Consider the following 54,316-nt stretch of genomic DNA (forward strand, 5'->3'; position numbering starts at 1 on the left):
GATCATCGTGGCGTTCATGCAAAATATGCTCGTCTGGCCCTAATTTGATGGGGAAAGGCCGGGTAAAAAATAGCGATAAAAAATGAAAAAATCTAAAAAATTATGTCAACGATATCCATACAGGTAATTAAACCCACGATATATTACACACTAATGTGCAAATAAGTGAAAGTTAGTTATTTATACTTTTAGCTTTTAATCTATACAACATTGTATTTTCATCGTATTAGAATACAAATGTCCCATTTGTATTTTCAATGTTCCAGTGGAAATGATGGGGTGGGCCTGTCCCTGCATACGTTATTTCCACCGGAAATCATGGCCTCACGTCGAGGCTATTTTGTTTAAAACAGTTTATTTTTCCAAATGGGCTGGTATTTAGGGCAAAATCAACGTTTATATGTTAATATAAACCATTAAATCCAAAAATAGCTTCTATTAAATCCCCGCTCCATTGGAAATGATGGGGTTCTCGCTACCACAACTATTAATATACATCGTAACTATCATTTCATTTGGAAACGCTCGGTTTGGGAGGACATACATGCTAATCGATAAGACGGTTTCACCGCCGTCTCCACAATCACAGCAACCTACGATGGACAATAACAGGGGCCTTTTTGATGATCTTGTCAAGGAGAACCCCGAGGAGAGCTCGATCGACAGGCTCTTCGAGAACCTTCTGAGCATGAAGCCCATTTTTTCCAACAGGGAAGTGCTCCGGCCGTCATATACCCCCGACTATCTCCCCCACCGTTTAGACCAGATCAACGCGGTGGCCGAGATATTAGTGGCCGCCCTCCGCGGCGAGTCGCCCTCGAACATCCTCATCTACGGCAAGACGGGCACCGGGAAGACCGCCACGCTGGAGAGCGTGAGCAAGAAGCTCATGGACCTGTCCGACAAGATGCACATCGAGTGCAAGGTACTTTTCATTAACTGCGAGCGCATCGACACCCAGTACAGGATCCTTGCGCACCTCGCCCGGCACTACAACCGGGACGTGCCCATCACCGGATGGCCCACGGACCAGGTGTTCAACGAGTTCCGGGAGGCGCTGGACAAGAAGGAGCAGATCGCCATCATCATCCTGGACGAGATCGATAACCTGGTGAAGAAGAGCGGCGACGACATTTTGTACAACCTGTCGAGGATCAACGCCGACCTTAAAAAGGCGAAGGTCAGCATCATCGGGATATCCAACGACCTCACGTTCACCGACTATTTAGACCCCAGGGTTAAGTCCTCGCTGGGCGAGGAAGAGATCATATTCCCGCCATACAACGCCGACCAGCTGCGAGACATTTTGGAGCAGCGGAGCAAGATGGCCTTCAAGGATAACACCCTGGAGCCGGCGGTGATCCCGCTGTGCGCGGCGTTCGCGGCCCAGGAGCACGGCGACGCCCGGAAGGCGCTGGACCTGCTCCGAGTTTCTGCCGAGCTGGCGGAGAGGCAGAGGGACACGGTGGTCAGGGAGGAGCACGTCAGGAAGGCCAGGGAGAAGATCGAGATCGACCGTATAACGGAGGTGGTCCGCACGCTCCCGACCCAGAGCAAGCTGGTGCTCTTCAGCATCGTGCAGCTCGACTCCACGGGCTCCCACGAGCTGAACACGGGCGACGTGTATAACGTTTACAGGCGTTTGTGCCGGATGATCGACATGGACGTGCTGACCCAGCGCAGGGTGACCGACCTTATCTCGGAGCTGGACATGCTGGGCATCATCAACGCCATCGTGGTGAGCAAGGGCCGCTACGGCCGCACCAAGGAGATCGCGCTGAGCGTGCCCGCCGAGAGCACGCGTAAAGTCCTTCTCGACGACTATCGCCTGAGGACGCTTAAGGACGCCCGCCCCCATTTCGAAACCCAGCAGCGATTTAACGAGAGCCAGCCCGGATAAAATAAGAGCCCTGCCCCTGGCAGGGCGCATGCCATCTACTTTTTCTCTTCCGCTTCCTTACCCTCTTCTATCAATTCCTTAACGCGCTGGCCGCCCTTCTTCCCGCCGATCTCGCCCCCTTTGTGGCCTATCTCCTGGTAGAACTCCTTCCCGTGGGTCCTCGCGGTCGCCTCCCCGCCTTTGTGGCCGCCAACTTCCCCGCCTTTGTGGCCTATCTCCTGGTAGAACTCCTTCCCGTGAGTTTCAGACGTCTTCTCCCCGCCCTTGTGGCCGATCTCCTGGTAGAACTCCTTGCCGTGGGTCTTCGCGGTCTTCTCCCCGCCCTTACGGCCCGCCTCCTCGACGGTCATATCGCCTTTCTCCTCTTTTTCCGCCATGTCATCACCGTCAAATGCTAATCCTCCGGAATTATAACCCTGCGGGCAATATAGCGCGACATGAGAGGGCTTACGCTCATAAGAAGGACCGGAGCAGGCCGAGGTAGGGTATCCGGAACTGCGAGACGCCCAGGACCCACTCGGGCCTCACCGGCTGATCCGGGGAGATCGAGGTGCTCTGGTCGTAAAAGAAGTTGTTGTCCCCGAGCGTAAGGAATCCTGAGTGGGGAGCGCTCGGGCCGCCCGGCCACATGGGCTGGCCCTCGCTCACCCAGCATGCGGCCCGGTGGATCACAGGAGTCCGGTTGCGGTCGCCCATCGGGATGTACACGATGACGTCGCCGTAGCCGTTGAAGGCGGAGTAGCTCACGTTCACGGCCTCGCACCCCGGGACCACGCCGACCCGGTCCAGCCCCCGAAGCACGATCAGGTCGCCCGGCATGAGGTTAGGGTACATGCTGGTCCCGTCCACGCTCACCAGGGGAGGCCAGACGCCCGCGTATAAATATAACGCTCCAGCCAGGGCCAGCACCAGGGCCAGCGTGAGTGCCGTATCCCTGAGCAGGCCCTTCACAAAGGTATCTATTCCGCCATCCCCCCGTCAATGCTTGAAAATCGACCTATAAGAATTTAAAAGCGAGCCATGCTTGTTGATAAATTCGGGAAATATTTTAAGAAGGCCTCGTGAAGTTTTAAACATGTACAAGCTGGTGCTGCGCCTGGACGTGGGGAGCCGGGCCGAGGATTTCACGCTCAAGGACTTTAACGGGAACGCGGTCAGCCTGGGCAGCCTCATCGGCAGGGGCATCGTCTTCCTGACCTTTTACAGGGGCGGTTTCGACAAAGAGTCGGTCAGGTACCTGAGGGCGCTGGCCGATAATCACGAGAGGCTGAAGGACCTCGGGGTCGAGGTGGTCGCGGTCACGCCCGAGCTCCCCGAAAAGGCGAGGGGCACTGCGGAGTCGCTAAGCCTGCCGTTCACGGTGCTGTGCGACCCGGAGCTTACGGCGACGAAGCAGTACGACGTCTACGATCCATCGATGGAGTGGTGCTGGCCTGCCGGTTTCGTGATAGGCGAGGACGGGGCCGTCCAGTACGTTTACCGCGGCGTGAGCCCGCCCAACACTCCCCCTGTTCCATATTTAATGAAAAAGTTCGAGCAGATGCGCTCGCCGCCCGAAGAGGCCGCCGGCAGGGCCGCGGCCCGCTAGTCACGCCCGCGCGCCCCCGGGAGGCGCGATCTCAAAGGCGTCGAACGCCTCGCCCGCCTCCTTCAGGCGCACGGCCGTCTTGCACCGGGGACAGGTGTTAAGGTCGCCCGTCCGCGTGCCCTCCAGAAGCGGGGCCTCAAGGCCGCAGGCAGGGCAGAAGTACTTCAGGTTCCCGTAGATGGACGTGACCGGCTGAGGCCCCTGGACCGAGACGAGCGTGGCCCCCCTCTCGCACGACAGAATGGCGTGGAGGGCGCCGGACGGCACGTAGACGGCGTTATTCGGCCCCAGGGCCTCCGTGTCCCTGCCCACGTAGAACAGGCACCGGCCGTCCACGACGAAGAACACCTCGTCGCTGCCCGGGTGCCGGTGCGCGGACAGCGCCTGCCAGGGCCGGAACGAGTACACGTTGAAGGCCACCTTATCGGTCTTTATGGGGCAGGCCCTCAGGCTCACCGGCCCGCCGCCCTCCGGTATGTCGATGCGGTATACTTCCAAAGTTCATCCTCAAAAAATAATATAATTTACTCAAATATAAATTATGAGGCGGCTATCGCCTGCGATACGTGACGAGGGCGAAGGCGCCTAACATCACTGCCAGCAGGCCGGGGAGCGGGCACCATGAGGGGTCCGGAGTGGCCGAAGGCACGTACGTGACGACCACCGGCGTCGAGGTGGGGGCCACTGTGGGGGTCGGCGCCACCGTCGGGGCCGGGGTTGGCGTGATCAGGGTCAGGGTGTCGGGCAGGGTGAGAGCGTACACCGTCCCGCCCGAGGCGCTCGTGCCGTACGAGCTGAAGTACAGCCTGTCGTTCACGGTGATGGGCGTCGAGGACACGGGCGAGTCGGCCTGGAACTTCCAGTACAGCCCGCCGCTCCTGGCGTCGATGGCGTACAGGTACTCGTCCCCGGAGCCCACGTATATGATGCCTTTACCCTTGTCGATGAGCGGGGCCGCCTTGATCGGGCCGTACGTGGTATATGTCCAGGCTACCCTGCCATTTGACGCGTTAAAGCAGTACAGCTTGCCGTCCCACGAGCCGATGTATATGTTTCCACCGTAGTAGACGGGCTTCGAGCTGATGGCCCCTCCTGCCTGGCCCTTCCAGTTGATGCTTCCCTGGTACTGGTCTACCGATACCAGGTAGCCGTCGTAGGTGCCCACATATATGGTGCCGTCGTTGGCCAGGGGCGAGTAGGCCCGCTCGCCCACCTTCGTGGACCACTTGATCTTGCCGAAGTTAGGCTCGATGGCGACCAGGCTGCCGTCCGAGGTGCCCGCGTACACGATATTATCGTAGTCCTCGAGGGCCGTGGATATGCCGCTGCCCACGCTCACGTTCCAGATCTCGCTGCCGGTGCCCGGGTCGAGCGCGTATACCCTGTTATCGTCCGAGCCCACGAACACGATGCCGTTCATCAGCAGCGGCGTGGAGTCGACGTTCGAGAGCGCCCTGAAACGCCACTTCTCCTTGCCATAAAGGGTCTCGATGGCGTAGAAGGTGCCGTTGCTGGAGCCCACGTAGAGCGTGCTGTCCTTGTACACGGGCGTGGAGTAGACGTTCACGCCCACCCTGAACTTCCAGAGCGGGGCGCCGTTCATCGTCTGCAGCCCGTACACGGTCCCGTCCCAGGAACACACGTAAAGGATGCCGTTGTTGTATAAGGGCGACGCGGAGATGTACGCTCCGCCCTCCTGCCCGAGCTGTTTCGACCAGTCGACCGCGGGCTGGTCCGCCGCGAGCGCCGGCGCGGCGAAGAGCGCCACGATGATGGAGACGATAAATAGCCTGGATATGTGTGACATCGTATACCTCAGATATGGAATGTCTTTTAAGCGATGGGATTTAAGCTTTGTGTTCCCTCCGGGAGGGCCGGGCAGGCCGTTTTCCAGATGAAATAGGGGGGTAGGGGCGCTTTTTATCTTGCGGCGCCGCTAAGCGCTTCCAGGTACTCTATGACGGCCAGCATGAAGGTGGAGTGCGACCAGGCCAGGGGCAGCACGGACACGGGCTCACCGTTTTTCCCGACCTGCTCGGGCATGAGGCCCGTGGGCGCCGAATTCCTGGCGCACCACTCGATCAGCTCCAGGGCCCGGGGCAGGTTATTTATACGGATGTGCCACTGGGCCAGCCAGAGCGTGCAGAGGGGCCAGGCGTTCATGGGCCCCTGGTAGCCGTCCCCGGCATACCGGGCCACGCCGCCGTTCGGCCTCGTGAGCTCCCGTTCGATGGCGGCCATGGTGCCCGCCGCCATGGGGCTGTCCGGCCCTACCAGGCCCAGGTACCAGGCGGCGAACGCGGAGGCATCCACAGTGTCGTCGAACACCCCCCGCCTGAACCGGCCCAGCGCCGGGTCGTAGAGCCGCTCCAGCGAGGCGCTCTTTAACCCGGCGGCGGCACCGTCCCACGCCAAGGCGCTGCCCTCGTCCCCGAGGATGCGGCCGATGGCCGCGGCGCTCCTGAGCCCCGAGTACACGGAGGCGCAGGAGTACGTGTAAATGCCCTTCCGCTCCTCCCAGAGGTCGAAGCTCGCCCGGGGAAGGCCGCCGCTCAAAAAGCTCATGAGCGAGTCGGCGGCGGGCTTCACCAGCGGCTCGTATAGCGAGGAAAGCTCCTTCACGTCCCGGGTCTCCTGCCAGTGCACATGCACGGCGTACACTGGAGCGGCCGTCTCGTCGATCTGGACCATGGGCAGGGGATGCCAGGTGCTCCCCAGGTCGCCCGCCGGCGTGTACTTGTGCCTGAAATAGCCCTTCGGGTCGATTATTTTTTTGAAAAAGCGGTACGTGTGCATGCTAAGGTGCCCGTACCCCGCCCGGTCGAGCGCCACGGCCGCCCAGGCCGCGTCCCGGGGCCAGCAGTACGTATAATAGTCGGCGCCCTGCTGCTTGATCTGGGAGTCGCACGACGCGATGATCGAGCCTCCCCTGTCAAGGTGGCAGGCCACGGTCAGCAGGCTCCTGTAGTAGGCTTCCCTGACTGAAGGGGGCAGCCCGTCGAGGCCCCGTGCCTTTGCCCCGAAGGCGTCCCAGAACTTCCTGCCGGAATGGTAGACCTCCCCGACGTCCCTGGCCCTGATCCAGTCGTGGATGCGCTTTGCCTCCGGGAAGTTCCGGCCTATGCAGGCCCAGAAGTGCACCGTGGCAGCCTCTCCAGGCCGCAGCTCAGGGAGCGTCCAGCCCAGGGCCGAGTCCGCGGAGCCGTGGGCGACGACGTTGCCCGACAGGGCGCCGTCCTCCGCGTCCTTCCAGGTGCCCTCCATGCCCCTCCACTCCGATATGCCCGCCGTGAACTGGTCGAACGCCGGCCTCGAGCTCTGCAGGATAAAACGGTCCCGCTTGTAGTGGCTCATCATGTCCCCGTCCCGGACGGCCGTGTTGGCGTAGTTGTTCTCCAGGATGTGGTAGTTCTGGGCCGAGAACAGCCTGAAGTGTTTCGCTACGTTCGAGGCGTTCCTCACCTCGAAGGACCGCAGGAAGAAATTCAGCTCGTGATGGACGGTCTCCTTGACGGTGACGGAGGCGCCGAAGCCGGGGCTCTCGTACAGGCTTTCCCCGGTGAGCGAGGAGCCCTCGTACCGCTGTCTCAGGCCCCACGTATCCAGCCAGCCGAACTTCTTCAGGTCTATATCATAGAGCCCCAGGCGAATGTTGCCCCCGTGGTTCTCCATGCCCGCGTAGGGATAGTAAAAGTCCCGGACCACGCCCCGCTCGTCGACGCAAACGAGAAGCGTGCCGTTACCATATATGAGCGGCCTCATTTCATTAGCCTATATCGGCCTCGGCCTGAAATAGCTTCGGTGTAAAAATCAGCGCTCGAGAAGCCGCTCCACGAACCAGTCGGGGTCGAACTTCCTGAGGTCCTTGTATTCCTGGCCCACGCCCAAAAACAGTATCGGCTTGCCGGTGATGTGGGCTATCGAGATGGCCGCGCCGCCCTTGGAGTCGGCGTCCGCCTTCGTGAGTATGGATCCGCTGATGGGCACCGCGTCGTTGAACAGCTTCGCCCTCTCCACGGCGTCGTTCCCGGCGATGGCCTCGTCCACGAAAATGACCAGGTCCGGCCTGATGATGCGGCTGATCTTTTTCAATTGCTCCATGAGGTTGACGTTCGTGTGCAGCCGGCCCGCCGTGTCCGCCAGCACCACGTCCTTCTTGTTGCTCTTCGCGTACGCCACCGCGTCGTATATGACCGCCGCCGGGTCCGAGCCCTGGTCGTGCTTGATCATCTTCACGCCAAGCCGGTCGGCGTGCTTCTGGAGCTGCTCGATGGCGCCGGCCCGGAACGTGTCCCCGGCCGCGATGACCACGCCCACGTTGCTCTCCTTCAGCCTCTCGGCCAATTTAGCTATCGTGGTGGTCTTGCCGGTGCCGTTGACGCCGGTGAAAACGACGATGACGGGCTTATCGTGGCCTTTGACGTAGTCGTCGAAGTCGAGCGTGTGCGCGCTCAGGATGGTGAGGATGGCGTCCCGGAGCGCGTCCTCCGCGATGTCCCCGGTCGACCGTAAAAATTTCTTGTGCTGCCCGCTCAGGTCCTTCCTGATGCGGTCGATGATGGACTCGGCGACGGGCAATGCCACGTCGCTCTCCAGCAGGGCCATTTCCAGCTCCCAGAGCGGCCCTTCAAGGTCCTTCTCGCTTAATATTACTTCGCCCCTCGTGATCGCTTTGGCCCTGTCAAGGATGCCCGACCTGGGCGCCTCCGCAGGGGCCTCGGCCTTCGGGGCCTCGATTTTTTCTTCTACCTTAGCCTCGGCTTTCTCTTGTACTGGCTCCTGGGGCGAGGCTTTCAGCTTCTCGTCGATGCTCTTCCTGAAGTCGCCGAGCTTCTCCCTGAGCCTGTCGAACATTCCCGGTCACTGGTACTTCTGGGCTTCCTGCTGTAGCCTGTTGAGCTCCGTGGCCACCTGGTCCATGGCGCCCGTCGTGTCCAGCAGGGCCTTCTCCAGCTCCGTCCTCCGGGACTGGATGATCCCCTTCGAGTCAGCGAAGCTCTTCTCCACGCTCACGCCCGCCCCCAGGCCGATGATGGCCCTGTCGGGGGTGGCCAGCTTCGCGTGAACGTACGACCCGGCGCCGATGGATACGAGCAGCTCCTGGTCCTCGCCCTTGCCTTCGAGCGTGGCGAGAGCCTTGAGCGCGTTGTCCAGGTCGTTCAGCGACATCTGCACCAGGCTCGCCTGCTGCTGGAGCGCGTCCATGCGCTGCTGGCTGACCTGGATGCGGGAGATGAGCTCCCTGATCTGTTCCTCGTTGGCCTCCGGGTTCACGTCTGCCATAACTTACGCTTCCTTGACCGATTCGATCTTTATCTGGTTCCTGTTGATGCCGTGCTTGCTGCCGAACGTGGACAGGACTTTTTCACGGGCGGTGTTCTCGTTGACCGACTCGACTTCCTTGGAGAAGTTCTCCCACTGGACGCCGGCCTTGAACCTGCCCTCTACGATATAGTTAGCCATATTGCTTCACTCTCCCAGTTGTAACGCGTCCTCGATCCTCCCCACCTCGGGGCCGGACGTCTTCGTGCCCGTCACCAGGCCCTTCGTGGTGGCCAGGATGGCGGACCCCACTAGCGGCGAGCCGAAGCTCACCGTGCCGATGTCTACCGGCAGTCTAAAGAGCTCCTCAAGCGCGCTTAACTCTTCCTCCGTGGCCCTAGGGTGTACCAATAATCCCTTATTGGTGGCCACGCCGGCCATGCCGACGGTCTTCAGGCCGCCGATGGTCCCGCGCCTCACGTCCACCTTGAGCGTGTCCCGGATGACCTCGAGGTGCCGGTCGCTCAGGGCGGGGTGCACGAGCGCCGCCGTATCGTTCGCCAGGATGATGTTCCCGGCGGCCGTCATCTTCCCCTTGAGGCGGGCCGTGGGCAGGGCCTTCTCGAGCGCGGCGACCTCCCTTTCCAGGGCCAGGTCGCTCACGATGAAGCCGTTGCTGTTCCCCGTCATCATGGAGCCGATGAGCGTGCTGTCGTTGATGAGCGTACGGATAGCGGCCACTCCCAGCGTCTCCGCGGCCTCGTCGGCCGTGTGAGCCGGCAGGTCGGGGGGCAGCACCACGTAGTTCTCCGTGTTCGCGCCGTATATCCCGACGTACGGGTAGCCGTAAAAGTCAAGCTGCCTGATCAAGCTATCACGCGCTTACTCGCCGACTATGTCGGCTTCTACGCCGCCGTCCTCGACCCGGGTCGCCTTGACCCTGATCTTGCGGGGCGGCTTCCTGATGCCGTGCTCCCAGATGGTCTCGTTGAGAGGGGCGTTGATCTTGATCTTATCCTCGTCCACCTTCATGTGCCTGGACAGGTACTCCCTGACTTTCTTTACGGCCAGGTTGCCCTTCTTCCAGTGGGGGTATCCCTCAGTGTCCAGAGGAATGGTGTATATCTGCTCGTCTGCCATGTTTCCACCTTACTCGGGTAGGCTGGTCCTGCGCCAGCTCCTGCGCTTCGGGTGGGTCATGACGGCCCTGTTGGTCTTCATGATGACCCACGCCGGGACTCTTCTGTTCTGGTTAGCGTACTTGGCTAACCGGATCTTCTTGCCCTTTGACTTCTTCGTCATTTTTGTAACCTTCTCATCACCCTCGACTGGGGGTGCTCTTGCGGGAACAGCCTGCTTACAGTTTCCTTCCCGTATTTTTCAATGATTGATGATCGTATCTCGGACTCGTAGTCCGACTTTTCGATCGCGGGGCCCTCGACGATTTCGAAGTGCTGTTTCACGAGGGCGTCGATGGCGTGCCTGCCATAGCCGGCCAGGGGCCGGATGTATTGCACGTCGAGCCGCATCTCGAGGCTCTTTACTTCGGCCATCGTGAGCGCCGGCGAATGGTCGTCCCGCCTGGTGCCGTCCGCCACGTAGCCGCCGCCCTTCGCCGCGGCCTCAAGCGCCTTCAGGTGCACGTAGTTAATGCCGTAGCGCGGGTAGCCGTACTTCAGCATCAGGTCGATACAGCCCTCCATGACCTCCGGGCTTAGTTTTAAAACCCGGAATGGGAAGCCGATGGCCTCGGCGGCCCGCCCGGCGTGCCTCCACGAGGCGGAGCCGAACGAGCACGTCACGAGCTCCACATCGAAGAAAGGCTCGAGCAGGACCGCGGACAGCGAGCTGTCCTGGCCGCCGCTGTATAAAACCCGTACCTTCATCTCAGATGCGTCTGATCTTGATGTCCCGCTTCTTGGGCGTGACCTGCTCCAGTATCTTCACGAGCTGGGCGTCGTCGATCTGTGACTTGAGCCTGCCCGACTGGGCCAGGGCTATGAGCTGCGCCTCGACGCTGGCCACGAACTCGGGCCGGGTCATGCGTATCGTGTTCAGGCGCTCGCGTGCTTCCGGAGTGAGTATCTGCCGCATCGCAGACGCCTTCTGCTGCTCGTACTGCTGGCGCTGCTGCTCCTGCGCATAGGCGTCCGATTGCGCCCTCTGGAGCTCCTCCATCTTGCGCCGCCTTATCTCATCCAGTTCATCGCCGCTCATCAGCATCACTTTGCATTTTATGGGTATAAATCTGCGTAGCGGAAAGCCTTACGTCTGTGCTTCCGGGGTGGCCTGCTTCTCGGCGGGCGCCGCTGCGGACATCTCGGTCGCTACCCTGTCCAGGAACGCCATGCCCTGGGGTGTCACGACCCTGCCGCCCTTGACGGCCTTGACGAACCCTGCCTTCTCGAGCTGCTGCAGCGCGTCCCTGATAATGGAGCCGCTGCCCCTCTCGTGCCTGTCCGGCTTGACGCCGCGGTTCTTCTTTCCGCCGTAGAGGCTCCTGAGCCTCTGGACGCCGACCGGGCCGTCAATATATATACGCCTTAATATGGAGGCGCACCTCGTGTACCACCAGTCCTGCTGGATCGGCGGGTACTGCCTGTGCGTGCCGGTCTTCACGTCTGCGGCCCACTCGGGGGCCTGGACCTTGCCTGATTCCTTTAGTTTTTGTCCCGCCTTTACGACGAACGCGGTAGCGGGTACATCATAGACTACTGCCAATCTGATTCCTCCGATAAACGGACTCAACGCCTTATGGAACCAATGATATGTATGGAGCGCACACAAAACGTGCCATAACTCTATCGGTTGCGAAGGGTTTTTACGTACTTATAGTTACTTATACTTTTTCATGTTTTTGCGCTGCGTAAATTAAGTTGTGTCGCGCGATTTTATTCATACCGGATACTATGGAGAGTATAAATAGATTTGTCCGCTGGCATGGAAAGCTTAGGATTCTTCGTTCAGCCTGTATGTGCCCGGCTTCACGGGCCTGCCCGAGGTAAGCCTGTCGATGATCTTCTCGTACAGGTCGGGGTCCTTGCCGTCCTCGAGGTCGGCATAGAAGCTCGGGTTATCGTTGATCTCGATGCAGAAGAACCTGCCGTCTATTTCTTTTACGTCAAGCCCGTACAGCCCGTCGCCCACGCACTTCGAGACGTTCACGGCCAGCTCCTCCAGCTTCTTCGGGGCGTTCTTCCTTAAAATAGGGACGACGCGGCCCCACTGGTTCTTGCCGTCGACGAGAGACCTCACCTTCCACCCGCCCCGGGGCATATAATATTTACACAGGTAAAGGATCTTGTTGTCCAGCATGCCGACCCGCCAGTCGAATCCCGAGGGCATGTACTCCTGCAATACGATCGGGGTGGCGTTCTTCAGGTATCGGGCCGCGATGAGCCGGAACTCGGCCCCGTCGTGGGCCTTCTCCACGTGCGAGGAGAACTTCGTATAGGGTGCCTTGAGGACGAGCGGGAAGCCCAGGTATTCGAAGACGTGCCTCAGGTTCTCCTCGCCGAAGTCGCCCGCGAACAGCAGCGACTTAGGGGAGGGGATGCCGTTCTGCCTGAACAGGTCGTCTAAAACCACTTTCGAGGAGCACACCCGGATGGAGTGGGGGTCGTCGATGACCACCTTGCCCAGGGCGTCGGCCATCCTCGACACCACGTACGCCGTGTTCATGGGGTCGGTGGTGGCCCGGATGAAGACCGCGTCGTACTCGGGGATGCGGTCCATGTCCCTCTTAAAAATATACTCGAAGAGGTGGCCCTTAGCCTCCGCCGCCCTTTTAAAGCGGTCGAGGGCCGTGGCTTCCTCTCTGGTGTGGAAACTATACTTTTCCACGAAACACCCGATCTTCATGATAAACCCGTTTTTTTAGTGGCACTTTACGGCGTGCACCTTATCCCTGACCAGGGCCCAGTCCACCTCTTTCTTCGTCGTGGGCTCGAAGTGGCACAGCTTTGCCTCGCCATCCACCATCTGCACGATCAGCTTGCCGATGGGTATCCTGAAGGTCTCGTAGAACTTCTTCGCGATGGAGCGCGCCTCGGGCACGTCCGTCTCCCCGAAGACCTGCACGGCCTCCTTTACCTCCCCGACCAGGGGCTGAACCGAGACCGGGTAGCGGTTGTTAACGCTCAGGCTCTTCAGAGTCCGGTATAATTGGGACTCCGTCTTGACCTGGGTAACCGAGTTGCACGTGTACGGGTTCACCGCGAAGCATAACGCCGGGCAGCCCATGTTGCGCTCGTCCCCGGCGACCAGCCTGTACGGCAGGCACGGGATGCCCGCCCTGGACGCCCTGATCATCAGCAGAGGATTTCTGTGCGTGTCAAGGATGTCCGAACAGCGGGGGGTCACGTTGCATCCGCAAAGTTCCGCGTGCATCGATACGTAATACCCCATTTTCTGGTACCGGTAATCGTGCGATACGTTCAAAATATCGTTCTTGACAGTCGTTTCTAAAAAGGCAAACGGACTATAATCCGCATCTTCGTCGTCTTCACTAACAACAATTGTCACTAATGGACACTTCCATTATTATTGCGGTATTGTAGAATCATTATATATGAATTTGATGGTCTGAATCCATGGCGGGGGCGGACGGGATAAAAAAGCGGCTTTTAGCCGGGCCTATCCGTCCACGGAAATGGTCTCGAGCTGGCTCGCGATGTTCCAGATGAGCGTGCGGGTGTGGAGCGGGATGTTCGGGTCGTTCGAGATCTCGTCCAGTATGGATATGCTGCTCGCGGCCCGCACTGCGGGGCTTTCCTTCGTGTTGAGCAGTATGTTTTTCACGCTATCCGCGCTTCGCCTGATGTTGCGGGGCACCGTGTCGTCGTCCTTTATCCTGGACAGCACGTCCACGCATTGCTTGATGACGGCTTCAACGTTTGACATTTTCTCACCTTTTTAGCCGGTCTTAATTATATTAAAATTAGCACCGTATGGGTATCCTATGTACCGGCATCAGAGAAAAGATTTTCGGTTATCTAAAGCACTCAAAGTATAATAAGCAGGCTCGAAGACTTTTTCAGCCACGAAGAGACTCGAAGAAGGGCGTGAAGCGACACGAAGACGATAAAAATTATTTTATAAAGTCTTTGAGAACTTTGAGCCAGCTTGGTGTCGCTTTGAGGCTGAAACGGTTTTCGTGCATTCTTATGATGCTTAGAGCTGCTTAGAACGGGTTGATGCCGGCCGCCAGGCACCCGAGCATGAAGCCCACGATGGCCCCGGTGCACAGGAAAGGCAGCCCCGCCTGCGGCTTTTTAAGCTCCACCACGATGTACATCAGGACGACGTAGCTGGCGAGCGTGCCGAGCATCGTGCCCAGCGCGGGCAGGCTCACGAACCCCAGGAGCCGGGGGGCGCTCAGGAACGCGTTGGCCGACACGGCGAGGATGGTGGGCATGACCGCGTCCCCCAGCCCCATGAAGTACGCCTCCTTCTCCCCGCCCTCGCTCGTTATGCCCTTCGCGTGGACGTACGAGTAGCCCCACCTCCGGGGCATGACGAACATGATGGGCATCTTCGTGTCCATGACGCCCTCGGCGAGCCTGATCATGTGCTTCGTCTTGTATACGGAGATGTAGTCGTATATGGCTAAAAGCACCAGCAGGACGATCGTCGGCAATATGGCCAGGGACGCGCCGAACAGTGCGCTCGCGCCCGCCGCCACCATCACGCCTACCGTGTCGATGACATACCACTCCGGGTACAGCACCAGCAGCGCGGTGAGCACGATCGACAGCACGACTGCCGCCCCCGAGACGATCAGCGGGTCCAGGGAAGGCGCCAGGAGCACGGCCAGGCCGAAGAATACGTAGGTCAGCGTGGACAGGATGGCGATGCCCATGATGACCTGGATGATCCAGTTCATCTTGAACTTGATGATGAGCAGCAGCGCGCCCGTGAAAAGCAACAGCAGCACGACATAATAGACGGAGTTCCACACGCTCTCCGGGTTCCCGAAGACGTTGTCCAGCTCGTAGCTCTGCAGCGGCGGCACCAGCAGGAGCGATATCACCTGTACCAGGACGATGAAGAGCGCGATGCCCCCGATGACTGCCCATTCGCCGGCTTTCAGCTTCTCCAGAGTAACTCCTCCCTGCTATTGGCGCGCTGCAGAAATAAAAAGCTATGCCATCAAGACGTATAGCGCTTTACCTGGCCCATGTGCCTGGCCAGCCAGGGAGGCAGCCCCTCCTCAAAGCGAAAGGTGCAGGCGCAGATCTCCGTGTCCTCGATGGAGAATCCCCGCCGCTTCACGTATATGCCGTCGTGGTCCCGCCTCAGGGCGCCGACGAAGCCCCTCACCGCCCCCGCCTCTCCCTCGGCGAGCACCCCGAAGCAGGTCTGCTTCGTCCTCAGCCCCGCGGAGCCCGCGAGGGCGGCCATCCGGCACGCCTGCAGCCCCGTCTCGGGCAAAATAAAGATCATCCAGGTCTCGTCCATGCTACCTCCGCCAGCTCTTGTCGAACGCGTCGAACCTGTAGAGCCGCGTGAGCAGGCACTTCTCGCAGGCGATCATGGCCATGACGGTGTCGATAAGCACTTCGTTCGTCGTCTCCGAGCTGCAGTTCGGGCAGAGCGCCTCGTGGCAGAAGCACCAGGCGCCGAGCGCCTCGCCCACGTCGCTGCCGATCAGCTCCGGCATCTTCTTCTCCTGGTACGCCCCGTGCAGGGCGTAGTGGGCCTCGGCGCCGCAGTTCGTGCACTGGGTCAGCAGCTCCCGGGATAATACTTTAATGCGCTGGATGGCCTGTGACCGGCAATTAAAGCAGAGCTCCTCTTTGTCGAACTCCCACCCCATCGTCTGTAGCCTGTTCCCCATTTTACACCCGATCAAAGATTTGGGCCGCGGGGTTAAAATGGTTGCCTGCGTAAAAAGGGCTACTTGCCAATCTTTATGTGAACAAGAGAGTAAAATATGCTCATGAAGATCCTGGCCATCTCGGACATCCACGGCAAGTTTTTCCGGCTTGAAGGCATCATGAGGAAGAGCGACCCGGTCGACCTCGTCGTAGTTGCGGGCGACCTCACCCAGGGCGGGCCCCCGGAGAACGCGGTGCGCTCGATATCGGAGCTGAAGCACTTTTGTAAGAACGTCCTCTGCGTCGCGGGTAACTGGGACACGCCCGAAGTGAAGGCGGCCATCGGCCAGTATGCCGTGGACCTGGAGGAGACGCCCCGGATATATAAAAACACCGAGTTCATGGGCCTCGGGGGCTCGAACCCGACAGGGAACAACACGCCCAGCGAGTACACGGAGGAGGAGCTCGAGTATAAGCTGGACGTCCTCCTGAGCCACAACCTGCCCCAGCGGACCGTCCTTGTGACGCATACGCCGCCCCAGAACACGCTGGACATGACGCCCCACGGCGCCGCTGGCAGCCCCGCCCTCCGCCGCGCGCTCGAGAAGGTGGACGTCGTCATATGCGGCCACATCCACGGCGCAAGAGGAAAGATCAAGGACGGCGCCTGGGTCATCAACCCCGGCTATGCGGCCGAGGGCCAGGCGGCCGTCATCGACCTGGACACGATGGACATCATCTGGATCGACTCTGTCGTCTAATTTTCTATTTTTTGACAACATTATTATATAAACAATTATATATTGTCTGATTGAACCACATGGCGCAACACATCGATTACGTCAGCACGGGGGTGCCCGGAGCTGACACTATTTTAAACGGCGGCATCTACCCAGGGTCCGCCGTGCTCGTCTCGGGGCCGCCCGGCTCGGGAAAGTCCATATTCGGCATGCAGTTCGTTTATGCGGGGGCCAGGGACCACGGCGAGGGCGGGCTCATCGTGGCCATCGAGGAGACCGACCGGTCCCTGTCCGAGTACGCGGGCTCCATAGGGCTGGAGGCCTGGGACAGCCTGGTGGAGAAGGGCGCCATCACCATGATGACGGACGACTACTTCGCGAGGACCGACCTTCCCGGCTCGCTTGAGGGCATCATGGAGGTGCTGGGCAGGACGGAAGCGAGGCGGATGGTCATCGACCCCATGAACCTCTTCAAGTACTACTTCCCCCAGGACGTGGACCGGCGGAGGTATTTATTGAAATTCATCCGGATCCTCAAAAGGCGCGGCATCACCTCCCTGATCATTTCGGAGGCCATGGGGGTGTTCCCCAACATGCCCCTGACAGAGGAGATGTACATGACCGACGGGAACATCAGCCTCTTCCTGTCCAGGTCGGGGAACAACGTGGAGCGGTGCTTCTGGGTGACCAAGATGAGGCGCCAGGCGTTCAGCATGAAGATCGTGCCCATGGGCATCGGGCGGGGAGGCATCGAGGTGTTCCCCGACGCGGTGCCGTACTCTCTAGGGGAGTAGTGATGCAGGCCACGCTCGACTGGCTGGCCGGCCTGGCCAGGCAGCACCCCGAGGTGTTCGGCGGCCATCCCGGCGAGATGGCCGTGCTGGAGGCCTCCAGGTCATCGTCCCACGAGTCCCGCGTATACGGGTCGGGCGGCGCCCTGGTCCACGTGAAGTTCTTCCGCCGCACCCTGGGGCGCACCAGCGTCACCTACGACCCCTGCCGGGAGATGAAGGCCGAGTACGACACGCTCAGGGAGTTCGAGAAGAACGGGTTCGCATCGGGCCGCCACCGGGTCGTGCGCACGCTCGGCATAAATGAAAGCCTGGACTGCGCCCTGGCCACGGCCTATGTGCCCGGGGACACATTGCTTTCGATCATACAGCGGACGCTGAAGGGCGGCGACGACGGCGAGCTTCTTGAAGCCCTCGGCCTGGCGGCCGGCTTCCTGAGGAAGGTCCACGGCCTGATGCCCCAGAGCCCGAAGGTCGACGCCGCGGAGACGTTCTACTCGTACATGAAGCCTTTATTCTATCTGGAGGAGCAGGGCGCGCTGGACGGGTTCCACAGGAGAGTGACGAAGGGGCTGAGCCGCTGGTATGGCCACAGGCCCCTATTCGAGCAGAGGGGGGTGACCGTCCACGGCGATGCCAACCCCTCGAACTTCAAAATACACGAGGGGGTCATCTACGGCTTAGACCTGGAGCGCAGCCGCCCGGGCCGGAGCCCCCTCCTTGACGTGGGCACCATGGTGGCCGAGCTTGAGCACCACTGCGCCTACGTGGCCGGCGACGCGGGCAGGGCGAAGCCTTACGTCGAGCGCTTTCTGCGGGCATACGCTCCCTCCCCGGCGGACCGGAAAAAGATCGACGAGCTCCTGCCCTTCTACGTGTCCCGGGGCCTGCTCAAGATCGCCATGCTGGGATACTGGAAGCACGGCTACCGCCGCTCGCTCGTCGAGGCGGGCGCCAGGCGCATCGAGGAGGGGCCATGATCACGACGATACTCTTCGACATCTACGGCACGCTCATCGACATCTCCACGGACGAGTCGGACATGGCGACGTACAACGCCATGTCGAAGTGGCTCGAGTACAAGTACATCTACGTCTCCGGGGATCAGCTGAAGTGGCTCTACCACGAGGAGTTCGCCCGCCGCCTGGGCTCGGAGGAGGCCCGGAGCCGGGCGGAGGCCGACATCTTCAAGAGCATCATCGAGGAGTTCGAGGCCCGCATCGGCGAGCACCGGGAGCTCTTCCCGGACGCCGACGTGCGGGACGTGTTCAAGAGCATCGTCACGAAGTTCGCCTCGAGGACCCCCGAGGAGCTCGACCACCTGTCCACGGACCTCTCCCACCTTTTCAGGTCCGCCACGCGCAGGAAGATGTTCATCTACCCCACCGTCAAGCCCGCGCTTGACCAGATGCAGAAGAAGTACCGGCTGGGCATCGTGTCCAACGCGCAGGAGGCGTTCACCATGCCCGAGCTGGGGCTCTACGAGCTGGCCCGCTACTTCGAGACGATCGTCCTGTCAAGCCAGGCCGGGGTAAAGAAGCCCAACTCCCGGATATTCACCCGTGCCCTGGGGAACCTGGGAGTGAGGCCGTCGGAGGCGGTCATGGTGGGCAACGACATGATGGCTGACATGATGGGCGCCTCTAAGCTCGGCATGCGGACCATCTTCGTCTCGGACAGGCCTGCCCGGCCCATCAAGGGGGTAGCGCCCGATGCCGTGGTCCAGGGCATCAACCTGTTCCAGGTGCTGGAGCTCGTGGACGCATGGAACCAAAAACAGGCCCGAGAAAATATATAACGTGACATATAAAATCATTATTTATGAAGGTCCTCCTGGTCTACACGAACCGGTATCGTCCCATGGCGCCGCCGCCCGTCGGCATCGCCTACCTGGCGGGGCCGCTGCTCCGTGAGGGCCATGAGGTAAGGGTCCTCGACCTCATGTTCTCGAGCGACCCGGAGGGCGAGCTATGGCGGGCCTTAGACGAGTTCCGGCCTGACGTCGCGGGCCTGTCTATCAGGAACGTGGACAACCAGGACATGCGCCACACGCAATATTTTATCGATGATGCAAAGAAGCTGGCCGGCATCGTCCATAAGGCCGGAGTAAAGACGGTGCTCGGGGGCACGGCGTTCACCACCTTCCCGGCCGAGACCCTCCAGTACCTGGGCGGGGACTACGGCATCGCGGGCCAGGGAGAGGAAAGCCTGCCCAGGCTCCTGGCGTCGCTGGCATCGGGGAGGCTGGACCGGGGGATACCGGGGCTCGTGTGGAGGGAGGGCGGGCGCATCATGGCGAACCCGCCCGACCTTGGAGGATACCGCTCTGCCGCCCGGTGGGACCTGTTGCACCTAAACGGATATACGAAGGGCTTCCTGGCAGGCAGCGCGGTCACCAAGTCGGGATGCCCCTACCGCTGCGCATACTGCAACGTGACCACGGCGTTCGGCGGGGAGCTCAGGCCCCGGAACGTGGGCGACGTCGTGGAGGAGATCAAGGCGCTAAAGGCGCAGGGGATCCGCATCGTCACGCTCACGGATGCCTGCTTTAACGTTCCCTCGGGCTACGCTAAAGAAGTATTGAACGCCATCATCGATTCCGGCGTCAGGGTCTACCTCAACACTACGTTCGTCCCCGTGGCCGGCCACTTCGACGACGAGCTCATGGAGCTTTTCAAGAGGGCCGGGGGCATCTACGCCTCGCTGGGCGCCGAGACGTTCTCGAGGAAGATGCTCAAGAGCTACCATAAGCCGTTCACGCTGGACGACGTGCTGGCCTGCGCCGGGCTCCTGGGCCGCCACCATATTCCTTTCATGGTTCAGGCCCTGTTCGGCGGCCCTGGGGAGGACGCCTCCACCCTCAGGGAGTCCCTCGATATGCTCCGGCACGTCCCCTACGCCGAGTTCACCTACACCATGGGCATACGTCTGCTGCCCGGCACGCTGCTCTTCGAGACGGCGAAAAAGGAGGGCCTGGCCGGGGACGCTTCCGGGCTGTTCAGGCCCAGGTTCTACATATCGAAGGACCTCGACGTGCCGTGGGCCGAGCGCCAGATACGGAGGACGATGCTGCGGTACTCGTACAGGGGCCTGAAGATGCTTCCCGTGGCGGCCCGGTGCGCCCTGGCGGGCGTCAACTGGTAAGAGATGTTTTATTCTTCCCGGCGCATATTCAATTAGAGTGACTTTTATGATCGAGAGGCTCACGCACGTGACCGTGCTTGTCAGGGACAGCGACGAGGCGCTGAAGTTCTACACGGAGAAGCTGGGGTTCGAGAAGGTCGAGGACTCAAAGATGCCCACGGGGGACCGGTGGCTGACCGTCAGGCCGAAGGGAGGCGACGTGCAGATCGTGCTCCAGCAGCCCGGCGCGGCCACGTTCGGGGAGGAGGGCGCGAAGGAGATGCTCAGGCGGGTCGGCCAGGGCACCACCTGGGCGTTCAAGGTGGACGACTGCCAGGGGACGTGCGACGAGCTCGTGAAGAAGGGCGTGAAGATACTCAGCTCCCCTCAGGACTTCGGGTTCGCCGTCGAGGCGATCTTCGCCGACCTCTACGGGAATGCCTACATCCTCATGCAGCCCCCTGCAGGCCCAAAATAGCCCCATCAGAAAACAACTTATATTATGAAAGGATAGATTGAGCCGGATAACATGACGTACAGGGTATTCTGGGCCGATTCGATCGCGGACGAGGTCGTCGAGCGGTACGGCAAGGGCGAGGTCGTGGTCAAGTGCGCCGCGTCCCCGTCGGGCGGCAAGCACATAGGCAACATCAACGACATCCTTCGCGGTTACTTCATCAGCGAATCGTTAAAAAGCCTTGGCGTAAAGACGAGGCACGTCCACACGAGCGACGACCGGGACCCGCTGCGGAAGATCCCGGAGCGCATGCCGGACCGGGAGGGCCGCTGGAAGGTCCTGTCGGAAAAAGAATTAAAAGAGCTGGGCAAGTACGTCGGCATTCCTTACGTTCATGTCCCCGACCCCTTCGGCTGCTGCAAGTCGTGGGCCGAGCACTTCAACAACGTCTGGCTGGAAGGCGTGGAGGCGCTGGGAGTCCACGTAGAGGACTACAGCAATGACGCCCTTTATGCGGCGGGCAAGTTCGAGCCGCCGATGCGGACGATCCTTTCGGACATCCCCCTCGCCAGGGAAGTGATCTCGAGGTTCCAGATGAACACCCCGGCCGACTACATTCCATTTAACCCCATTTGCGAGAACTGCGGCCGCATCACCGCGAAGGCCACCGGGGTCAACCTGGACGACTGGACCGTGGACTACGTGTGCGAGTCAAAGTCCCTCGCCGGCGAGTTCGAGGTGCCGGGCTGCGGCCACCAGGGCACGACCTCCCTTAACAACGGCAAACTGCCCTGGCGGTTCGAGTGGCCGTCCCAGTGGCAGATCTTCGACGTCAAGATGGAGCCCTTCGGGAAGGACCACTACGAGGGCTCATGGCCGTCCGGGCAGGAGATATCGAAAGTGATACTCAAGAGACAGCCGCCCGTGTATACGGTCTACGAGTTCTTCCTGATCAACGGCGCCAAGATGTCCACCCGGCACGGCAACGTGTTCATCACCCAGGACATGCTGGACATCATGGAGCCAGAGACGTTCCTGTACTTCTACTCGCTCAATCCCATGAAGCAGAAGAACCTGGACGTCAAGAACATCAACTTCATCGTCGACGCGTTCGACCGGTTCGAGCGCATCTATTACGACGAGGTGGAGACCCCCGACCCCGAGGAGAAGGAGCTCGCGAAGCGGGTGTACCCCATGCTCCCCATCGACCACCGGAAGGTGCGCATCCCATACACGTTCGCCGCCATGGTGAGCGTCTCGAAGAACGACGAGCACATCATCCGCACGCTCAAGAAGACGGGCCACCTGCCACAGGACGCCACGAAGCAGCAGGAGCAGGACGCCCTGACCAGGGTATACAAGGCCGGCACATGGGCGCGCAGGTACGGCCCCGAGGAGTACAACATCGAGATCAAGGAGAAGCTCGAGGTGCCCGCCGACATGGACGCCGCCGAGAAGGACGCGCTGTCGGAGCTCGCCTCGTACATCGAGGCGAAGCACACCGAGGAGGAGACGCAGTACGAGATCTTCGAGATGGCCAAGCGCCGTGGCGTCAAGCCCGGCAAGCTGTTCAAGACCGCTTACACGCTTCTCCTGGGCAAGCCCCGTGGCCCGAAGCTGGGGCCGTTTTTACTGGCGCTGGACGCGGACTTCGTGGCAAAGAGGCTTCGCCTGGAGGCATGAGGCTCCTACCATACCTTTTTACCGTCCGGCGTGAAATATTCCAGAGACATGATCATCCAGCATTTCTCAAAGCCTTCCATCGACCCCTCCGCCTTCGTCGCTGAAACGGCGGTCGTCGCGGGCAGCGTGCGCCTGGAGGAGGAGTCCAGCGTCTGGTACGGCGCCGTCCTCCGGGGAGACGAGGCCACCATCACTGTTTCTAAGAAAGCCAACGTCCAGGACAACGCCGTGGTGCACTCTGACCGGGGGGAGGACGTCCTCATCGGCGAGGGGGTCACCGTCGGCCACGGGGCCATCATCCACGGCTGCACCGTGGGCAAGTACTCCATGATCGGCATGGGCGCCATCATTTTAAGCAAAGCTCAGGTCGGCGAGCGCTGCATCATCGGCGCGGGCGCCGTGGTAAAGGAGAAGGATGTCATACCGGACGGCTCCATGGTGGTCGGCGTACCCGGCAAAGTGATCAGGCAGCTCACGCCGGAGCAGATGAAGTACCTCGAGGGCAACTGCGAGGAGTACGTGCGGCTGGCCCGTAAATACCGGGAGGCATCGAAGTGAAGGTGGCCATCGGCGGGACGTTCCAGCCCCTCCACGACGGTCACAAGGCCCTGCTCCGTAAGGCGTACGAGCTGAGCAAGAACGTGGACATCGGCGTCACCTCCGACGAGATGGCGCATAAGGGCCGGGTCAGGCCGGTGAGGCCGTACCGGGAGCGTGTCGAAGCCCTGAGGGACTGGATAAAGCAGGAGATCGGCGTGGAGGCGCACATTTTCAGAATAGACGACCCTTACGGGCCGACGCTGAACGAGGACTACGATTATATCGTGGTCTCGGCGGAGACGTACCCCATGGCACTAAAGATTAACGCGAAACGGAAGGAGCTTGGGAAAAAGCCTATCGAGGTCTACCGGGTCGAGTGCATCCTGGCCGAGGACGGCCGGCCGATCTCCGCCACCAGGGTCGTCATGGGCGAGATCGACGTGCATGGCAACCTGCTGAGGAGGCGGAAATGAAGATCGCGGTGGGCTCCAGGAACCCGGTGAAGGTGAAGGCCGTGGAGAATATCTTCTCCAGGCTGTACGGCATCGTCGAGGTCGAGGGCGTTGCTGCCCATTCGGGCGTCCCCGCCCAGCCCTTCGGCGAGGAGACTGTCACGGGCGCCATCAACAGGGCGAAGGGCGCATTCGCCCCTCAGAAGTTCGACTACGGCGTGGGCATCGAGGCGGGGCTGTTCAAGGTCGGCGACATCATGATCGACATCCAGTACTGCGCCATCTACGACGGCTCGTGGCTGACGCTGGGGTGCGGGAGCGGCTTCGAGTACCCGTCCATCGTCCTTGACGAGGTGACCTCGGGCAAGGAGGTCGGGGACGTGATGAGCGCCGTGTCGGGCATCGAGAACCTGGGAGAAAAGGAGGGCGCCATCGGGTTCCTGTCCCGTGGCATGCTGACCCGGATGAGGCTGACGGAGCAGAGCGTGTTCATGGCCCTCATCCCGAGGCTGAACCCTCAGCTGTACGGGCACTAATTTTTATCCGCCCTGACCGACACGAACGGGCTGCCCTTTATATAGAAACGCCAGGGCTTATCCCTGTATTCGCCGGCATAGTCCACGCCGATGCGCTTACTGCTGACGACCTCGAACACGGCGTCCTCGCTATCCTCGACGTAGAGCGGCCCCTTTCTGCATACGTCGGCGCCGTTGAGCGCCCGGTCGATCCCTAGGGCCATGCATAGCCTCCCGGGCCCGGAGGTCAAGTCGACGGGCTTTTTGGCCTTCCTTCGCAGGGCCCGCATGGCCTCGACGCCCTCCAGCGGCTCCCCGGCACGGACGAGCACGGCCGCGGGATAGCCGTCGCGCTCAGTCACAAAGTTAAGGCAGTGGTACATGCCATAAATAAAATACACGTAAGCGTGCCCGGGCTCGCCGAACATCACGCCGTTGCGCTCTGTCCGGCCCCTGCTGGCATGGCAGGCCTTATCGCGGGGGCCGCAATAGGCCTCCGTCTCGACGATCCGCACTGAGATGCGGCCTGCGGGCGTATCCCGGACCAGCACCTTCCCTAAAAGCTTTTTAGCGACATCGATGGTGTCCCGGGCGTAGAAGCTGCGGGGAAGAACGTCAGGCTCTTTCATCGTAGTTCTCGCAGGTAGTGCCGCTGCCGGTCTCCCTTATCTTACAGCCCGCATAGTTCTTACAGCGCTCGCACGTCCTCGCCTCTTCCGGCTTGCGGCCCCCGGAGGCGCCCAGTATCCTGTCAAGGAATCCCATCGCGGCCCGACCTCAATTTACGCTATGGTCGAAATCTACCACGCTATCCGATAAATACCTTTAGCGGAAGGCATCTAAAACCACAACATATATATCGTCCCAGCCATACAAAGGAGTCTCGCAGAACGGGACAATGGGGTAGCCTGGTCCATCCTCGTGCGTTTGGGACGCATGAACCCCGGTTCAAATCCGGGTTGTCCCACTTTCTTTTAAGAAGTAAGTGGTATCTCTTATATCCGGACTTTTTCTTGCAAAAACCGCTAATAATAAACTATGTGCCGACACGTCAAGCCAGTCATGCCCGGCATGCGGCGGCCCATCATGACGACGTCGAGCTTTGCGTTCTTCGCCATGTCGACGGCCCCGATGCCGTTCGTAGCCGGCATCGCAGCCCGGACCTGAAAGGATTAATATTAATTCGGGCCATCTAAATATTTACGGGATCTCATGAGCTTTAAACCCGCCCCCTCCAACCCTCCAGACGCAGGCAGGACGACGGAAGAGCTTCTATCCGAGCTCCAGGCGCTACGGGCCCGGAACGCCGCCCTCGAGGAAAGCGAGCAGCGATACCGGGAGGCGGTCGAGAGCGCCAACAGCATCATCATCCGCTGGGACATGGAGGGCAACTTGACTTTCTTTAACGAGTTCGCCGAGAAGCTGTTCGGCTTTTCGGAGGACGAGGTGCTGGGCAGGAACGTGGTGGGGACGATCGTGCCCCCGTCCGAGTCCACCGGCCGCGACCTGGCCGCCATGATAGACGATGTCCTGGCGCATCCCGAGCGCTACGAGCTGAACATCAACGAGAACATCTGCAAGAACGGCGAGCGGGTAACGATCGCGTGGACGAACCGGGCTATCCGCGATGAGCACGGGAACGCCGTGGAGATCCTCTCCGTGGGCAACGATATCACGGAGCGCCGGCGGGCAGAGGAATCCCTTCAGTTCGAGCGGCTGCAGCTGCTGAGCATCTTCGACAGCATCGATGAGGTCATCTATATCTCGGACCCGTGCACGTACGAGATCCTGTATGCAAACAAGGCGATGCAGGACAAGTTCGGCAAGAGCCTCATTGGAGGTATTTGTTATAGGGAGATCCAGGACAGGGACGCCCCTTGCGATTTCTGCACGAACGGCATCATCCTCAATAATAAGGACGAGCCCTGCCGGTGGGAATTCCATAATCCCACGGTGAACCGGGACTTCGGGATCGTGGACCGGATCATCAAGTGGCCCGACGGCCGGGACGTGAGGTTCGAGATCGCCCTGGACATCACCGAGCGGAATCAGGCCAGCGAGTCGCTCCGGGAGAGCGAAGAGGACCTGAGGGCGGCCTTCGAGCAGGCGGCCGTAGGCATGACGCACGTGAGCAGCGACGGCAGATTTTTAAAGGTAAACCAGAAATTCTGCGACATCACAGGGTATACCCGGGAAGAGCTTTTAAAAATGTCCGCCCAGGACATCACGCACCCGACCGACATGGACGAGGAAGCCCGGCTCATCGAAAGCTTATTGTCCGGCCGGCTGTCCACATTCTCAAGCGAAAAACGCTATATAAGGAAGGATGGCGCCGTCGTCTGGGTGAACTTGACCGTCACCCCCATATTCCATAACGGGGCGCTGGCGTACCTGATGGGGATCACCGAGGATATCACCGGCCGGAAGCAGGCTGAAGCGGCGTTACAGGAAGCGAAAGCCCAGGCCGAGCTTTACGTGGACCTGATGGGCCACGACATCAACAACATCCACCAGGCGGCCCTGGGCTACCTGGAGCTCGCACGGGATATGCCCGGCGATAGGGAGGAGCACCTGGATATGGCTATAGAGGCCCTGATGAGGAGCACCAGGCTCATCAGCAACGTGCGTAAGCTTCAGAAGATCCCGAACGCCGGCCATGCCCACGAGGTGGACCTGTGCGAGGTGCTGGGCGAGGTGTACGGCGAGTACGCGAGGTCCCCCGGCAAGACGGTGATGCTGAGCCTCAACGGCCGCGAGCATTGCCACGTCCTCGCGGACGACCTGCTCCGGGACGTGTTCTCGAACCTCGTGGGCAACGCGGTGAAGCACACCGGGAAGCGCGCGAGCGTCCTCATCAGCCTGGACGAGGCACAGGAGGGCGGGAAAGCGCATTACCGGGTCTCGGTGGAGGACGACGGCCCCGGCATCCGGGACGAGCTCAAGAAGACGCTCTTCAGCCGCTCGCTCAAGGGGTCGCCACGGGCAAAGGGCATGGGCCTGGGGCTGTATATTGTGAAGACGCTCGTCGGGAACTATGGCGGCATCATACGTGTCGAGGACCGCGTAAGGGGAGACCATGCGAAGGGCGCCCGGTTCGTGATCTTGCTCCCTATGATAAAATAGCTTTTTTCCGATATCGGCCCCGCACATATTGTGACTCACTGTTATCATAACGTGAATAAATAGGGCTACCGGGGTGCGAAAAATGCCCGAGAAGAAGGGGAAGAAAGGCGAGATGACCGTCGAGGAGGCGGGCCATAAGGGCGGGGAGAAGACCGCGAAGACCCACGGCAGGGAGTTCTACCAGGAGATCGGCCACAAGGGCGGAGAGGAGGTCAAGGAAGAGAGGGGCCCCGAGTTCTATTCGCAGATAGGGCACAAGGGCGGCCAGAAGGTGAAGGAGCTCGTCAAGAAGGGCGAGGAGAGCGAGAAGAAATAGCCCGGTGATGGAATGAGAACGGCTATCCTATTCCTCGTGATCGTGCTGCTGATAGCGGCACCGCTGCCAGCCTGTGAGGCCGCGCCAGGCAACATCGTCCACGCGGCGGACGACGGGTACGGGCTGGGCTGCCCCGGGTGCCCGGGATGCCCCGACAATCCGGTCAGGGACCCGAACGCGCCCGCGTGCTTTTAGCGCTTCACTTTTTTCCTAGCCTCTTGAACAGCCTGTTCCTCAGGAACTTGAAATAGACTACTGCCGATGCCGCAGCCAGAACGAGCAGCAGGGCCACGACCAGTATGGGGCCGAGGTAGCCCGACAGGCCCCCGGAAGGAGCCGGGGTCACGGTCTCCGGAACGGACGTAGGAACGACGGTCGGCTGTGCCGTGGGCTCCGGCGTCGAGACGACGATAGTGGGCAGCACCGTGGGCTCGGGAGTGGCCGTGGCCTCGGGGACGCCCGCGTATATGACCACCGTGCCGACCGGGGTGGTGGTATGGTTCGTGTCGATGCCGAACGTGCTCGAGTACCCCTCGCCGCCGCCGGTCTTGTTCACGTACAGCATGAACATGTTCATCCCCTGAGAGAGGGTACCGGCGCTGCCGTCGGGCCCTATCTGCCTCACCGAGCTGTACGTGGCTCCCAGGCCGCCCATGCTGAACTCGCCGTTCGCGCTCGTCGTCGTGTTGGCGTACTCTTTACCGGGGCTCATGGCGTCCACAAGCGCCACGTATGCCCCCTCTACGCCCAGGGACTGGTCCATGGACGAGACCACCTTTCCGCTGACCGTGCCCTTGATGTTGCGGTCTGTCCAGACCGTGTGGGGGTAGCTTGCCTTTTCGGATGGCATGAAGGCAAGGGCCCATCCGGATAGCAATAAAGCGCTTATTAATAACGACAGGAGAAGTATCGAGGTCTTTTTCATGGTATCACCCGCAAAGCATGCTTATCAATTCGAAAGGATGGCATATGAAGTTTATGTCATGATCACGTAACCATTACAAAAAAGGCGTTTTTAAGCCTCACACCTGGCTGGCCTTCAGGACCTCGGTGCCCGTCTCGTCCAGGATGACGTCCCAGTATACGCCCGCCTGGCCCACGCGCACCTTCCATGCGTCCTCGCCGTCATACTGTGTCCCGGCGATCTCGCCGATGTCGGTCTCGTCGAGCCTGTACTGGAGCGGGATGCTCATGAAGCCGCCGTTATACGTGAGGTTCGAGCCTACGAGAGTATCCTTGATGGCCTCCTCCGGGGGCGTGCCGTAGTCCTTTTGCCCGAACAGGCTGCCGCTGAAAGCGTCGCCGAAGCCCGAGAACACGTCGTCGTCGAAGATGGAGTACGACGTCGTCGAGGGCATGCTATAATACGGGTAGTTCCCGAGGCCGTAGCCAGTGAGCGGGCTGTGTCCGAACAAGCTCCCGAAAGGGCTGCCGAGCGGCGAGCCGAACATGCCGAGCGGGCTCGAGCCGTCCGAGGACGACCAGGAGTACGACGTCGACCAGGCGGCCGCGGGGGCGGCGAGCACGGCGAGAGCGATGACTGATACCATGACCTTACCCAATGACACCTCTAAACACCTCACAGATTATTATAAAAAAGTAATGATATATACATTATGCGCTCAAGCCGCAACTTTTAAAGCATTTTTTACGGCGGCGAACAGCATAAAAACCCCCAAATCCTATAAATATTAATGCGTAATGTAGTAGTATAGCACATTCAGGAGTTTTTTATCATGGCTGAGACCACACAGTTCGTTAAGGAGGTCAACGACGCCGGGTTCGACGAGGCGGTCAAGAGCAACCGGGTAGCGCTCGTCGACTGCTGGGCGCCCTGGTGCGGCCCGTGCAGGATCCTGGCGCCCACTATCGAGGCCCTCGCGAAGGACTACGGCGACAAAGTAAAATTCTTCAAGCTGAACACGGACGAGAACCCCAGGGTGACCACCCAGTTCCGCATCCGCAGCATCCCCACGCTGTTCATCTTCGTGGACGGCAAGCTGGCCGACACCATCATCGGCGCCGTCCCGCGCCAGTACATCGAGGGCAAGCTGAAGGCGCTGCTCCCCCAGTAAAACTATACTTTCACTTTTAACTTTTCCTTTAGCTTCGCCCTCAGGTACTTCTTATAGAACTCCTTTCTCTTTAGCGGGGAGCCCGCAGCGGTCCCGAGCGCCTCCAGCTCGGTCTTCTTGCCGGACTTCACGAACCAGGAGTTCTCGCCCTTCCAGTAGTCGTCCTGCATGTAGGGCAGGGACAGGTTGTTCTGGGCCCTGGCCGTGTCGTGTCCGCTCAGAGGCTCCTGCACGCTCTTCCACACGTCCTTGAGCCAGTCGTCCACGTCGGAGGACTCGATGCCCAGGAATGCCGCCTTCGAGGCGTGGAGGCCGCTCAGGTGGGCGGCCGCGATGCTTCCGCTGAGCACGGACTTTGCGATCATTCCCGACCACGGCGACAGGTCGGTCAAAACTCCGATCGGTATGCCCTTCTCGGACAGGAGATTTATTAAAGCCCTGCACCCCCGGGCGGGCTGGCCGCCCAGGTGGATCAGCCCGATGCCGAGCTCGTCGGCCACCTTCAGCTTTTTAAGGTCCATGAAGACGCCGGTCTTCTCTATCGCTATGACCGCCTTGACGTGGTGCGACTTCACCTCCCACTGCCCGGCCAGGCCCGTGATGCCCTGCTCCCGCTCATGGCAGTTGAACTCCTTTCCCTCCTCGTCCACGAGGGTGATGTCGCCATAAATAAGGCCCTTCGGGTCGGCGATGATGTTCAGGTTCTCGCGCTGCATGCGGATGATGCGCTCCAGCGTGTCGATCAGCCGGTCGCTCTCGCCCTGGCCGCTAAGGTCCATCCACGGGTACTTCTGGAACTGGTTCTTTAGCATGTAGTAGCAGTCCCTCTTCGTGGACACGGAGTTGGCGGCCACCGTCTCGATGACGTGGTTCACCAGGAACTGGAGCTTGGCGATGGTGGCCGCCTGGTCGATGTTGGCGGTGCTCATGGCCACGGTGTCCCCCGTGACGTTGTACCCGTCCACGTCGTCGTACTCGACCGAGCTGCGGTCGACCTTCAGGGCCTTGAACGTATAGGGCAGCGCGTTCTCCACCCGGACCATCGACCCCAGGCAGTAGGCCGACAATATCATGATCGCCTGCTCCTGGTCCCGGGTGAGCCGCCTATCGCGTAGAATATCCCGGGCCAGCGCCATGCTGGAATGCCCTTCCTCCTCCAGCCGGTCCAGCATCTTCACGAAGTCCGCCCGCTTCGCGGAGGAGGCGATATCGTAGAGGCCCTCGAAGTCGTCGGCCATCGCCGCCGCCTCGATCTCGTCGTAGAGGCGCATCCGGGCGGCCGCCTTTCCGCCCACCTTACTCTTTGCCGCTGCCATGGCTCAGGCGGCCACTGCCGCGCCCTTCGCCTCCTCTCGCTTCATTTTCCTTGGCGCAGTGCGCCACACGTCCAGGTGGTACTGGCTGACCACCTCCGCTAGAGAATCGTCGAACCCGAACGACTCCGCGTACGCCAGGTCGGCCAATTTCTTCCCGGCGAAACGGTTCAGCTCCCTGAGCAGTAAGGAATGGATGACCGCCTTCTTCTTGCCCTTGATGAGGTTCTCCTCCGTCCTCTTGACCTGGCGAATATGCTTGGAGATCTTGCGGCCGCAGTCCTGTACCGCGAGCCTTATTTCCTCGTAGTACTCGTCCACGGCCTTGACGGCCTCCTTGCTCTCGCTCGTGTACGGGATGTTCACGCCGGCAACGTGGACGAACACGTGGGACCTGGACTCGGGGACGACCTCGTATCGGCCAAGGCCCGCCTCCCTCACGGCCTTCAGGATGACGTCGCTCGACTCGGAGAAGAGGAGCGGCACCCGGTTGACGAACCGGTGGACAGACACGCCGGTGATGGGGTCGGGCGAGCCGCCGAAGTCCGCCTCGCAGCCGTAGGCCATGATAATCTCCACTAAGAACGGCTGTCCCCGCATGGCCGAGGGCTTCCGGGTGACGGCGGCGATGAACTTCGGCCTGAGCCGGTCCACCACGCCCTTGATGAGGATATCCTCGCCTACGGGGGAGAGGCATTCCGGCGACGGGGGCAGCGTCTCCACGCCCCGCATGGCTTCCACCAGGCCAGAAAGCTCCTTTCTCGAAAGCTCTGCAGGGGGCCTGTCCACGTCCACCGTGTCCTTGCAGCTCCTGACGATGTTCCTCACGATGTCCGGGCGCATCCGGTCGAACTCGCCCTTGAGGAAATCGTAGAGGCGCCTGTGCTTCGTGCGGGCGGCCATTTTACTCAAGAGGTCGTAGTCCGCGCCCAGGGGATGGGGCTTCGTCTCAACGGGCTGTCTCGGTAATACGTCCGTCCTCCTCTCCACGTCCAGCCGGTCCTTCTCGTCCACGCCGTCGTAGTGCAGCGCCATGTGGGGGTTGATGGCCGCCGTCAGCTCCAGGTACTCCATGATGCGCGACGAGAACATGGCCTCGAGCACCACGCTCACCTCCACGCCCCTCCAGCCGTCCGACTTCTCCTTACAGGCATTATGGATCTTCGCCGCGTTCTTGTTCACGTCCACCGTGAGCTCGTAGACGTGCGTGTTCCTCCCGTCCGTGGACGACCTCACGACGGCGTGCTCGCCTGTCTTGATCTGCGAGATGAGCACGACCGCGGAGACCCCTATTCCCTGCTGCCCCCTCGACTGCTTCCGGACGCCGAACTTGCTGCCGTAGAGTAGCTTGCCGAACACGGGCGGGATGTTCTTGGGCATGATGCCGGGGCCGTTATCCCGGACCGTTAAACGGTACCGCTTCAGCCGGCCTTTCTCGTCAATGCTCTTCAGGTCTATCCAGACCTCGGGGAGTATGCCCGCGGACTCGCAGGCGTCAAGCGAATTGGTGAGGATCTCGTGGATGGACATCGGTATCATCTTGAGCGAGCTCTCGAATCCCACCAGGTGAGGGTTAGTGGCGATGAATTCGCTGAAGGATATCTCCTTCATGTCCTTTGCCAGCTCTCTGGCCGTTTTTCTGTCTGCCATATTCGTGCCTTTTTTCGCCGATTTAGTATTATTATGCTGCGTTAGTGTATTGTGAAAGTAATATCTTTTGTGGAAGGCCCGCAATATTAATGGGCAAGACCGCCCCTACGGTGTAAACATGAAGATCGCCGTGTTCACCGACACCTTCTACCCCCAGGTCAACGGCGTGGTCAACGCCGTCCGGAACTTCGACCGGATGCTGTCGGGCAGGGGCCACGAGGTGAGGGTTTTCACCGAGGGCAGGAAGCCCGGCGTGGCGTCGATGGACGGGGCCGAGGTGCACCGCTACCGGGCCTTCACGTTTTTGCCGTACCCGGAGTTCGAGGCATCGGTGGACGTGCTGGGGCCGGTGAGGGACGCCTCCCGGTTCGGGCCGGAGGTCGTCCACGCCCACACGCCCTTCGTCCTGGGGTACTGCGCCTGGCGGACCGCAAGGCGCCTCAAGGTCCCCCTGGTGGGCACCTTCCATACGCCCGTGGACGAGTATGTTGTTTATTTATCGAGGCACTTCAAGATGAGCCGGCGCATGCTGAAGGGCATCGCGAGGGCCTACCAGAACTGGTTCTACGGCCTCTGCGACGTCATCATCGTCCCGGCGAAGTCGGCCGCCCGGTACATCGATGTAAAGGACAGGCGTATCGAGGTCGTGTCCAATGGCCTGGACCTGAAGAGGTATGGCCGTGAGGGCCGGGACGCGTTCAGGGAGAAGTTCGGGCTCGGCGAATCGCCCGTTATCCTGCACGGCGGGAGGCTCAGTTTCGAGAAGCGCATCGACGGCGTAATAAAGGCGATGCCCCTGGTGCTCGAGGCCGTCCCGGACGCGAAGCTGCTCATCGTGGGCAGGGGGCCGGCCAGGAAATCTCTGGACGCGCTCGTGGAGGAGCTCGGGCTGCAGAAGTCCGTCGTATTCACGGGCTACGTGAGCGACGATGACTTCCCGAAGGCGTTCGCCGCGGCGGACGTTCTCGCCCTTAACTCGCCCGTGGAGACGCAGTCCCTCATCGTGCTGGAGGCCTTCGCGACGGGGGTGCCCGTGGTGGGCGCCGACGCCGGGGCCATACCCGACGCCGTCTTGCCGGGCGAGAACGGGTTCTTATTCGATACTGACGACACGAAGGCCATGGCGGGCCGCCTCATACAAATACTGAGCGATAAAGCGTTACGAGAAAAGCTTGGGCGGGGCGCGCTGAGCACCGCTTCGGAGCACTCGCTCGAAAAAAGCGCCGAAAAGCTCCTGGCCGTTTACAGGAGCGCCATCGAAAAAAGAACTTAGCAGGTTATAAAATTAACGGGATATCCCGTGCAGCTCTTTGAGCACCCGTAGGGACCTCTCCAGGATGTCCAGGTATATCTGGATCTTGTTCGGGTAGGTCTCGGAGGCGAGCCGCACCGCGATGTCGTTGATCTTGGCGATGACCGCCGCCTCGACGGCCGCGTCGTCCAGCTCCTCGCTGCCGACCACGACGCTCATGCGCCTCTCGGGGATCTCCATGATGGGCGTGCTCTTCACTGTCTCCATGGCCTGGGGCGATACTGCCGGCCTCGTCTCAACGGGCACCGCCAGCCTTGCCTGCTCCTGAGTCTGCGCGTGCTCCTCTTTCTTCGCGTCGCAGATCGGGCAGACGACCTTGCCCTGGTACTTGAACAGGGGCGCCCCGCACTCGCAGTGTTTCGCGAGCATCGTGCCGCCGCGCTCCAGCATCTTCGTCACTTTCTCGAGGTCTTTGTCTTCCATGTGCCCACTTCCAATATGCATTGCCTGAGCCGGTCTTATAAGCTTTTCGCGGCTCCCCTCAAGCCGCTCGAAAATGAAATAAGAATGCTTGAAGACTTTTTCAGCCACGAAGCGACACGAAGCGAGCCTGAAGCTACACGAAGATATAATAATATTATTTTAAAAAGTCTTTGAGAGCTTAGAGCCAGCTTCGAGCCGCTTTGAGGCTGAAACAATCTTCGTGCATTCTTATTATTTTTAGTGTGGCTTAGCTAATATCGGCCGACGATGTGACCATGGCGATGGCCTCGGCCATGCGGTCGTCAACGCTTACGACGATGGCCTTGCTGGGGCAGACGTCGGCGCAGCGCCCGCAGCCCCGGCAATCGCCGCCTATGGCGGCGCGGCCGTCCACGACCTTAATGGCACTCAGGAAGCACGCCCTCTCGCACTTGCCGCAGCCGATGCATGAGTCCCGGACGGACACGCTCACGCCCGGCATCTTCACGAACCTGGAGCCAATGTCCCCGGACAGTACGGGCAGCATCTTCCACAGGCAGCAGCACGGGCAGCAGCTGCAGATGGTCATGAGCTTATGGCCGGGGCTCACGCCCAGCCAGACGGCGTCCAGCCGGTCCCTGCCGATCATGTGCACGAGCCCCGCGTCCCGGCACTTTTTCAGGTGCTCGAGCGCCTCCGCCTCGGAAACGGGGCGGCCAAGCCTCGGGTCGATGTGGGCGGCGGCCTCGCCTAAAAAGAGACAGCCCAGCCCGGCAGGATAATCTTCACAGTGGCTTGCCGAGCGGCAGATGCACTCGTTCATGACCCAGCGCCGGCTCGCGCTCCTCACGAAGTGCTCCGCCACGGCCGAGGGTAAAAAGGATTGGGAAGGCTCTTCGAGCTTTTTATTGATCTGCACCACGCGGTCCATGGGCAGGTATACCATCCGGTCGTCCCTGAAGAATAGATGGTCGACGATGCCCCCGATGACCGGGAGCCCGGTGGTACGGGCCAGCGTGAAACGGCCTGAGAAGGTCTTCTTGATAAGCGCGACCAGCCAGATGGACCGGGACATCCGCCTCACTTCTTCTTCTTGCGGGACGGCGGGAGCTCCACGCCGGGCTCCTCCGGCTTCTCCTCGGGCTTACGGGCCTCGATCATCTCCACGAGGCGGTCCCGGACCTCGACCACGCCCTCGCCCTTGAGCGTGGACATGCGCATGTCGGCCTCGACTTCCTCGTCCCCGCCCCGGATATCGACCTTGTTGGCGGCGACCAGGACCGGCATCTGTATGAAGTCCCGGACCTCTTTTAACAGGTTGTACTGCTCCTTGAGCGTGTACCCGCAGGTCTCGCTGGGGTCGATGATGAACAGCGTGACGTTGCCCACGTGGCGCAGCGCCGAGATGGCCTGGCGCTCGATGTCGTTCCGCTCTTCGAGCGGCCTGTCCAGCAGGCCCGGGGTGTCGATGACCTGGTAGCGCTTTCGCTTAAAAGTGAAGTGGCCGATGGTGACGCTCTTCGTAGTAAAAGGATACTGGGCGATCTCCGGCCTCGCCCCGGTGATGTCCGACACGAAGCTCGACTTGCCGACGTTCGGGTATCCGGCGACGACGATGGTGGGCTCCTCCTTGACGTCCGGGAGGTCCTTTAATTTATTCCTCGCGTCGTTCAGGAACCGCAGGTCCTTGTCGATGTCGTACACGATGGAGGAGATGCGGCCGTAGGCCTGCTTCCGTACGAGCACGGGGTCCTGGCTCTTCCGCATGATGCCCACGTACTTCCTCGAGATCTCCTTGACCTTGGACGCGGCCCAGTCCAGCGAGCCAAGGGACATCTTGAGCCGGTCAATGCCTACCATGATATCGGTAAGCTCCTTATAAAAGTCGCTCATCCGGCCCAGGCTGGGCCAGTCGCCGGCGATGTTCCTCAGATTATCGGTGATGATATTGCTCGACGTCAGGAGCATGGACTCCTCCAGCTCCTCCCTGTCGGTGACTTCCTTGATCTTTCCCCGTCCGGCCCTGGCAGCCCTGGAGTAGGCCTTATCCAGCAGCTCGTCGGCCGTGGGGACCGTGCGTACCTTCTCGAACATCATGGCTGTTCATATGACAAGCCCGATAGTATATATAATTACCATTTTTCGAGGAAAATACGCTTATCGTCGGAAACGGTTATATCGACGTGAGGAATCTTAGTAAAGCAGAGGAGGCGTTCCCCTGGTAGAAGATAGGGAAATCAACATGGGCGGAGGGTGGAAGATGACCATCCGCATGGACGTGGACAAGTACGGCAAGTCGTTCATCGAGATAGCCAAGGTCAGGAACGACCGCAGGATCGGCCGGTTCAAGCTGAACCCACGCTACGCTAAGGAACTTGGCGAGCTGCTCATCGACTACTCGAAGGAGATCGAGGCCGAGGGCATTCAAAGCGGAGAGGAAGAGGAATAGGCCCTTCAGGCCTGGCGCTTCCGGTATACGCCTTTTTTGCCAGCGTGCTCCACTTTCTCGATCATGCCCTTCATGAGCATGCGGTCCCTTATAAGCGGGAAGTAGAATAGCTTAAAAGTCGGGTACGGCACGCCCACTTCTTCTACGTTATAGCCGGGCTTGAACGTGCCGACGGTCAGTTCCTCGCCCCTGTCGAACTCCCGGGCGACGACCCCGAAGGCCCTCTCCATGGTCTCCGGCTTGATCTTCTTGTACTTGTCGCGGGAAATGAACCAGTCGATATCGGCGTGAACGTCGTAGCCTTCCGGTCCCGGGGCCTCGGGAACGATCTGCTCCTTCCTGGGCCGGCCCCTTCGGGATATTCGGCCGGACTCGAGGCTCTCCACCCGGTCCTGGAGGGACATGACCCTCTGCCGCAGAGTTTCCACGGTGCTCTTAAACTGCGATATGGAAGTAATTTCCCGCGGCGTGCCGCTTTCCATCGCGTCCCGGAGTATATTGTTCAAGTGGGTGGAAAATTTTTCCCCGCCCTTCGTCTTCGACAGCCACTCGGCGACGTCCCTGTCGATGGTGCCGCCAATGTGTACTTTCCTGTGTGCCCCCATTTTATTTGCCATAAATATCATTATATGTTAATTCTTTTTTATTTATATATATTTCTTGACCGCCGGCGCTCTTGTATTTTTTTGTAAAGATTACCGGTGCTCGCCTGTAGCCCTAGAAAGCCGACCGGCGTTCTATGTTTCGATTGATGCTCTTTTAAAATATGCGGCGCTGCAACGGTAAATTTACGGGAGGGCAGGCGAAAAAATATTAATAGGATGGGGGCTTTGTCTACAACAATTTGGTTAAGGATGAGTCGCCATGGTGAAGACACCCGAGTTCTTAAAGGCGTTCGCGGAGAAATATCCGGGAGTTTACGGGCTCTTACAGGACGTGGCCTTCTCCTTGGCAGTAGTGGCCGTCATCGCGGCGGCACTGTATTTATACGCGGGCATGTGGCCCCCGATGGTCAGCGTGAACGGCATCAGCATGTACCCCAACATGGAGAACGGCGACCTGGTCTTTATCCAGGGGCTGGGCCGGGGCGACGTCCAGACATTCGAGAACTCCACGTCGACCGGATACATAATGTACAACAACTATGGGGATGTGATAGTCTACGAGCCTTACGGCGACACGTCGAGGCCATACGTGATCCACCGGGCCATGAAGTGGGTGAACAAGGGCGACGTGATGTACACCGACAGCATGGGCGTGGAGCATATCGCCCAGGAGTCCGGGTTCATGACCCTCGGCGATAATAACGGAGGCATCTACGACCAGATGGCCCCCACGATATGCTACGACCAGCCTGTGCAGAAGAAGTGGATCCTGGGGATCGCCCGGTTCAAGCTGCCCTACCTCGGCTACCTGCGCTCGCTCATCTGATCATACCCACCCTTTTTCGCGCCAGTACCTGTAGTCGTGGGCCCACCGTTCCTTATTGGAGACGATAGTCTCCCCGAACTCCCGCAGAAAGCGCTCTTTCGCCTCCTCGTGTTCCGGGTAGAGGCGCCTTTCGTTTATTGCCAGGGAAAGCTCTTTTCCCAGCTCCTCTGCCATGGCGAGAGCATCGCCCTTCCCGTCGAACGATGCCGCCAGCCCGCCCGCCACGGCCACGCCACAGCCGTCCAGGAAACGGCCGATGTGCTCCAGCACATAGCCCTCGTCGCCGTCACGGGATATGGAAATGGCGGCGCCGTACTTGCCCTCGAAGCGCCTGCAGTGGGCAGCGTCGCACATGCGCTCCATGATCGTCTCCACGGGCGCAGTCACGCCCCCGGCGTACGCCGGACTGCCCATGATAATGCCGTCGGCCGCCTCCAGCCGCTCCGCCAAATAGGAAAAATCGTCGTCCTGGGCGCAGCGCCCCGTGGCGAAGCACCGGCCGCAGCCGCGGCACCGCCTTATGTTAAGGTGTGCCGCCTCAATGACCTCTATGTCCGCCCCCGCGCCAGCCGCCCCCTCGGCCGCAGCCTCGACTAGCCTAAGAGTGGCGCTGTTCCATGCCCTGGGGCTGCCGGCGAGGCCTATAACTCTCATGATCATCCAGAACCGGCCGGGATGAGAAAAAACTATTGGTAAAAAGGCTCAGGAGGCGTTAAGCCGGGGCATCATCCTCTTGTAGGCGGAAATGCCCTTGGCCAGGCCGTTCTTCTCTGACAGCAGGTAGACCTCGTCGATCACCTCTTCCTCCGACTTCGCGTTGGTGAAGTGGAGCGTGGTCTCCCCCTCGCTGTGTATGAGCACGAACTTACCGTCGAGCACGGTCACCAGGCCGCAGGCCTGCATGGGCGTGGGCGAGACCTCCTCGATCTCGTCGTCCCTGGTGGTACACAGGAAGACCCCCCTTGTGTTCTGCCTGTCCGGGAAGCTGACGACCTTGATGCGGTCGATGATGCGGCCGTCGTCGCCGAGCTCTTCCCTTATCCGGTCGGGTATGTAGTACATGATAACTTTTTTTGTTTCCTTGGCGAATTCCAACATGTGTAAGCTCCTGTTTTCCTTTTTCGGGTGTGTGATAGCTAGGTGCTGGAGGGGATTAACCCTGCTCTAACATGTCGTGGCAATTTTTTCCCGCGGGCGTTTTTTCGCTGAAAAGGGCGGGCCATTTCCGCGGAATATGATGAAAACACATTTGCGCGTGCCTATCTTCGCTAAATCGGCAAACAGGCAGGCTTTTTTTAATATATTATTCTTCATATAATAAAGACATTAGAAGGAAAAGCGCCCCGACTGAACGCCCTAACATGAGGTTAAGCTCTGCATTGGGCAAAAAGCCGTACGACTACCAGTATTTCCTTAGCATAACGTACAAATGCTCGCAAACTACATAGTCGACAAGCACAAAGAACTACAATTCAACGTGCCTGATGTCACGATAAAGCGGGATGACGATAACAAGACCAGGGAGTATATCCTGAACATGACGCCCGAACATCGGAATGAACTGGGCATTAACAAATCTACGCTTTGGTACATCCGGAAGAACCCCGCGAGGGTAAGAAGGTCAAATTATACTATAAGGTTAAGGCTAAAATCTCAAAATAATAAGTATGGTAATTGATATATTAGCCTTTATTATATTACAAAATATTTATAATAATTCATGTAAGTTTATCTCCGATATAAATATCAAGCATAGGGATTACTATCCAATGGATATATTTTCATTTGGGTCGGTGGTATGGGATTGAAATCCGAGTCCGGGAAGAAATCTGGCAGCACCAGTATTGTAGATTCCGGGGACAAGGACAGGATTATCGCCGAGCTAAAAGCCCGAAATAAGGAGCTCGAAGAATATAAGGCTAGAGCGGAGCGGCTGGAAGCCGATTTGCGGAATAACGAGGATACTACCCGCCAGTTGCTGGAGCAGAAGTTGTATGGGGTGTGGGTTAATGTCGACGGTAAGATCGCCTATATCAACGAGGTCGGGGCCAAAATATTGGGGGCATCTAGTCCCGGCGAAGTAGCAGGAAAATCGGTATTGGATGAGATCATCCATCCGAACTATCGTGACATCGTGAGGGACCGCATCAAGGCTATGAGCCATGGCGGCAGTGCCGTGCCCATGATCGAGGAGAAGTACGTCCGGGTCGACGGCCAGGTCGTGGACGTGGACGTCTGGGCGATGAGGTTCGTTTACAAGGGCGAGCCTGCCATCTTCGTGGCGTTCAAGGACATCACCGAGCGCAAGCGGGCCGAGGAAGCGCTGCGGGAAAGCGAGGAAAAATACCGTTTCCTGGTGGAGAACTCGAAGGACGTCATCTGGAAGATGGACCTCCAGGGCCGGTTGACGTTCATCAGTAGCAACGTGGAGAGGGTGACCGGATACAGGCCCGGCGAGATGGTGGGTAAACCCATATGGGATTTCATAGCGCCGGAGTGCCACGGATCCATCAAAGAAAAATTGCTTAAGCGCATGCGCGGAGAGGATATCCCTCCTTACGCAACGTGGATCATCAATAAGGCGGGCGACCTTATTCCCATAGAAGTGGCCACCACGGCCATTACCGACAGGGGCGGGAGGATCGTGGGCGTGCAGGGCATATCCCGGGACATTACCGAGCGCAAGCGGGCCGAGGAGGCTCTCCGCGAGAGCGAAAGGAAGTTCCGGGTGCTGACGGAGACTTCCCCGGTCGCTATCTTCCTCTACCAGGGCGAGAAGTACGTTTACGTGAACCCCATGGCCGAGGTATTGACCGGCTACTCGCGAGACGAACTTTTAACCATGGATGCATGGGATTGGATCCACCCTGAGTTTAAGTTCATGGTGAAAGAGCGGTCGAGGAAAAGACAATTGGGCAAAAAGGTGCCTAACCAGTACGAGGTGAAGTACCGTGCCAGGGATGGCCGGGAGGGCTGGGTGGATTTCGCCACAGGCCTCATTGAATACGGGGGCAAACCGGCAGGCCTGGCGGCGACCTTCGATGTTACTAAGCGCAAGCTGGCTGAGGAGGCAGTGAGAACGGCCGATGTCCGGTTCCGGTCGCTGATCCAGAACTCGTCGGATATCATTCGTATCCTGGATAAGGAGGAGCATATCATCTATGAATCGCCGTCATCGGAAAAGATACTTGGTTATCCGCCCGGCTATACGCTGGGAAAGTCGCCCTTTGAATTCATCCATCCGGATGACCGGGAGCGTGTGAGGAACGACCTGGGAGAAGTCTATGAAGGTACGAACCCTGGGACGCCCACCGAATTCCGGATCAGGAAAGCAGATGGCTCGTACCTGGAAGTCGAGTCGATCGGTAATAACATGATCGGCATCCGTGGGGTGGATGGGATAGTGATCACGACGCGGCCTATTACCGAGCGCAAACGAGCCGAGAAGGCACTTAAGGAAGCAAAAGCCCAGGCCGAGCTGTACGTGGATTTAATGGGCCACGACATCAACAATATGAACCAGGTAAGCCTCGGGTTCCTCGAGCTGGCCCATAACATCATAGAGTTGGAGGGCAAACTCGGCGAGGACAACATCGTTCTCCTGGATAAGGCGATGAATTCGCTGAAGGACAGTTCCATGCTTATCGAAAGCGTGCGGAAGATTCAGCAGGAAAAGATGGGCTTGTACGAGCCCCAGGTGCTCGACGTTGGCACCGTCGTCGGGGACGCCATAAAACATTTCGACAGAATCCCGAAAAGGGATATTAAGATTAATTACAGCCAGGATGATCATTATTTCATCAAGGCCAACAGCCTGCTGAAGGACGTGTTCATCAACCTCATCGGTAATGCGATAAAACACTCGAAGGGCCCTCTGGTGATTAACATCCGCGCGTGCCAGGTCATCGCTAAAGGTAAAAGGTATTGCCGTGTGGAAGTGGAGGACAATGGCTCCGGCATCCCCGATTCACTCAAGGCCACCTTGTTCGACCGTCTGAACCTCGCCGCCACCAGGGCGAAGGGCAAAGGCTTCGGATTGTGCCTGATTAAGATACTCGTGGATGACTATCATGGTATGTTCTGGGTCGAGGACCGCGTGAAAGGGGACCACGCACAGGGCGCCCGGTTCGTGGTCCTGCTTCCTGCCATTGAGAAATAATATTATCCACAGATTTTTATAAGAAAAAGTCCAGATTTAAAAGATACCTTATGCCCCGAAATAGACGTGGGACGAACTGAATTTGGACCGTCTGTCGAGAGTTGTTTCGGATAATTCAATTCGATATTATTGGAGATTTAAACCGATATGTATGAGCGCCCCGAGTGAACGCCCCAACACGGCGTTAGGCTCTACATTAGACGAAAGTCGTACGACAAACATTACATTTCTGTCAATCAATATACGGCTAAGTTTCATTGTAATGCGACTGCAATATATAATTATACGCATGAAATTCACCAAGCACTGTGTTCTACCGGGAGGCACATCGTCGTGAAGCGTGTTCCTGATCACCCGGGTACGGGTCTGACAGGGCTGACGGCTGCAAAGATAGTGCTCATCTACGTCTTCTTCGGCGTTATCTGGATCCTGACCAGCGACCTGCTCGTCAGCCGCCTGTCCCCGAACAGTACGATCTATACAACGCTGAGCATCGCCAAAGGCTGGATGTTCATCCTGGCCACTTCAGTGCTCCTCTATTTGCTGATACGACGCTATGCTGCAGAGCGAAACGAGATCGAGGCCAGGTTGCAGGAGGCCAGGGCAAGGGCCGAGCTATACCTGGACCTGATGGGCCATGACATCACCAACATGAACCAGGCCGGGATCGGTTTCCTAGAACTGGCGCAGGAACAGCTTAAGCTGAGCGACGAAGATCGACAGCTGATCGCCATCCCGCAGCATTCGCTCCGGAACAGCACCAGGCTCATCGAGTACGTACGGAAGCTGCAGCGTGCCAGCGCCGGCGGCGCGCTCCGCCCGGTGGACCTCGGGCCGGCATTGGGCTCGCTGGCCACGGAGTACCCTGCCCAGGACGGCCGCGGAATAACGATCAGTTACGCAGGCGGAAGCTGCCACGTCATGGCGAACGACATGCTGCCCGACCTGTTCACCGGCATCATCGACAGCATCTCCCGGCGCTCCGCCGGGCCAGCAGCCGTTGATGTCCGGCTTGAACGTACGGAGGCCGGGGGTGTACAATACTGCCGCGTGGTGTTCGAGGGCAGCGGCTGGTCGTGCCCGCCCCAGGCGAAAGAGGCGCTTGCCTACGACCGGCTCAAAGGGTACGGGAAGACCGTGGACCGGGACATCAGCATGTACCTTGTCCGTGAGCTGGCAGAGAACTACCGGGGCAGCGTGTATATGGAGGACCGCGCGGCCGACGGCCAGGACGGTTGCCGATACGTGGTGCTGCTACCGGCCATTGAGAAATAATATTATTCTATGATTTTTATAGGAAAAGTGTCCAAAACGCTGAACTGGCTATACACCCCGATATAGACGTGGGGGGATATAGACGGAGCCCATGATTTTGCCTTACTCATAACGAAGCGTTCTTTAAAAAGCAGATTTGAACCCTTGACTTTTATTCTGCTTTTATGGCTGGCAGCATGACCACGAACCGGGCGCCCTTCGTATGATCTCCTTTTACCCGGTCCTCGACCCACACGCGGCCGCCGTAGCTGTCCACGAGCGATTTTACTATGAACAGTCCGAGGCCACTGCCACGAGTCCTGGCGCCGCTATGGATTCTCCGGGTGAAGATTCTCGGTTTTAGGTCGTCGGGTATCCCCGGCCCATCATCCTCTACAATGAACTTGTTGTAATTCCTGCCATTAAACACAATGATTTCGAATTTGACGTTGATGGTCGGTTCCGGGCCGGCATGCTTGATTGCGTTGCCTACGAGGTTCTCGAATACCTCGTACAATAAATCATTGGCCATGACCGTGCAGCCCGGTGGTAGCTTATAGTTGAAAGTGGCTTTCACGCCGGGCATGTTCGAGTAGTGGCCGAGCACCCTCATGATGGCCTCACACGCGTCCACCGCATACGGCTTTAGTTCTCCGGTCTGGGACTTCTGCAGCTTCCTCACGTTATCGATTAGTCGAGTGCTGTTCTCCAATGCACCCATGGACTTCAGCAATAGCTCCTTATCCTTTTTATCGATGTCCGGCGATTTCAACGCTAGCTCGAGGAACCCAATGCCGACCTGGTTCATGTTGCGGATATCGTGGCTCATCAGGTCCACGTACAGCTCGGCCTGAGTTTTAGACTCTTTAAGCTCGTTCTCCGCATTTTTAATGCCCGTAATGTCGAACAAAGTCGTAATAATAGTCGGTTTACCCTCAAAGGTGAATACTCCTCCCGTCAGGTTAACCCATTTGGTTTGACCATCCTTTGTTAAAATCCTGGTCTCATAGCTAGTTGACGCCGATTTGCCGGCAAGCCTATCAGAGGCACGCTTTTTAATAGACTCCCTCTCGTCTTCAGCGAATACTTCCCAGAACTGCATTTTCAAAAGCTCGTCCTTAGAATGCCCCGTAAGCTCTACAGTGGCGTTGTTAACATATAATAAATTACCACCCCTATGGACGGCTATAGTGACGAAGGACGTGTCAGCTAATGCACGGAACTTCTCCTCGCTCGCCAGCAACTCTTCCTCTGCCTGCTTGCGCTCGGTAATATCCTGGACGGTCCCGAACATTTTTATTGGTGCTCCTCCCTGACCATAGGTGACTTCACCTTCCGCATGGATAATGTGCTCGCTTCCATCGGGCCAGATGACACAATAATCGATGCTATAGGGCTCTCCTTTATACAGGGCCGCTTCGACCGCCCGGTTAACTCGGTCCTTGTCCCCGGGGTAGAGCGTATCGATGAATTCTGCAAATGTGATGTAGTCCCTGCGGTCCAGGCCGAATACCCTGTAGAACTCGTCGCTACAAAATACCTTATCTTCCTTCACGTCCCACTCCCAATTGCCCAAATGCGTGATACGTTGAGCTTTTGCTAAGTTGGCCTCGCTCTCTCGCCGCGCCTCCTCGGCTCGCTTGCGCTCGGTGATATCGATGCCCATTTCGAGCACCAGCGGCGTACCGTCGACGTCTGTGAACGGGTAATCATAAATTTGATATATGTTGCCCATCTTATCCGTCCATTCCCATTGCTGTGGCAGAAGAGTGTCGAACACCCTAAACGTCGGGCAATCGGGGCAGGGCGCATCACTGCGTTGAATGAGCTCGTAACACGGACGGTTCTCGGGCTCACCGAAAATTTTACGGAAGGTCTGGTTGGCAAAGCGTATGGAGTGGTCCCGGGCCTGTAAATATATGAAAGCCGGCAGATTTTCCAGCACGTCGAAGAGAAGCTTCCGCTCGAATTCGACGGCATCGGCGACCTTGCGGCGGGCCTCGTCCTCCCTCAACTCGTCGTGCTGCGCTTTGATGCGGTCACGTTCGGCTTCGAGGTCGTACAGGCCACGATATAACTCCTTCTTGCCCGCGACCCGCTCATAACGATCCACTGCGGCCTTAAGCCGGGAATAATGGCCACGGAGGGCCTTCAACTCTTCGAGTAGCTCTTTCTTGTCCTTATCTTCATCCTTCTTTTGTAAATCCGGCTTGGAGACCATGACGCCCCTTAATTTTTATCATACGCATACGCCCCATATAAATTCTTTCAGAACACGGCATTCTCTCTAAACGCTCCCGATATTCATTTGTTGTTGAATCGGGCCCGATATAGACGTGGGACGACACGAATTTGAGCCGTCAATTTATAGGTTTTGTTTAAGTAAAGTACTCAGGATATTGATCCTGATCGTGGGATTTATACCAAAGAGTAAAGCGCCCCGACTGGGATTTGAACCCAGGTCTAGAGCTCCGCAGGCTCCAAGGATGTCCACTACCCTATCGGGGCTTCATGTAAATCGCGGATACGCTGCGCTCTTAGTTGACGTTACATTACATAAACTTATCGACCAGTTATGAGAAAAAAATGATCAATGGTGCCAGGCCATCGTGGATGTAAAAGCTGCGCTATGGATGCATTACGGTAGATCTTCATCGAGCGCAGATATGGCTTTTTACTTTTTAGCGGATTTTACCGGCTCATCGTCCCTGGCCGCGATGAACACGCTCTTCTTATGCTGGGGCTCGTCCCCGCCCTTGGCGTTGCCCATGTACCGCCCGCGGCCGTCCGCGACGATGAAGTGGTCCGCGGGATTATCCTCGACCTCCACTTCCTCGATGACGCCGGTGGCGGGGTTCTGCTGGAGCTTCTTGATCTTGTGGCCGCCCTGCGGCTTCGCGGGCTCGCGCTTATCGACGGCCGCCCCTACGGGGGCGATGACCGTCTGGCCGTTGCCGGCATCCATGGCCGACAGCGCGGCATCCAGCATCCTCGCGAGCTCGACCACCTTAAGCTCCAGCCTGGCCAGCTTGCTCTCCATGTCGGCCGGGTCGCTGCTAAGGCTCGCATCCACCTGCTTCAAGGCCTCGGCGATGTCCGAGTTATCCACATGCACGCCCATAGCGGACAGCTTTTGCTCAATCCGCTCGAAAACGGTAGGTCCTGCACCATCCATATAATATCCCTTACCTAACTAAGATTTTAAATGCGAGGCAGTCGCTTAAAGCTTTTGGTACGCCCCAGAAAAGGCCATTTTCCGTGCCAACGGAAATTATTTTATCCAGTCAGACAATATACAGCACATATTACCCTGACGCAATGGTAATCGAAGGATGTTTAGCGATGCAGGACTGGAACGAGGTCAAGGCGGTTAACGCCGGCATAGACAGGATCATCAGCGCGGTCGAGCTACCCGAAATAAGGATGAGCATAGCGCACTCGCTCAAGACGGCGGGCAAGCGGCTCAGGCCGGTCAGCGTGCTGCTCCTTGCCGAGATGAACGGGGGCCGCGCGGACGACGCAACGGACGCGGCGCTCGCCATGGAGTGCATACACACGGCGTCCCTCATCCAGGACGACATCGTCGACGAAGGCCTCAAGAGGCGCGGCGAGGACACGTCCCACGAGAAGTTCGGGATGTTCCTGGCGATGGTGAGTGGCGATTATCTCATCTCCCGGGCCATGATGCTCATGTCGAAGTATGACGAGAAGACCATCCTCGCTTTCAGCAAGGCCGGGCTCTACATGGCGGAGGGCGAGCTTCTCGACGTGAAGTCCCGGAAGTACAAGCCCACCGAGGCAGACTACGTCGAGTGCGTCAGGAAGAAGACGGCGATCATGTTCGAGTCCTCGTTCGAGATGGGCGCGCGCATCGCCGGCGCGGACGAAAAACACGCAGAGCTCTGCAGGCTCATGGGCATGGAGTTCGGCATCGCCTACCAGATCGTGGACGACCTCATCGAGTACACGCAGATCGACGACGAGCACAAGAAGTCAGCCCTGCAGTCATTCATACTCCCCATGGTGTACGCGCAGACCATGTCCGTCCAGGAGGCCGTCGACCTCTGCATGAGGCAGGTCGAGGAGCGCATCGCGAAAATTGACAGGGTGCTTGCCGGGTACCCGGACTCCGAGGCAAAGCAGAAGCTTTGCGAGGTCGTGGACCTGCTCAGGAGCTATAACGGCGTAAAGATAAAGTAACGATATCCGCCATCTATTTTTTTATCCGCCCGGCGCAGGCCGCTAAATCCACCGATTTCAGCTTTATATTATAACTTAAAATCCTAATTGTAAATATATTCATATTTATATACAGATACTTTGAGGATTATCGATGGCTGTGCAGAAAGAAGATAAGGCCAGGGTCCGGCTGAAAGTGGCGGAGGCCGATAAGCGGGAGGTCGGAAGGGGGATCGCCCGCATCAACGAGCGCCATATCAAGGAGATAGGCGTGTCCTACGGCGACATCGTCCAGATCAGCGGCCGAAGGAGCACGGCCGCCATCGTGGGCAGCGCCTTTCCTTCGGACATGCACCTGGACATCGTCCGCATCGACGGCATCGTGAGGCACAATGCCGGCACGACCCTCGGCGACCACGTCGAGGTGGCGAAGGCTAAGTGGACCGAGGCGAAGAAGGTCGTGCTCATGCCCGTCCAGAAGGGCATCCGCATCTACGCGTCGCCCGAAAGCCTGCAGGCGTCATTCCTGAACAGGCCCGTGTGCCAGGGGGACATCGTGTCCACATCAACGTATACTCCCCCGTCTCAATCATATAACTCGAACCTGATGTTCGAGGAGTTCTTCAGGGATTTTTTTTCGAGCCCCTCGTTCGGGCTGGGCGAGGTGAAGCTGGCGATCGCGTCGACCGTGCCGGCCGGCGTGGTCAAGATAACGGAGGTGACGGAAATACAGCTATTGCCTGAGGCGACCGAGGTCGTGAAGGACGAGGTGCCCGAGGTCACGTACGAGGACCTGGGCGGGATAAGGGATGCCATTGTCAAGATAAGGGAGATGATCGAGCTGCCGTTGAAATACCCGGAGCTGTTCCAGCGGCTGGGCATCGACCCGCCCAGGGGAGTGCTCATCCTGGGCCCGCCAGGCACGGGCAAGACGCTGCTGGCCAAGGCCGTGGCCAACGAGTCCGACGCGTACTTCACCTCCATCAACGGCCCGGAGATCATGTCCAAGTACTACGGCGAGTCGGAGCAGCACCTCCGGGACGTGTTCAAGGAGGCGGAGAACAACACCCCAGCCATAATCTTCATCGACGAGCTGGACTCTATCGCGACTAAGCGGGCCGAAGTGACGGGCGAGGTGGAGCGCCGGGTCGTGGCCCAGCTGCTGTCGCTCATGGACGGGCTGAAGACGAGAAAGAACGTTATCGTGATAGGCGCCACCAACCGGCCGGAAGCGATCGACAACGCGCTGAGGAGGCCCGGGCGGTTCGACCGGGAGATCGAGCTCCGGGTGCCCGACAAGACGGGCAGGAAGGAGATATTCCAGATCCACACGAGGAGCATGCCGCTCACGCCCGATGTCGACCTGGACGAGATGTCGGACCGGACATACGGGTTCGTGGGCGCGGACATCGCGGCCCTCTGCAAGGAGGCGGCCATGAACGTGCTGCGGCGGGTCCTGCCGAACATCGACATGACGGATAAGGCCCTGCCGAGGGAAATATTCGAGCGGCTCAGGGTCACCAGGCACGACTTCGAGGAGGCATTGAAGATCATTCAGCCTTCGGCGCTCAGGGAGATCATGATCGAGGTGCCGAACGTGACCTGGGAGGACATAGGGGGGCTCTCCCAGGTCAAGATGCTGTTACGCGAAGCGGTGGAGTGGCCTCTGCGCTACGCCGACTCGTTCAGGCGAGTGGGCGTGGAGGCGCCGAAGGGCGTGCTGCTCTACGGCCCTCCGGGCACCGGCAAGACGCTCCTGGCCAAGGCCATCGCCAACGAGAGCCAGGCGAACTTCATCACGGCCAAGGGCAGCGACCTGTTATCGAAATGGTACGGCGAGTCCGAGAAGCACATCAGCGAGGTATTTAAAAAGGCCCGCCAGGTGGCGCCCGCCATCGTTTTCCTGGATGAGCTGGACGCGCTCGCCCCCGTGAGGGGCAGCGCCGCGGGCGAGCCGAGAGTGACCGAGCGTATCGTGAACCAGCTGTTATCCGAGCTGGACGGCCTTGAAGAGCTCAGGGGAGTCATCGTCATAGGCGCCACAAACAGGCCTGATATCATAGACCCGGCGCTCCTCAGGCCCGGCAGGTTCGACGAGATCATCCTCGTGCCCGTTCCCGACCGGGGGGCGAAGAGGGAGATATTCAAGGTCCACATGAAGCGCATGCCCGTGGCGGAGGACGTCATCCTCAACGAGCTGGTGGACCGGTCGGACAACTACACGGGCGCGGACATCGCCTCCGTGTGCAAGAAGGCGGGGAGGCTCGCGCTGAGGGAGGACCTGAACGCCGTTGTCGTCCGTCGGAAGCACTTCATGGAGGCGCTCAAGATGACCGAGCCTTCCGTGACCGAGGAAATGATCCGGTACTACCAGAACATCGGGGGCGAGCTGAAGCGCAAGGGCACCCGGGAGATAGAGCGGTCTATGTATATTTGAGGGCGGCCGCCATTTATGAAAGCTGTCGTCTGCACGCCAGGGCAAAAAGACAGCGTACGGGTCATCGACATGGAGAGGCCCCGCTGCGGCCCGGGCGAGGTGCTGGTCAGGGTGCACAGCATCGGAGTCGACGGCACGGACGAGGAGATTAACGAGGGCCTGTACGGGGAAGCCCCGGAGGGCTGCGATTTTTTAGTCATCGGCCACGAGGCCGTGGGCATAGTGGAGGAGTCGGGAGCGGGCGTTCGGTGCACCCGGCCGGGGGACGTGGTCGTGGCCACGGTGCGCCGTCCCTGCCCCGAGCGATGCCTGAACTGCCGGAACCACCAGCCCGATTTCTGCCTGACGGGCGATTATCTCGAGAGAGGCATTAAGGGCCTGCACGGGTTCATGGCCGAATATTATACCGAGTCCATGGACTACGTGATCCAGCTCCCGCGGGAGCTGCTGGATACAGGCTCTCTCCTCGAGCCGCTGAGCGTCGTTGAGAAGGGCATCCGCGAATCCCTCAGGGTCCAGCAGCGCATGCTGTGGGAGCCCCGGCGGGCCCTGGTGCTGGGCGCGGGGCCGCTGGGCCTGCTGGCGACCTTCATCCTCCGGGACATGGGGCTGGATGTGTACACGCTGGCGACACGGGAGCGGACGAGCCCAAAGGCCCGTGTGGCCGAAGTCTCGGGCGCCAGGTACATAGACGTGGGCGAGGAGCCCCTGGACACGTTGCCTGAAAAGCACGGGCCGTTCGACATTATCGTCGAGGCCACGGGCTATAGCCCGTACGCCTTCAGGGCCATGGAGCTCGTGAACAGGAATGGCGTCGTGTGCCTGGCAGGGCTCTCACCAAAAAAGAAGGACCACGCTCTCTGTACCGACTGCATTAACATGAGCATGGTGCTCGATAACAAGGCCGCGCTAGGGACTGTGAGCGCCAGCCGCCGGGACTTCGAGAAGGGCGTCGACAGGATGTTGTCGATACGCAACAAATGGCCGGGGCTTCTGGAAAGCCTATTCACTAAGAAAGAGAGCCTGGATAGCGCCCCCCGGGCGTTGCGCCGCACTAAAGAGGATATTAAGGCGGTCGTCGTAGCCACGTGATCCGGGGGGCGTACCTTGCATACCACTTGATTATTTATTTATTTTTATTGTTGCCGTTGCCGTTCCCCTTGCCGTTGCCCTTGGTGCTCGACGTGTAGTCGATCTGGTCCCAGGGCCATACTGCACTACCGTTTGTGATGGTAGGAGTCGGGGTCTTGTAGCTCTTCTTCGCCAGTCCCGGAGGCACCTTGCTGCCATTGTTGATGGTGTTACCTATGACTCCGGCCTCCAGCTTCTTCGCCTGGCCTGGCGGGACGAAGTACTGCTCGCCGTTGTAGTAGTAGAACGGCATGCCGTTCTTCATCTTGATGATCTGTTCAGTGAGCTCGACCGTGCGGTTCTGGACATAGTACGTCAAGTCCAGGAGCTTCGGATTGTCTGTAAGGTCATCAGGGGTCTCATCCGTGATTTGGTCTGCAGTCAGGTAAAAGACTTCCTTGTGGTGATACAGTAAGGTCACAAGGTTCGAGTAGACTTCCTGATCGACGTCCGGGGCCTCACTCGTCTCGGTCATTGCCGTGAGCGTCGCTGAATATTGGTCTGCCGCCGCATCCATCGCAGCTATATTTTCCTCCTCCACTGCATCCTGATACTCGGCGACTCTCTCGTCCGCGAGGTCCATCTGCTTCTTAAGCTTCTCGGTGTTGTTGAACGTCAGGGCCAGGTCGAGGTTCTGGAAGCCGACCTTCAGGCCATACAGGGGCGAGTCGGCGCCGACCAGGCCACTATAATGTTTCTGGCCGCCCGAGTCCGCGAGGGACACCGGCGCAATGGTCGCCAGTAGCACGAGCGTTACGAACATCACGGTAATCTTCTTGATCATAATCTGCTAACCTCCTATCCTGCGAGGCCCTTGGGGGGCATCCGCATAAGTTACAACACTCAATAGGTGCCCTTAGTAAATAAGCATATTTAGCGTTCTATTAGTTAATTAAAGTTCAATTAAGTTCTGTTTAATGTATAAAGGTTTTATATGCTATATAATTAGTTAATGAACCTTATTGGACGGTTTTAATCACAAAGGGAGATAATTATGATTTTCAGTTGGGGGCCTGAGATGAGGGAAAAACACGAATGGGGAACCGAAAAAAAGTATATTTGCTTTCAGGACTTATGGTATAAAGAACAGGGCTTATTCTAAGGATAATAACGAGGTAAGGCAATGAAGCTAAAGGCACAGCCATATGACATCGAGGTAGGGCGATACGAGATCATCGTCAACGCGCTGGACGCGGACGAGCTGGGAATACACGCCGGGGACCGCGTGCAGGTCAAGAACAGGGACACGATCACCGCCGTCGTGGAGACGACGGACGCCATCGTTCCCCAGGGCAGGCTGGGAATATACCGGGAGGCATGGGAGGCGCTCAAGGCGGTGCCAGACGAGGTGGTCGACGTGCTGCCCGCGAGCAAGCCAAGCTCGGTCTCGTCCATAAAGAAAAAAATGGACAGGCAGAAGCTTACTAACGAGGAGCTGCACGACATCATCGCGGACATCGTCGACGGCAACCTCACCGAGGTGGAGCTTACGGCCTTCGTCACGGCCTCTTACATCTACGGCATGGACGCCGACGAGATCGAGTGGATGACCAGGGCCATGGTCAAGACGGGCGACCAGATCTCGTTCGACACGCACCCGGTCATGGACCACCACAGCATCGGCGGCGTGCCCGGCAACAAGATCACGCTGTGCGTGGTGCCCATCATCGCGGCCGCGGGCCTGCTAATACCGAAGACGAGCAGCCGGGCCATCACCGGCGCCGGCGGCAGCGCCGACCTGATGGAGATCCTGGCGCCCGTGAGCTTCAGCGCCGAGGACGTCAAGAAGATGACCACGAAGGTGGGCGGCTGCATCGTGTGGGGCGGCGCGACGAACATCGCCCCCGCGGACGATAAGATAATAAGCGTCGAGTACCCGCTCTCCATCGACCCGAAATCGCAGCTCATCGCCTCCGTCATGGCCAAGAAGTACGCCGTGGGCGCGGACACCATGGTGCTGGACATCCCCATGGGCAACGAGTCCAAGATCCCCACCATCCAGGAGGCCAGGAAGCTGGCCAGGGACTTCATCGATCTGGGGGACAGGCTGAAGATGCGCGTGGAGTGCGCCATCACGTACGGCGGCTCCCCCATCGGCAGGACCATCGGCGGGGGCCTGGAGGTCAGGGAGGCCATGGCCATGCTCGAGAAGTACGAGGGCCCCACGAGCTTCATGGAGAAGACCATCGCCATCTCGGGCATGATGCTGGAGATGGGCGGCGTGTCCGCGAAGGGCGAGGGCCAGAAGATGGCCGCCGAGATCGTGAAGAGCGGCAAAGCGCTTAAAAAGTTCAAGGAGATCATCGAGGTCCAGGGCGGCGACCCGAACGTCACGTCCGAGCAGGTCCCGGTGGGCGACAAGGTCGCGACCGTGCTCTCCCCGCAGGACGGCTACGTGCTCGAGATATACAACAAGCGCCTCGTGGCCGTGTGCCGCATCGCCGGCGCGCCCCACGACAAGGGCGCCGGCATACTCATCCACAAGAAGAAGGGCGAGTACGTGAAGAAGGGCGACGGCCTGTTCACCATTTACGCCGATAAGGAATGGAAGCTGGACGCTGCGATCAAAGAGTCGCTGAGGGACCCGATCATGTTCGTCGAGGGCATGATCCTGGAGAAGGTGCAGGTCGTATAAAAATTAGGTGAGGCGACTCCTGGAAGCCGCCATTATCTCTTTGTTCTCTTCCGGGGCTTCTCGCTCCTGGGGGCGGCCTTCGTAACGGCCTTAACCTCCATGGGCGTCTTGCAGACGTTGCATTCGGCTCCGGCGCACCACCGGTGGTAGACTGCTGAGCACATGTGGCACTGCAGGGCGTCCTCCTTCTTCACCTTGAGGCCGCACTCGTCGCACCTGCCCGCCTCGTCTCTGCTTATCTCGTCAGTGTCGCCGGCTTCCATGTCGTCAATGTCGTCATCGTCTACGTATGTCATATGAACCCTTGAATCAATGCTATACAATAAGGTATTTAAAATTTTTGGGCCGCACGCCCGTCGACGCGGCCGTATATCCGCTTTTCGAACGATAACTTTTTATGCTCTCGCGCCATTGCAAACTATTACGATGAGCGAGGAGAAGATCGACATCCAGGCGGAGATCGACGCCGCCATGAAGAAAGGCCAGTACTCTGACCGCAAGGACGCCATCGCCGCGCTCCAGAAGCAGCTCGTTGACTACCAGAAGGGGGCCCTGAAGGACGCTTTAAAGGGCGCGCCCTC

The 54,316-nt window shown here is 59.2% G+C and carries 64 protein-coding genes and 2 tRNA genes (1 of these 66 cut by a window edge); 29 read left to right on the forward strand and 37 right to left on the reverse strand.

Annotated features, from left to right (window positions below):
- The first annotated feature begins 598 nt into the window (after positions 1–598).
- Complete coding sequence (locus MCP_RS00005) at positions 599–1,900, forward strand: ORC1-type DNA replication protein (RefSeq protein ID WP_012898753.1); 1,302 nt, start codon at positions 599–601, stop codon at positions 1,898–1,900.
- Positions 1,901–1,935: 35 nt separating this feature from the next.
- Here MCP_RS00005 and MCP_RS00010 read toward each other — a convergent pair whose 3' ends face one another.
- Positions 1,936–2,277, reverse strand: coding sequence for a KGG domain-containing protein (locus tag MCP_RS00010; RefSeq protein ID WP_012898754.1), 342 nt, complete (start codon positions 2,275–2,277; stop codon positions 1,936–1,938).
- 76 nt (positions 2,278–2,353) lie between these two features.
- A complete protein-coding gene (locus MCP_RS00015; RefSeq protein WP_012898755.1) occupies positions 2,354–2,851 on the reverse strand; it encodes a S26 family signal peptidase in 498 nt (165 codons plus the stop codon).
- Positions 2,852–2,975: 124 nt separating this feature from the next.
- On the opposite strand from MCP_RS00015, the gene MCP_RS00020 reads away from it, so the two are divergent.
- Positions 2,976–3,488: a peroxiredoxin family protein gene (locus MCP_RS00020; RefSeq protein ID WP_012898756.1), complete on the forward strand. Its 513-nt coding sequence runs from the start codon at positions 2,976–2,978 to the stop codon at positions 3,486–3,488.
- Here MCP_RS00020 and MCP_RS00025 read toward each other — a convergent pair whose 3' ends face one another.
- From MCP_RS00025 to MCP_RS00115, 18 genes are all read right to left on the reverse strand, one after another.
- The gene (locus MCP_RS00025; RefSeq protein ID WP_012898757.1) at positions 3,489–3,986 is read right to left on the reverse strand and encodes a cupin domain-containing protein; all 498 of its coding nucleotides are present in this window, start codon (positions 3,984–3,986) and stop codon (positions 3,489–3,491) included.
- 52 nt (positions 3,987–4,038) lie between these two features.
- Positions 4,039–5,295 carry a PQQ-binding-like beta-propeller repeat protein gene (locus MCP_RS00030; RefSeq protein WP_012898758.1) on the reverse strand — a complete coding sequence of 419 codons (1,257 nt, stop codon included), beginning with the start codon at positions 5,293–5,295 and terminating at the stop codon, positions 4,039–4,041.
- A gap of 113 nt (positions 5,296–5,408) precedes the next feature.
- Positions 5,409–7,250: a glycoside hydrolase family 15 protein gene (locus MCP_RS00035; protein WP_012898759.1), complete on the reverse strand. Its 1,842-nt coding sequence runs from the start codon at positions 7,248–7,250 to the stop codon at positions 5,409–5,411.
- Positions 7,251–7,298: 48 nt separating this feature from the next.
- Positions 7,299–8,342 (reverse strand): signal recognition particle-docking protein FtsY, encoded by a 1,044-nt coding sequence (gene ftsY, locus MCP_RS00040; RefSeq protein WP_012898760.1) that lies wholly within the window; start codon positions 8,340–8,342, stop codon positions 7,299–7,301.
- A gap of 6 nt (positions 8,343–8,348) precedes the next feature.
- The gene (gene pfdA / locus MCP_RS00045; RefSeq protein WP_012898761.1) at positions 8,349–8,771 is read right to left on the reverse strand and encodes a prefoldin subunit alpha; all 423 of its coding nucleotides are present in this window, start codon (positions 8,769–8,771) and stop codon (positions 8,349–8,351) included.
- A gap of 3 nt (positions 8,772–8,774) precedes the next feature.
- Positions 8,775–8,951 carry a 50S ribosomal protein L18Ae gene (gene rpl18a / locus MCP_RS00050; protein WP_012898762.1) on the reverse strand — a complete coding sequence of 59 codons (177 nt, stop codon included), beginning with the start codon at positions 8,949–8,951 and terminating at the stop codon, positions 8,775–8,777.
- 6 nt (positions 8,952–8,957) lie between these two features.
- On the reverse strand, positions 8,958–9,620 hold the full coding sequence (locus tag MCP_RS00055; RefSeq protein ID WP_012898763.1) for a translation initiation factor IF-6: 663 nt from the start codon (positions 9,618–9,620) through the stop codon (positions 8,958–8,960).
- A gap of 12 nt (positions 9,621–9,632) precedes the next feature.
- Positions 9,633–9,890, reverse strand: coding sequence for a 50S ribosomal protein L31e (locus MCP_RS00060; RefSeq protein ID WP_012898764.1), 258 nt, complete (start codon positions 9,888–9,890; stop codon positions 9,633–9,635).
- 9 nt (positions 9,891–9,899) lie between these two features.
- On the reverse strand, positions 9,900–10,052 hold the full coding sequence (locus MCP_RS00065; RefSeq protein WP_012898765.1) for a 50S ribosomal protein L39e: 153 nt from the start codon (positions 10,050–10,052) through the stop codon (positions 9,900–9,902).
- Complete coding sequence (locus MCP_RS00070; RefSeq protein WP_012898766.1) at positions 10,049–10,636, reverse strand: DUF7411 family protein; 588 nt, start codon at positions 10,634–10,636, stop codon at positions 10,049–10,051. The genes MCP_RS00065 and MCP_RS00070 overlap by 4 nt, the downstream gene beginning before the upstream one ends.
- 1 nt (position 10,637) lies before the next feature.
- On the reverse strand, positions 10,638–10,973 hold the full coding sequence (locus MCP_RS00075; RefSeq protein ID WP_012898767.1) for a DNA-binding protein: 336 nt from the start codon (positions 10,971–10,973) through the stop codon (positions 10,638–10,640).
- A gap of 42 nt (positions 10,974–11,015) precedes the next feature.
- The gene (locus MCP_RS00080) at positions 11,016–11,471 is read right to left on the reverse strand and encodes a 30S ribosomal protein S19e (protein ID WP_012898768.1); all 456 of its coding nucleotides are present in this window, start codon (positions 11,469–11,471) and stop codon (positions 11,016–11,018) included.
- 228 nt (positions 11,472–11,699) lie between these two features.
- The gene (locus tag MCP_RS00085; protein ID WP_012898769.1) at positions 11,700–12,611 is read right to left on the reverse strand and encodes an ATP-grasp domain-containing protein; all 912 of its coding nucleotides are present in this window, start codon (positions 12,609–12,611) and stop codon (positions 11,700–11,702) included.
- Positions 12,612–12,626: 15 nt separating this feature from the next.
- Positions 12,627–13,274: a RimK-like ATPgrasp N-terminal domain-containing protein gene (locus MCP_RS00090; protein ID WP_012898770.1), complete on the reverse strand. Its 648-nt coding sequence runs from the start codon at positions 13,272–13,274 to the stop codon at positions 12,627–12,629.
- A gap of 111 nt (positions 13,275–13,385) precedes the next feature.
- The gene (locus MCP_RS00095) at positions 13,386–13,652 is read right to left on the reverse strand and encodes a UPF0147 family protein (RefSeq protein WP_012898771.1); all 267 of its coding nucleotides are present in this window, start codon (positions 13,650–13,652) and stop codon (positions 13,386–13,388) included.
- Between the two features lie 280 nt (positions 13,653–13,932).
- The gene (locus tag MCP_RS00105) at positions 13,933–14,850 is read right to left on the reverse strand and encodes a presenilin family intramembrane aspartyl protease PSH (RefSeq protein WP_128566939.1); all 918 of its coding nucleotides are present in this window, start codon (positions 14,848–14,850) and stop codon (positions 13,933–13,935) included.
- Between the two features lie 50 nt (positions 14,851–14,900).
- Entirely contained in the window at positions 14,901–15,209 is a 309-nt protein-coding gene (locus MCP_RS00110; protein ID WP_012898773.1) for a DUF2102 domain-containing protein, read from the reverse strand.
- A gap of 1 nt (position 15,210) precedes the next feature.
- Complete coding sequence (locus MCP_RS00115) at positions 15,211–15,588, reverse strand: hypothetical protein (RefSeq protein WP_128859861.1); 378 nt, start codon at positions 15,586–15,588, stop codon at positions 15,211–15,213.
- A 96-nt stretch (positions 15,589–15,684) separates the two neighbouring features.
- On the opposite strand from MCP_RS00115, the gene MCP_RS00120 reads away from it, so the two are divergent.
- Genes MCP_RS00120 through yjjX form a run of 10 tightly spaced genes read left to right on the forward strand, consistent with a single transcriptional unit; the run spans position 15,685 to position 23,890 of the window.
- Positions 15,685–16,329 carry a metallophosphoesterase family protein gene (locus tag MCP_RS00120; protein WP_231845114.1) on the forward strand — a complete coding sequence of 215 codons (645 nt, stop codon included), beginning with the start codon at positions 15,685–15,687 and terminating at the stop codon, positions 16,327–16,329.
- A gap of 59 nt (positions 16,330–16,388) precedes the next feature.
- Positions 16,389–17,102: an RAD55 family ATPase gene (locus MCP_RS00125; protein ID WP_012898776.1), complete on the forward strand. Its 714-nt coding sequence runs from the start codon at positions 16,389–16,391 to the stop codon at positions 17,100–17,102.
- A gap of 2 nt (positions 17,103–17,104) precedes the next feature.
- Positions 17,105–18,079 carry a phosphotransferase gene (locus tag MCP_RS00130; RefSeq protein WP_012898777.1) on the forward strand — a complete coding sequence of 325 codons (975 nt, stop codon included), beginning with the start codon at positions 17,105–17,107 and terminating at the stop codon, positions 18,077–18,079.
- Positions 18,076–18,897, forward strand: coding sequence for an HAD family hydrolase (locus MCP_RS00135; RefSeq protein ID WP_012898778.1), 822 nt, complete (start codon positions 18,076–18,078; stop codon positions 18,895–18,897). Before MCP_RS00130 ends, MCP_RS00135 begins: the two co-directional genes overlap by 4 nt.
- A gap of 23 nt (positions 18,898–18,920) precedes the next feature.
- A complete protein-coding gene (locus MCP_RS00140) occupies positions 18,921–20,243 on the forward strand; it encodes a B12-binding domain-containing radical SAM protein (protein ID WP_012898779.1) in 1,323 nt (440 codons plus the stop codon).
- 46 nt (positions 20,244–20,289) lie between these two features.
- Positions 20,290–20,700, forward strand: a complete 411-nt coding sequence (locus MCP_RS00145) for a VOC family protein (RefSeq protein WP_012898780.1) — start codon at positions 20,290–20,292, stop codon at positions 20,698–20,700.
- 51 nt (positions 20,701–20,751) lie between these two features.
- The gene (gene lysS / locus MCP_RS00150; protein WP_012898781.1) at positions 20,752–22,362 is read left to right on the forward strand and encodes a lysine--tRNA ligase; all 1,611 of its coding nucleotides are present in this window, start codon (positions 20,752–20,754) and stop codon (positions 22,360–22,362) included.
- 48 nt (positions 22,363–22,410) lie between these two features.
- Positions 22,411–22,920, forward strand: coding sequence for a gamma carbonic anhydrase family protein (locus MCP_RS00155; RefSeq protein WP_012898782.1), 510 nt, complete (start codon positions 22,411–22,413; stop codon positions 22,918–22,920).
- Complete coding sequence (locus MCP_RS00160; RefSeq protein WP_012898783.1) at positions 22,917–23,375, forward strand: phosphopantetheine adenylyltransferase; 459 nt, start codon at positions 22,917–22,919, stop codon at positions 23,373–23,375. The genes MCP_RS00155 and MCP_RS00160 overlap by 4 nt, the downstream gene beginning before the upstream one ends.
- Positions 23,372–23,890, forward strand: a complete 519-nt coding sequence (gene yjjX / locus MCP_RS00165; RefSeq protein WP_012898784.1) for an inosine/xanthosine triphosphatase — start codon at positions 23,372–23,374, stop codon at positions 23,888–23,890. Before MCP_RS00160 ends, yjjX begins: the two co-directional genes overlap by 4 nt.
- On the opposite strand, the gene MCP_RS00170 is transcribed toward yjjX, so the two are convergent.
- Together MCP_RS00170 and MCP_RS15555 are read right to left on the reverse strand one after the other, a co-directional pair.
- Entirely contained in the window at positions 23,887–24,498 is a 612-nt protein-coding gene (locus MCP_RS00170) for a DNA-3-methyladenine glycosylase (RefSeq protein ID WP_012898785.1), read from the reverse strand. The two genes, yjjX and MCP_RS00170, sit on opposite strands and share 4 nt — an antisense overlap.
- Positions 24,485–24,634, reverse strand: coding sequence for a hypothetical protein (locus MCP_RS15555; protein ID WP_158301422.1), 150 nt, complete (start codon positions 24,632–24,634; stop codon positions 24,485–24,487). Before MCP_RS15555 ends, MCP_RS00170 begins: the two co-directional genes overlap by 14 nt.
- 127 nt (positions 24,635–24,761) lie before the next feature.
- Between MCP_RS15555 and MCP_RS00175 the strand changes: the two genes are divergently transcribed.
- The 5 genes from MCP_RS00175 to MCP_RS00190 all read left to right on the forward strand — a co-directional run bounded on the left by MCP_RS00175 (position 24,762) and on the right by MCP_RS00190 (position 27,503).
- Positions 24,762–24,836, forward strand: a tRNA-Pro gene (locus MCP_RS00175).
- Between the two features lie 71 nt (positions 24,837–24,907).
- Positions 24,908–25,036, forward strand: a complete 129-nt coding sequence (locus tag MCP_RS16090) for a hypothetical protein (protein ID WP_269445992.1) — start codon at positions 24,908–24,910, stop codon at positions 25,034–25,036.
- Between the two features lie 45 nt (positions 25,037–25,081).
- Positions 25,082–26,992 carry a PAS domain S-box protein gene (locus tag MCP_RS00180; protein ID WP_012898786.1) on the forward strand — a complete coding sequence of 637 codons (1,911 nt, stop codon included), beginning with the start codon at positions 25,082–25,084 and terminating at the stop codon, positions 26,990–26,992.
- 82 nt (positions 26,993–27,074) lie between these two features.
- Entirely contained in the window at positions 27,075–27,308 is a 234-nt protein-coding gene (locus MCP_RS00185; protein WP_012898787.1) for a KGG domain-containing protein, read from the forward strand.
- A 12-nt stretch (positions 27,309–27,320) separates the two neighbouring features.
- Positions 27,321–27,503 carry a hypothetical protein gene (locus MCP_RS00190; protein WP_012898788.1) on the forward strand — a complete coding sequence of 61 codons (183 nt, stop codon included), beginning with the start codon at positions 27,321–27,323 and terminating at the stop codon, positions 27,501–27,503.
- A 4-nt stretch (positions 27,504–27,507) separates the two neighbouring features.
- Here MCP_RS00190 and MCP_RS00195 read toward each other — a convergent pair whose 3' ends face one another.
- Entirely contained in the window at positions 27,508–28,233 is a 726-nt protein-coding gene (locus MCP_RS00195) for a hypothetical protein (protein WP_012898789.1), read from the reverse strand.
- A gap of 97 nt (positions 28,234–28,330) precedes the next feature.
- The gene (locus MCP_RS00200; RefSeq protein WP_128859863.1) at positions 28,331–28,876 is read right to left on the reverse strand and encodes a hypothetical protein; all 546 of its coding nucleotides are present in this window, start codon (positions 28,874–28,876) and stop codon (positions 28,331–28,333) included.
- Positions 28,877–29,044: 168 nt separating this feature from the next.
- On the opposite strand from MCP_RS00200, the gene trxA reads away from it, so the two are divergent.
- The gene (gene trxA / locus MCP_RS00205) at positions 29,045–29,383 is read left to right on the forward strand and encodes a thioredoxin (RefSeq protein ID WP_012898791.1); all 339 of its coding nucleotides are present in this window, start codon (positions 29,045–29,047) and stop codon (positions 29,381–29,383) included.
- Positions 29,384–29,385: 2 nt separating this feature from the next.
- Here trxA and MCP_RS00210 read toward each other — a convergent pair whose 3' ends face one another.
- Together MCP_RS00210 and MCP_RS00215 are read right to left on the reverse strand one after the other, a co-directional pair.
- On the reverse strand, positions 29,386–30,699 hold the full coding sequence (locus tag MCP_RS00210) for a DNA topoisomerase IV subunit A (protein WP_231845116.1): 1,314 nt from the start codon (positions 30,697–30,699) through the stop codon (positions 29,386–29,388).
- A 3-nt stretch (positions 30,700–30,702) separates the two neighbouring features.
- Positions 30,703–32,346, reverse strand: coding sequence for a DNA topoisomerase VI subunit B (locus MCP_RS00215; RefSeq protein WP_012898793.1), 1,644 nt, complete (start codon positions 32,344–32,346; stop codon positions 30,703–30,705).
- A 118-nt stretch (positions 32,347–32,464) separates the two neighbouring features.
- Here MCP_RS00215 and MCP_RS00220 point away from each other — a divergent pair, with 118 nt between their 5' ends.
- Positions 32,465–33,619: a glycosyltransferase gene (locus MCP_RS00220; RefSeq protein ID WP_012898794.1), complete on the forward strand. Its 1,155-nt coding sequence runs from the start codon at positions 32,465–32,467 to the stop codon at positions 33,617–33,619.
- 12 nt (positions 33,620–33,631) lie between these two features.
- Here MCP_RS00220 and MCP_RS00225 read toward each other — a convergent pair whose 3' ends face one another.
- From MCP_RS00225 to MCP_RS00235, 3 genes are all read right to left on the reverse strand, one after another.
- The gene (locus MCP_RS00225; protein ID WP_012898795.1) at positions 33,632–34,081 is read right to left on the reverse strand and encodes an Sjogren's syndrome/scleroderma autoantigen 1 family protein; all 450 of its coding nucleotides are present in this window, start codon (positions 34,079–34,081) and stop codon (positions 33,632–33,634) included.
- A gap of 247 nt (positions 34,082–34,328) precedes the next feature.
- Entirely contained in the window at positions 34,329–35,135 is an 807-nt protein-coding gene (locus MCP_RS00230; RefSeq protein ID WP_012898796.1) for a DUF362 domain-containing protein, read from the reverse strand.
- A gap of 5 nt (positions 35,136–35,140) precedes the next feature.
- Positions 35,141–36,157, reverse strand: coding sequence for an NOG1 family protein (locus MCP_RS00235; RefSeq protein WP_012898797.1), 1,017 nt, complete (start codon positions 36,155–36,157; stop codon positions 35,141–35,143).
- A 145-nt stretch (positions 36,158–36,302) separates the two neighbouring features.
- On the opposite strand from MCP_RS00235, the gene MCP_RS00240 reads away from it, so the two are divergent.
- Complete coding sequence (locus MCP_RS00240) at positions 36,303–36,509, forward strand: hypothetical protein (RefSeq protein ID WP_012898798.1); 207 nt, start codon at positions 36,303–36,305, stop codon at positions 36,507–36,509.
- A gap of 5 nt (positions 36,510–36,514) precedes the next feature.
- Here the strand turns inward: MCP_RS00240 and MCP_RS00245 are convergent, their stop codons facing one another.
- Positions 36,515–37,126: a hypothetical protein gene (locus MCP_RS00245; RefSeq protein ID WP_231845117.1), complete on the reverse strand. Its 612-nt coding sequence runs from the start codon at positions 37,124–37,126 to the stop codon at positions 36,515–36,517.
- Between the two features lie 247 nt (positions 37,127–37,373).
- Between MCP_RS00245 and MCP_RS00250 the strand changes: the two genes are divergently transcribed.
- Positions 37,374–37,940, forward strand: a complete 567-nt coding sequence (locus tag MCP_RS00250) for a S26 family signal peptidase (protein ID WP_012898800.1) — start codon at positions 37,374–37,376, stop codon at positions 37,938–37,940.
- Here the strand turns inward: MCP_RS00250 and MCP_RS00255 are convergent, their stop codons facing one another.
- Both MCP_RS00255 and MCP_RS00260 read right to left on the reverse strand, forming a co-directional pair.
- Entirely contained in the window at positions 37,941–38,594 is a 654-nt protein-coding gene (locus MCP_RS00255; protein ID WP_012898801.1) for a flavodoxin family protein, read from the reverse strand.
- 48 nt (positions 38,595–38,642) lie between these two features.
- The gene (locus MCP_RS00260; protein ID WP_012898802.1) at positions 38,643–39,038 is read right to left on the reverse strand and encodes a hypothetical protein; all 396 of its coding nucleotides are present in this window, start codon (positions 39,036–39,038) and stop codon (positions 38,643–38,645) included.
- A gap of 331 nt (positions 39,039–39,369) precedes the next feature.
- Between MCP_RS00260 and MCP_RS00265 the strand changes: the two genes are divergently transcribed.
- The 3 genes from MCP_RS00265 (at position 39,370) to MCP_RS00275 (ending at position 43,374) form a co-directional block, all read left to right on the forward strand.
- Complete coding sequence (locus MCP_RS00265) at positions 39,370–39,618, forward strand: hypothetical protein (protein ID WP_012898803.1); 249 nt, start codon at positions 39,370–39,372, stop codon at positions 39,616–39,618.
- 120 nt (positions 39,619–39,738) lie between these two features.
- Complete coding sequence (locus MCP_RS00270; protein ID WP_012898804.1) at positions 39,739–42,099, forward strand: PAS domain-containing protein; 2,361 nt, start codon at positions 39,739–39,741, stop codon at positions 42,097–42,099.
- 333 nt (positions 42,100–42,432) lie between these two features.
- Complete coding sequence (locus MCP_RS00275) at positions 42,433–43,374, forward strand: HAMP domain-containing histidine kinase (protein ID WP_012898805.1); 942 nt, start codon at positions 42,433–42,435, stop codon at positions 43,372–43,374.
- 151 nt (positions 43,375–43,525) lie between these two features.
- On the opposite strand, the gene MCP_RS00280 is transcribed toward MCP_RS00275, so the two are convergent.
- The 3 genes from MCP_RS00280 to MCP_RS00290 all read right to left on the reverse strand — a co-directional run bounded on the left by MCP_RS00280 (position 43,526) and on the right by MCP_RS00290 (position 46,528).
- Complete coding sequence (locus MCP_RS00280; protein WP_012898806.1) at positions 43,526–45,574, reverse strand: PAS domain S-box protein; 2,049 nt, start codon at positions 45,572–45,574, stop codon at positions 43,526–43,528.
- A 215-nt stretch (positions 45,575–45,789) separates the two neighbouring features.
- A tRNA-Arg gene (locus MCP_RS00285) sits at positions 45,790–45,861 on the reverse strand.
- Between the two features lie 166 nt (positions 45,862–46,027).
- Positions 46,028–46,528: a hypothetical protein gene (locus MCP_RS00290; RefSeq protein WP_012898807.1), complete on the reverse strand. Its 501-nt coding sequence runs from the start codon at positions 46,526–46,528 to the stop codon at positions 46,028–46,030.
- A gap of 167 nt (positions 46,529–46,695) precedes the next feature.
- On the opposite strand from MCP_RS00290, the gene MCP_RS00295 reads away from it, so the two are divergent.
- The 3 genes from MCP_RS00295 to MCP_RS00305 all read left to right on the forward strand — a co-directional run bounded on the left by MCP_RS00295 (position 46,696) and on the right by MCP_RS00305 (position 51,061).
- On the forward strand, positions 46,696–47,553 hold the full coding sequence (locus MCP_RS00295) for a polyprenyl synthetase family protein (protein WP_012898808.1): 858 nt from the start codon (positions 46,696–46,698) through the stop codon (positions 47,551–47,553).
- A gap of 133 nt (positions 47,554–47,686) precedes the next feature.
- On the forward strand, positions 47,687–49,969 hold the full coding sequence (locus MCP_RS00300) for a CDC48 family AAA ATPase (RefSeq protein WP_012898809.1): 2,283 nt from the start codon (positions 47,687–47,689) through the stop codon (positions 49,967–49,969).
- Between the two features lie 15 nt (positions 49,970–49,984).
- Positions 49,985–51,061, forward strand: coding sequence for a glucose 1-dehydrogenase (locus MCP_RS00305; protein ID WP_012898810.1), 1,077 nt, complete (start codon positions 49,985–49,987; stop codon positions 51,059–51,061).
- 34 nt (positions 51,062–51,095) lie between these two features.
- On the opposite strand, the gene MCP_RS00310 is transcribed toward MCP_RS00305, so the two are convergent.
- Positions 51,096–51,884 (reverse strand): DUF5667 domain-containing protein, encoded by a 789-nt coding sequence (locus tag MCP_RS00310; protein WP_012898811.1) that lies wholly within the window; start codon positions 51,882–51,884, stop codon positions 51,096–51,098.
- Positions 51,885–52,223: 339 nt separating this feature from the next.
- Between MCP_RS00310 and MCP_RS00315 the strand changes: the two genes are divergently transcribed.
- Positions 52,224–53,735 (forward strand): AMP phosphorylase, encoded by a 1,512-nt coding sequence (locus MCP_RS00315; protein WP_012898812.1) that lies wholly within the window; start codon positions 52,224–52,226, stop codon positions 53,733–53,735.
- A 32-nt stretch (positions 53,736–53,767) separates the two neighbouring features.
- On the opposite strand, the gene MCP_RS00320 is transcribed toward MCP_RS00315, so the two are convergent.
- Positions 53,768–54,031, reverse strand: coding sequence for a hypothetical protein (locus tag MCP_RS00320; protein ID WP_128859865.1), 264 nt, complete (start codon positions 54,029–54,031; stop codon positions 53,768–53,770).
- Positions 54,032–54,161: 130 nt separating this feature from the next.
- Between MCP_RS00320 and MCP_RS00325 the strand changes: the two genes are divergently transcribed.
- Positions 54,162–54,316 carry the 5' portion of a hypothetical protein gene (locus tag MCP_RS00325; RefSeq protein ID WP_128859866.1) on the forward strand. 112 nt of this gene lie beyond the right edge of the window, so the window shows 155 of its 267 coding nt (coding positions 1–155); the start codon lies at positions 54,162–54,164; its stop codon lies beyond the right edge, outside the window.

The sequence above is a fragment of the Methanocella paludicola SANAE genome (genome assembly GCF_000011005.1).
Taxonomy (GTDB): Archaea; Halobacteriota; Methanocellia; order Methanocellales; family Methanocellaceae; genus Methanocella; species Methanocella paludicola.

Bases quoted from the DNA above. Each gene is read 5' to 3' on its own strand.
- MCP_RS00125 (WP_012898776.1), top strand. From the start codon at position 16,389: ATGGCGCAACACATCGATTACGTCAGCACGGGGGTGCCCGGAGCTGAC.
- MCP_RS00030 (WP_012898758.1), bottom strand. From the start codon at position 5,295: ATGTCACACATATCCAGGCTATTTATCGTCTCCATCATCGTGGCGCTC.
- MCP_RS00115 (WP_128859861.1), bottom strand. From the start codon at position 15,588: ATGGGGAACAGGCTACAGACGATGGGGTGGGAGTTCGACAAAGAGGAG.
- MCP_RS00010 (WP_012898754.1), bottom strand. From the start codon at position 2,277: ATGGCGGAAAAAGAGGAGAAAGGCGATATGACCGTCGAGGAGGCGGGC.
- MCP_RS00185 (WP_012898787.1), top strand. From the start codon at position 27,075: ATGCCCGAGAAGAAGGGGAAGAAAGGCGAGATGACCGTCGAGGAGGCG.
- MCP_RS00110 (WP_012898773.1), bottom strand. From the start codon at position 15,209: ATGGACGAGACCTGGATGATCTTTATTTTGCCCGAGACGGGGCTGCAG.
- MCP_RS00180 (WP_012898786.1), top strand. From the start codon at position 25,082: ATGAGCTTTAAACCCGCCCCCTCCAACCCTCCAGACGCAGGCAGGACG.
- MCP_RS00240 (WP_012898798.1), top strand. From the start codon at position 36,303: ATGGGCGGAGGGTGGAAGATGACCATCCGCATGGACGTGGACAAGTAC.
- MCP_RS00085 (WP_012898769.1), bottom strand. From the start codon at position 12,611: ATGAAGATCGGGTGTTTCGTGGAAAAGTATAGTTTCCACACCAGAGAG.
- MCP_RS00230 (WP_012898796.1), bottom strand. From the start codon at position 35,135: ATGTCCCGGTCCATCTGGCTGGTCGCGCTTATCAAGAAGACCTTCTCA.
- MCP_RS00060 (WP_012898764.1), bottom strand. From the start codon at position 9,890: ATGGCAGACGAGCAGATATACACCATTCCTCTGGACACTGAGGGATAC.
- MCP_RS00290 (WP_012898807.1), bottom strand. From the start codon at position 46,528: ATGGATGGTGCAGGACCTACCGTTTTCGAGCGGATTGAGCAAAAGCTG.
- MCP_RS00215 (WP_012898793.1), bottom strand. From the start codon at position 32,346: ATGGCAGACAGAAAAACGGCCAGAGAGCTGGCAAAGGACATGAAGGAG.
- MCP_RS00310 (WP_012898811.1), bottom strand. From the start codon at position 51,884: ATGATCAAGAAGATTACCGTGATGTTCGTAACGCTCGTGCTACTGGCG.
- MCP_RS00260 (WP_012898802.1), bottom strand. From the start codon at position 39,038: ATGTTGGAATTCGCCAAGGAAACAAAAAAAGTTATCATGTACTACATA.
- MCP_RS00210 (WP_231845116.1), bottom strand. From the start codon at position 30,699: ATGGCAGCGGCAAAGAGTAAGGTGGGCGGAAAGGCGGCCGCCCGGATG.
- MCP_RS00020 (WP_012898756.1), top strand. From the start codon at position 2,976: ATGTACAAGCTGGTGCTGCGCCTGGACGTGGGGAGCCGGGCCGAGGAT.
- MCP_RS00145 (WP_012898780.1), top strand. From the start codon at position 20,290: ATGATCGAGAGGCTCACGCACGTGACCGTGCTTGTCAGGGACAGCGAC.
- MCP_RS00255 (WP_012898801.1), bottom strand. From the start codon at position 38,594: ATGAGAGTTATAGGCCTCGCCGGCAGCCCCAGGGCATGGAACAGCGCC.
- MCP_RS00120 (WP_231845114.1), top strand. From the start codon at position 15,685: ATGCTCATGAAGATCCTGGCCATCTCGGACATCCACGGCAAGTTTTTC.
- MCP_RS00305 (WP_012898810.1), top strand. From the start codon at position 49,985: ATGAAAGCTGTCGTCTGCACGCCAGGGCAAAAAGACAGCGTACGGGTC.
- rpl18a (WP_012898762.1), bottom strand. From the start codon at position 8,951: ATGGCTAACTATATCGTAGAGGGCAGGTTCAAGGCCGGCGTCCAGTGG.
- MCP_RS00250 (WP_012898800.1), top strand. From the start codon at position 37,374: ATGGTGAAGACACCCGAGTTCTTAAAGGCGTTCGCGGAGAAATATCCG.
- MCP_RS00195 (WP_012898789.1), bottom strand. From the start codon at position 28,233: ATGAAAAAGACCTCGATACTTCTCCTGTCGTTATTAATAAGCGCTTTA.
- MCP_RS00075 (WP_012898767.1), bottom strand. From the start codon at position 10,973: ATGCTGATGAGCGGCGATGAACTGGATGAGATAAGGCGGCGCAAGATG.
- MCP_RS00280 (WP_012898806.1), bottom strand. From the start codon at position 45,574: ATGGTCTCCAAGCCGGATTTACAAAAGAAGGATGAAGATAAGGACAAG.
- lysS (WP_012898781.1), top strand. From the start codon at position 20,752: ATGACGTACAGGGTATTCTGGGCCGATTCGATCGCGGACGAGGTCGTC.
- MCP_RS00190 (WP_012898788.1), top strand. From the start codon at position 27,321: ATGAGAACGGCTATCCTATTCCTCGTGATCGTGCTGCTGATAGCGGCA.
- trxA (WP_012898791.1), top strand. From the start codon at position 29,045: ATGGCTGAGACCACACAGTTCGTTAAGGAGGTCAACGACGCCGGGTTC.
- yjjX (WP_012898784.1), top strand. From the start codon at position 23,372: ATGAAGATCGCGGTGGGCTCCAGGAACCCGGTGAAGGTGAAGGCCGTG.
- ftsY (WP_012898760.1), bottom strand. From the start codon at position 8,342: ATGTTCGACAGGCTCAGGGAGAAGCTCGGCGACTTCAGGAAGAGCATC.
- MCP_RS00070 (WP_012898766.1), bottom strand. From the start codon at position 10,636: ATGAAGGTACGGGTTTTATACAGCGGCGGCCAGGACAGCTCGCTGTCC.
- MCP_RS00135 (WP_012898778.1), top strand. From the start codon at position 18,076: ATGATCACGACGATACTCTTCGACATCTACGGCACGCTCATCGACATC.
- MCP_RS00315 (WP_012898812.1), top strand. From the start codon at position 52,224: ATGAAGCTAAAGGCACAGCCATATGACATCGAGGTAGGGCGATACGAG.
- pfdA (WP_012898761.1), bottom strand. From the start codon at position 8,771: ATGGCAGACGTGAACCCGGAGGCCAACGAGGAACAGATCAGGGAGCTC.
- MCP_RS00225 (WP_012898795.1), bottom strand. From the start codon at position 34,081: ATGGAAGACAAAGACCTCGAGAAAGTGACGAAGATGCTGGAGCGCGGC.
- MCP_RS00300 (WP_012898809.1), top strand. From the start codon at position 47,687: ATGGCTGTGCAGAAAGAAGATAAGGCCAGGGTCCGGCTGAAAGTGGCG.
- MCP_RS00170 (WP_012898785.1), bottom strand. From the start codon at position 24,498: ATGAAAGAGCCTGACGTTCTTCCCCGCAGCTTCTACGCCCGGGACACC.
- MCP_RS00065 (WP_012898765.1), bottom strand. From the start codon at position 10,052: ATGACGAAGAAGTCAAAGGGCAAGAAGATCCGGTTAGCCAAGTACGCT.
- MCP_RS00095 (WP_012898771.1), bottom strand. From the start codon at position 13,652: ATGTCAAACGTTGAAGCCGTCATCAAGCAATGCGTGGACGTGCTGTCC.
- MCP_RS00130 (WP_012898777.1), top strand. From the start codon at position 17,105: ATGCAGGCCACGCTCGACTGGCTGGCCGGCCTGGCCAGGCAGCACCCC.
- MCP_RS00035 (WP_012898759.1), bottom strand. From the start codon at position 7,250: ATGAGGCCGCTCATATATGGTAACGGCACGCTTCTCGTTTGCGTCGAC.
- MCP_RS00320 (WP_128859865.1), bottom strand. From the start codon at position 54,031: ATGACATACGTAGACGATGACGACATTGACGACATGGAAGCCGGCGAC.
- MCP_RS00265 (WP_012898803.1), top strand. From the start codon at position 39,370: ATGCTCGCAAACTACATAGTCGACAAGCACAAAGAACTACAATTCAAC.
- MCP_RS15555 (WP_158301422.1), bottom strand. From the start codon at position 24,634: ATGGGATTCCTTGACAGGATACTGGGCGCCTCCGGGGGCCGCAAGCCG.
- MCP_RS16090 (WP_269445992.1), top strand. From the start codon at position 24,908: ATGTGCCGACACGTCAAGCCAGTCATGCCCGGCATGCGGCGGCCCATC.
- MCP_RS00270 (WP_012898804.1), top strand. From the start codon at position 39,739: ATGGGATTGAAATCCGAGTCCGGGAAGAAATCTGGCAGCACCAGTATT.
- MCP_RS00235 (WP_012898797.1), bottom strand. From the start codon at position 36,157: ATGATGTTCGAGAAGGTACGCACGGTCCCCACGGCCGACGAGCTGCTG.
- MCP_RS00245 (WP_231845117.1), bottom strand. From the start codon at position 37,126: ATGGCAAATAAAATGGGGGCACACAGGAAAGTACACATTGGCGGCACC.
- MCP_RS00005 (WP_012898753.1), top strand. From the start codon at position 599: ATGGACAATAACAGGGGCCTTTTTGATGATCTTGTCAAGGAGAACCCC.
- MCP_RS00140 (WP_012898779.1), top strand. From the start codon at position 18,921: ATGAAGGTCCTCCTGGTCTACACGAACCGGTATCGTCCCATGGCGCCG.
- MCP_RS00155 (WP_012898782.1), top strand. From the start codon at position 22,411: ATGATCATCCAGCATTTCTCAAAGCCTTCCATCGACCCCTCCGCCTTC.
- MCP_RS00295 (WP_012898808.1), top strand. From the start codon at position 46,696: ATGCAGGACTGGAACGAGGTCAAGGCGGTTAACGCCGGCATAGACAGG.
- MCP_RS00220 (WP_012898794.1), top strand. From the start codon at position 32,465: ATGAAGATCGCCGTGTTCACCGACACCTTCTACCCCCAGGTCAACGGC.